56 protein-coding genes (2 of these 56 only partly in view) are annotated in these 54085 nt (G+C 69.8%); 23 read left to right on the top strand and 33 right to left on the bottom strand.

Translation table 11 applies throughout. The features are described 5' to 3' along the window. The 4 genes in view from ACHMXA_RS04075 to ACHMXA_RS04090 are tightly spaced (each overlapping or abutting the next) and all read right to left on the bottom strand, a layout consistent with a single transcriptional unit that may run on beyond the window. Nucleotides 1-549: the 5' portion of an ABC transporter permease gene (locus ACHMXA_RS04075; protein WP_395318680.1), read on the bottom strand. Its footprint begins 222 nt before the window's first position; only the first 549 of its 771 coding nucleotides appear in the window; the start codon lies at nt 547-549; the stop codon falls past the left edge of the window. After that, nucleotides 542-1399, bottom strand: coding sequence for an ABC transporter ATP-binding protein (locus tag ACHMXA_RS04080; RefSeq protein ID WP_395318682.1), 858 nt, complete (start codon nt 1397-1399; stop codon nt 542-544). The genes ACHMXA_RS04075 and ACHMXA_RS04080 overlap by 8 nt, the downstream gene beginning before the upstream one ends. Next, nucleotides 1396-2340: an ABC transporter substrate-binding protein gene (locus ACHMXA_RS04085; protein WP_395318684.1), complete on the bottom strand. Its 945-nt coding sequence runs from the start codon at nt 2338-2340 to the stop codon at nt 1396-1398. The genes ACHMXA_RS04080 and ACHMXA_RS04085 overlap by 4 nt, the downstream gene beginning before the upstream one ends. Further along, nucleotides 2337-3089: a TetR family transcriptional regulator gene (locus ACHMXA_RS04090; protein WP_395318686.1), complete on the bottom strand. Its 753-nt coding sequence runs from the start codon at nt 3087-3089 to the stop codon at nt 2337-2339. Before ACHMXA_RS04090 ends, ACHMXA_RS04085 begins: the two co-directional genes overlap by 4 nt. 101 nt (nt 3090-3190) lie before the next feature. Between ACHMXA_RS04090 and ACHMXA_RS04095 the strand changes: the two genes are divergently transcribed. Further along, a complete protein-coding gene (locus ACHMXA_RS04095) occupies nt 3191-5194 on the top strand; it encodes an acetoacetate--CoA ligase (protein WP_395318688.1) in 2004 nt (667 codons plus the stop codon). Nucleotides 5195-5202: 8 nt separating this feature from the next. After that, nucleotides 5203-5649 carry a YbaY family lipoprotein gene (locus tag ACHMXA_RS04100; RefSeq protein WP_395318690.1) on the top strand — a complete coding sequence of 149 codons (447 nt, stop codon included), beginning with the start codon at nt 5203-5205 and terminating at the stop codon, nt 5647-5649. 6 nt (nt 5650-5655) lie between these two features. On the opposite strand, the gene ACHMXA_RS04105 is transcribed toward ACHMXA_RS04100, so the two are convergent. Both ACHMXA_RS04105 and ACHMXA_RS04110 read right to left on the bottom strand, forming a co-directional pair. Further along, nucleotides 5656-7611 (bottom strand): adenylate/guanylate cyclase domain-containing protein, encoded by a 1956-nt coding sequence (locus ACHMXA_RS04105; RefSeq protein ID WP_395318692.1) that lies wholly within the window; start codon nt 7609-7611, stop codon nt 5656-5658. Nucleotides 7612-7839: 228 nt separating this feature from the next. Continuing rightward, nucleotides 7840-8556 (bottom strand): 2OG-Fe(II) oxygenase, encoded by a 717-nt coding sequence (locus ACHMXA_RS04110; protein WP_395318694.1) that lies wholly within the window; start codon nt 8554-8556, stop codon nt 7840-7842. 129 nt (nt 8557-8685) lie between these two features. Here ACHMXA_RS04110 and ACHMXA_RS04115 point away from each other — a divergent pair, with 129 nt between their 5' ends. Both ACHMXA_RS04115 and ACHMXA_RS04120 read left to right on the top strand, forming a co-directional pair. Beyond that, nucleotides 8686-9033 carry a hypothetical protein gene (locus tag ACHMXA_RS04115; RefSeq protein WP_218088223.1) on the top strand — a complete coding sequence of 116 codons (348 nt, stop codon included), beginning with the start codon at nt 8686-8688 and terminating at the stop codon, nt 9031-9033. Next, nucleotides 9030-9848: a zeta toxin family protein gene (locus ACHMXA_RS04120; protein WP_395318696.1), complete on the top strand. Its 819-nt coding sequence runs from the start codon at nt 9030-9032 to the stop codon at nt 9846-9848. The genes ACHMXA_RS04115 and ACHMXA_RS04120 overlap by 4 nt, the downstream gene beginning before the upstream one ends. On the opposite strand, the gene ACHMXA_RS04125 is transcribed toward ACHMXA_RS04120, so the two are convergent. Beyond that, the gene (locus ACHMXA_RS04125; protein ID WP_395318698.1) at nt 9772-10713 is read right to left on the bottom strand and encodes a LysR substrate-binding domain-containing protein; all 942 of its coding nucleotides are present in this window, start codon (nt 10711-10713) and stop codon (nt 9772-9774) included. The two genes, ACHMXA_RS04120 and ACHMXA_RS04125, sit on opposite strands and share 77 nt — an antisense overlap. 186 nt (nt 10714-10899) lie before the next feature. Here ACHMXA_RS04125 and ACHMXA_RS04130 point away from each other — a divergent pair, with 186 nt between their 5' ends. The 4 genes from ACHMXA_RS04130 to ACHMXA_RS04145 all read left to right on the top strand — a co-directional run bounded on the left by ACHMXA_RS04130 (nt 10900) and on the right by ACHMXA_RS04145 (nt 14432). Then, nucleotides 10900-12099: an acyl-CoA dehydrogenase gene (locus ACHMXA_RS04130; protein WP_093195687.1), complete on the top strand. Its 1200-nt coding sequence runs from the start codon at nt 10900-10902 to the stop codon at nt 12097-12099. Between the two features lie 7 nt (nt 12100-12106). Continuing rightward, nucleotides 12107-13345, top strand: a complete 1239-nt coding sequence (locus ACHMXA_RS04135; RefSeq protein ID WP_395318701.1) for a CaiB/BaiF CoA transferase family protein — start codon at nt 12107-12109, stop codon at nt 13343-13345. A gap of 15 nt (nt 13346-13360) precedes the next feature. After that, nucleotides 13361-13795, top strand: coding sequence for a VOC family protein (locus tag ACHMXA_RS04140; protein ID WP_395318703.1), 435 nt, complete (start codon nt 13361-13363; stop codon nt 13793-13795). 223 nt (nt 13796-14018) lie between these two features. After that, complete coding sequence (locus tag ACHMXA_RS04145) at nt 14019-14432, top strand: organic hydroperoxide resistance protein (RefSeq protein ID WP_395318705.1); 414 nt, start codon at nt 14019-14021, stop codon at nt 14430-14432. Nucleotides 14433-14474: 42 nt separating this feature from the next. Here ACHMXA_RS04145 and ACHMXA_RS04150 read toward each other — a convergent pair whose 3' ends face one another. Both ACHMXA_RS04150 and ACHMXA_RS04155 read right to left on the bottom strand, forming a co-directional pair. Then, a complete protein-coding gene (locus ACHMXA_RS04150; protein WP_395318707.1) occupies nt 14475-14936 on the bottom strand; it encodes a CopD family protein in 462 nt (153 codons plus the stop codon). A gap of 55 nt (nt 14937-14991) precedes the next feature. Beyond that, nucleotides 14992-15921, bottom strand: a complete 930-nt coding sequence (locus ACHMXA_RS04155; protein WP_395318709.1) for a LysR family transcriptional regulator — start codon at nt 15919-15921, stop codon at nt 14992-14994. 131 nt (nt 15922-16052) lie between these two features. On the opposite strand from ACHMXA_RS04155, the gene ACHMXA_RS04160 reads away from it, so the two are divergent. The 3 genes from ACHMXA_RS04160 to ACHMXA_RS04170 are packed head-to-tail and all read left to right on the top strand — an operon-like array spanning nt 16053 to nt 20001. Beyond that, nucleotides 16053-17399: a DUF3100 domain-containing protein gene (locus ACHMXA_RS04160; protein WP_395318711.1), complete on the top strand. Its 1347-nt coding sequence runs from the start codon at nt 16053-16055 to the stop codon at nt 17397-17399. Between the two features lie 29 nt (nt 17400-17428). Beyond that, nucleotides 17429-18619 (top strand): M20 aminoacylase family protein, encoded by a 1191-nt coding sequence (locus tag ACHMXA_RS04165; RefSeq protein ID WP_395318713.1) that lies wholly within the window; start codon nt 17429-17431, stop codon nt 18617-18619. After that, the gene (locus ACHMXA_RS04170; RefSeq protein ID WP_395321217.1) at nt 18616-20001 is read left to right on the top strand and encodes an L-serine ammonia-lyase; all 1386 of its coding nucleotides are present in this window, start codon (nt 18616-18618) and stop codon (nt 19999-20001) included. Before ACHMXA_RS04165 ends, ACHMXA_RS04170 begins: the two co-directional genes overlap by 4 nt. A gap of 12 nt (nt 20002-20013) precedes the next feature. Here ACHMXA_RS04170 and ACHMXA_RS04175 read toward each other — a convergent pair whose 3' ends face one another. Next, nucleotides 20014-20628, bottom strand: a complete 615-nt coding sequence (locus ACHMXA_RS04175; protein WP_395318715.1) for a VOC family protein — start codon at nt 20626-20628, stop codon at nt 20014-20016. A 42-nt stretch (nt 20629-20670) separates the two neighbouring features. Beyond that, on the bottom strand, nt 20671-21543 hold the full coding sequence (locus ACHMXA_RS04180; RefSeq protein WP_395318717.1) for a fumarylacetoacetate hydrolase family protein: 873 nt from the start codon (nt 21541-21543) through the stop codon (nt 20671-20673). Between the two features lie 138 nt (nt 21544-21681). Between ACHMXA_RS04180 and ACHMXA_RS04185 the strand changes: the two genes are divergently transcribed. The 3 genes from ACHMXA_RS04185 (at nt 21682) to ACHMXA_RS04195 (ending at nt 24083) form a co-directional block, all read left to right on the top strand. Then, nucleotides 21682-22599, top strand: coding sequence for a LysR substrate-binding domain-containing protein (locus ACHMXA_RS04185; protein ID WP_145759407.1), 918 nt, complete (start codon nt 21682-21684; stop codon nt 22597-22599). Nucleotides 22600-22660: 61 nt separating this feature from the next. Next, nucleotides 22661-23488, top strand: coding sequence for an oxaloacetate decarboxylase (locus ACHMXA_RS04190; protein WP_395318720.1), 828 nt, complete (start codon nt 22661-22663; stop codon nt 23486-23488). 19 nt (nt 23489-23507) lie between these two features. Beyond that, nucleotides 23508-24083, top strand: a complete 576-nt coding sequence (locus tag ACHMXA_RS04195; protein ID WP_395318722.1) for a uracil-DNA glycosylase family protein — start codon at nt 23508-23510, stop codon at nt 24081-24083. Between the two features lie 6 nt (nt 24084-24089). Here ACHMXA_RS04195 and ACHMXA_RS04200 read toward each other — a convergent pair whose 3' ends face one another. From ACHMXA_RS04200 to ACHMXA_RS04230, 7 genes are all read right to left on the bottom strand, one after another. After that, nucleotides 24090-25769: an amidohydrolase gene (locus ACHMXA_RS04200; protein ID WP_395318724.1), complete on the bottom strand. Its 1680-nt coding sequence runs from the start codon at nt 25767-25769 to the stop codon at nt 24090-24092. 1 nt (nt 25770) lies between these two features. Continuing rightward, nucleotides 25771-26760, bottom strand: coding sequence for a Bug family tripartite tricarboxylate transporter substrate binding protein (locus ACHMXA_RS04205; protein ID WP_395318726.1), 990 nt, complete (start codon nt 26758-26760; stop codon nt 25771-25773). Between the two features lie 66 nt (nt 26761-26826). Beyond that, on the bottom strand, nt 26827-27183 hold the full coding sequence (locus ACHMXA_RS04210) for a cupin domain-containing protein (protein WP_395318728.1): 357 nt from the start codon (nt 27181-27183) through the stop codon (nt 26827-26829). Between the two features lie 20 nt (nt 27184-27203). Further along, nucleotides 27204-28211 carry a zinc-binding alcohol dehydrogenase family protein gene (locus tag ACHMXA_RS04215; RefSeq protein ID WP_395318730.1) on the bottom strand — a complete coding sequence of 336 codons (1008 nt, stop codon included), beginning with the start codon at nt 28209-28211 and terminating at the stop codon, nt 27204-27206. Between the two features lie 3 nt (nt 28212-28214). Then, a complete protein-coding gene (locus ACHMXA_RS04220; protein ID WP_395318732.1) occupies nt 28215-29108 on the bottom strand; it encodes a 3-keto-5-aminohexanoate cleavage protein in 894 nt (297 codons plus the stop codon). Next, nucleotides 29105-29869, bottom strand: a complete 765-nt coding sequence (locus ACHMXA_RS04225) for an SDR family NAD(P)-dependent oxidoreductase (protein ID WP_395318735.1) — start codon at nt 29867-29869, stop codon at nt 29105-29107. Before ACHMXA_RS04225 ends, ACHMXA_RS04220 begins: the two co-directional genes overlap by 4 nt. Before the next feature lie 136 nt (nt 29870-30005). Next, nucleotides 30006-30872, bottom strand: coding sequence for a dioxygenase (locus ACHMXA_RS04230; protein WP_395318737.1), 867 nt, complete (start codon nt 30870-30872; stop codon nt 30006-30008). Nucleotides 30873-31002: 130 nt separating this feature from the next. On the opposite strand from ACHMXA_RS04230, the gene ACHMXA_RS04235 reads away from it, so the two are divergent. Further along, nucleotides 31003-32043 carry a LacI family DNA-binding transcriptional regulator gene (locus ACHMXA_RS04235; protein ID WP_395318739.1) on the top strand — a complete coding sequence of 347 codons (1041 nt, stop codon included), beginning with the start codon at nt 31003-31005 and terminating at the stop codon, nt 32041-32043. 7 nt (nt 32044-32050) lie between these two features. On the opposite strand, the gene ACHMXA_RS04240 is transcribed toward ACHMXA_RS04235, so the two are convergent. The 3 genes from ACHMXA_RS04240 to ACHMXA_RS04250 are packed head-to-tail and all read right to left on the bottom strand — an operon-like array spanning nt 32051 to nt 34332. Continuing rightward, entirely contained in the window at nt 32051-32374 is a 324-nt protein-coding gene (locus ACHMXA_RS04240; RefSeq protein ID WP_395318741.1) for a hypothetical protein, read from the bottom strand. A 25-nt stretch (nt 32375-32399) separates the two neighbouring features. Next, nucleotides 32400-34079: a hypothetical protein gene (locus tag ACHMXA_RS04245; protein ID WP_395318743.1), complete on the bottom strand. Its 1680-nt coding sequence runs from the start codon at nt 34077-34079 to the stop codon at nt 32400-32402. Between the two features lie 58 nt (nt 34080-34137). Further along, nucleotides 34138-34332, bottom strand: a complete 195-nt coding sequence (locus tag ACHMXA_RS04250) for a DUF1127 domain-containing protein (RefSeq protein WP_176665535.1) — start codon at nt 34330-34332, stop codon at nt 34138-34140. A gap of 105 nt (nt 34333-34437) precedes the next feature. On the opposite strand from ACHMXA_RS04250, the gene ACHMXA_RS04255 reads away from it, so the two are divergent. Continuing rightward, nucleotides 34438-35331: a LysR family transcriptional regulator gene (locus ACHMXA_RS04255; protein WP_395318746.1), complete on the top strand. Its 894-nt coding sequence runs from the start codon at nt 34438-34440 to the stop codon at nt 35329-35331. Here ACHMXA_RS04255 and ACHMXA_RS04260 read toward each other — a convergent pair. The 5 genes from ACHMXA_RS04260 to ACHMXA_RS04280 form a co-directional block, all read right to left on the bottom strand. Beyond that, entirely contained in the window at nt 35318-36955 is a 1638-nt protein-coding gene (locus tag ACHMXA_RS04260; protein WP_395318748.1) for a nitric oxide reductase activation protein NorD, read from the bottom strand. The genes ACHMXA_RS04255 and ACHMXA_RS04260 overlap by 14 nt on opposite strands. After that, nucleotides 36952-37770, bottom strand: a complete 819-nt coding sequence (locus tag ACHMXA_RS04265) for a CbbQ/NirQ/NorQ/GpvN family protein (protein ID WP_395318750.1) — start codon at nt 37768-37770, stop codon at nt 36952-36954. The genes ACHMXA_RS04260 and ACHMXA_RS04265 overlap by 4 nt, the downstream gene beginning before the upstream one ends. Next, the gene (locus ACHMXA_RS04270) at nt 37767-38804 is read right to left on the bottom strand and encodes an aliphatic amidase (protein ID WP_395318752.1); all 1038 of its coding nucleotides are present in this window, start codon (nt 38802-38804) and stop codon (nt 37767-37769) included. Before ACHMXA_RS04270 ends, ACHMXA_RS04265 begins: the two co-directional genes overlap by 4 nt. Nucleotides 38805-38978: 174 nt before the next feature. Beyond that, nucleotides 38979-39473, bottom strand: coding sequence for a hypothetical protein (locus ACHMXA_RS04275; RefSeq protein ID WP_395318754.1), 495 nt, complete (start codon nt 39471-39473; stop codon nt 38979-38981). Next, nucleotides 39470-40408, bottom strand: coding sequence for a LysR family transcriptional regulator (locus ACHMXA_RS04280; RefSeq protein ID WP_395318756.1), 939 nt, complete (start codon nt 40406-40408; stop codon nt 39470-39472). The genes ACHMXA_RS04275 and ACHMXA_RS04280 overlap by 4 nt, the downstream gene beginning before the upstream one ends. Before the next feature lie 96 nt (nt 40409-40504). Here ACHMXA_RS04280 and ACHMXA_RS04285 point away from each other — a divergent pair, with 96 nt between their 5' ends. Next, nucleotides 40505-41488, top strand: coding sequence for an NAD-dependent epimerase/dehydratase family protein (locus ACHMXA_RS04285; protein ID WP_395318758.1), 984 nt, complete (start codon nt 40505-40507; stop codon nt 41486-41488). 10 nt (nt 41489-41498) lie between these two features. On the opposite strand, the gene ACHMXA_RS04290 is transcribed toward ACHMXA_RS04285, so the two are convergent. From ACHMXA_RS04290 to ACHMXA_RS04300, 3 genes are all read right to left on the bottom strand, one after another. Beyond that, complete coding sequence (locus tag ACHMXA_RS04290) at nt 41499-42443, bottom strand: glutaminase (protein ID WP_395318760.1); 945 nt, start codon at nt 42441-42443, stop codon at nt 41499-41501. After that, entirely contained in the window at nt 42440-43348 is a 909-nt protein-coding gene (locus tag ACHMXA_RS04295) for a DMT family transporter (protein WP_395318762.1), read from the bottom strand. The genes ACHMXA_RS04290 and ACHMXA_RS04295 overlap by 4 nt, the downstream gene beginning before the upstream one ends. Nucleotides 43349-43436: 88 nt before the next feature. Further along, nucleotides 43437-44390, bottom strand: coding sequence for a LysR family transcriptional regulator (locus tag ACHMXA_RS04300; RefSeq protein WP_395318764.1), 954 nt, complete (start codon nt 44388-44390; stop codon nt 43437-43439). A 124-nt stretch (nt 44391-44514) separates the two neighbouring features. Between ACHMXA_RS04300 and ACHMXA_RS04305 the strand changes: the two genes are divergently transcribed. From ACHMXA_RS04305 to ACHMXA_RS04320, 4 genes are read left to right on the top strand one after another with little or no spacing between them, the layout of a single operon-like run. After that, nucleotides 44515-45639, top strand: coding sequence for an aryl-sulfate sulfotransferase (locus ACHMXA_RS04305; protein ID WP_395318766.1), 1125 nt, complete (start codon nt 44515-44517; stop codon nt 45637-45639). Beyond that, nucleotides 45636-46604, top strand: coding sequence for an ABC transporter substrate-binding protein (locus ACHMXA_RS04310; protein ID WP_395318768.1), 969 nt, complete (start codon nt 45636-45638; stop codon nt 46602-46604). The genes ACHMXA_RS04305 and ACHMXA_RS04310 overlap by 4 nt, the downstream gene beginning before the upstream one ends. After that, nucleotides 46601-47368 (top strand): ABC transporter ATP-binding protein, encoded by a 768-nt coding sequence (locus ACHMXA_RS04315; RefSeq protein ID WP_395318770.1) that lies wholly within the window; start codon nt 46601-46603, stop codon nt 47366-47368. Before ACHMXA_RS04310 ends, ACHMXA_RS04315 begins: the two co-directional genes overlap by 4 nt. A gap of 10 nt (nt 47369-47378) precedes the next feature. Next, nucleotides 47379-48194 carry an ABC transporter permease gene (locus ACHMXA_RS04320; protein ID WP_395318772.1) on the top strand — a complete coding sequence of 272 codons (816 nt, stop codon included), beginning with the start codon at nt 47379-47381 and terminating at the stop codon, nt 48192-48194. Nucleotides 48195-48217: 23 nt separating this feature from the next. Here ACHMXA_RS04320 and ACHMXA_RS04325 read toward each other — a convergent pair whose 3' ends face one another. From ACHMXA_RS04325 to ACHMXA_RS04335, 3 genes are read right to left on the bottom strand one after another with little or no spacing between them, the layout of a single operon-like run. Beyond that, nucleotides 48218-48697 (bottom strand): BON domain-containing protein, encoded by a 480-nt coding sequence (locus ACHMXA_RS04325; RefSeq protein ID WP_395318774.1) that lies wholly within the window; start codon nt 48695-48697, stop codon nt 48218-48220. 21 nt (nt 48698-48718) lie between these two features. Then, the gene (locus ACHMXA_RS04330; protein ID WP_395318776.1) at nt 48719-49228 is read right to left on the bottom strand and encodes a flavin reductase family protein; all 510 of its coding nucleotides are present in this window, start codon (nt 49226-49228) and stop codon (nt 48719-48721) included. A gap of 43 nt (nt 49229-49271) precedes the next feature. Beyond that, nucleotides 49272-50192: a LysR family transcriptional regulator gene (locus tag ACHMXA_RS04335; protein ID WP_395318778.1), complete on the bottom strand. Its 921-nt coding sequence runs from the start codon at nt 50190-50192 to the stop codon at nt 49272-49274. 74 nt (nt 50193-50266) lie between these two features. Here ACHMXA_RS04335 and ACHMXA_RS04340 point away from each other — a divergent pair, with 74 nt between their 5' ends. Beyond that, entirely contained in the window at nt 50267-52270 is a 2004-nt protein-coding gene (locus tag ACHMXA_RS04340) for an alkyl/aryl-sulfatase (RefSeq protein WP_395318780.1), read from the top strand. On the opposite strand, the gene ACHMXA_RS04345 is transcribed toward ACHMXA_RS04340, so the two are convergent. Further along, on the bottom strand, nt 52252-53481 hold the full coding sequence (locus ACHMXA_RS04345) for a nucleoside recognition domain-containing protein (RefSeq protein WP_395318782.1): 1230 nt from the start codon (nt 53479-53481) through the stop codon (nt 52252-52254). The genes ACHMXA_RS04340 and ACHMXA_RS04345 overlap by 19 nt on opposite strands. A gap of 72 nt (nt 53482-53553) precedes the next feature. Between ACHMXA_RS04345 and ACHMXA_RS04350 the strand changes: the two genes are divergently transcribed. Continuing rightward, a protein-coding gene (locus ACHMXA_RS04350) for a phospholipase D family protein (RefSeq protein WP_395318784.1) crosses the window boundary here: on the top strand, nt 53554-54085 show its beginning. 1046 nt of this gene lie beyond the right edge of the window; only the first 532 of its 1578 coding nucleotides appear in the window; it begins with the start codon at nt 53554-53556; its stop codon lies off the right edge, out of view.

Genomic DNA, 54085 nt, shown 5'->3' on the forward strand with positions numbered 1-54085 from the left:
TGCGACGAAGAGGCGCGGCACGATGGCCGGCAGCACGATCTTGAAGGCGCGCTCGCGCGCCGAGAGCCCCAGCACGCGGCTGACCTCGAGCAGGCGCGGCTCCACCTGCTGCACCGCCGCCTGCACCAGCACCAGCAGCGGCCAGAAGGTGGCGAAGGCGACGATGGCCAGCTCCATGCGCACGCCGAAGCCGAAGCCCAGCATCGCGAGCGGAATCAGCGCGACCGAAGGCACGGGCCGAAGCACTTCGATGGAAACCGAGCCGAGCTGCGCCGCACGGCGCGAGAGGCCGAGCGCCACGCCCAGTGCGATGCCGAGCACCGCGCCCAGCAGCAGCCCGAGCGCGGCGGTGCCCAGCGTGAAGCCGGTGGCCGTCCAGAGCGAGCCGTCCATGGCCGCGCCAGCCAAAGCCTTCGCCGCAGCGCTGGGCGGCGCGAGCGCGTCGCTGCCAAGGGCCGCCGCGCGCCGCGCATACCACTCGAAGGCGCCGACCAGCACCGCGGGAAACACCCACGGCCGCAGCCAGCGCAAGAGGCGGCCGTCAGTCATGGCCCTGCTCGATGAAGGCGAAGAGTTCGCGGCGCAAGTGCAGGTATTCCGGATGCTCCTTGGTCGAGAGCTGGTCGCGCGGGCGCGGGATCTTCACGTCGATCATCCGCGCGAGGCTGGGCCGGCCCGGCCCCGGGTTGGCCTGCAGCGCGATTACGCGGTCGCCGAGGTAGATGGCTTCCTCCAGGTCGTGCGTGACGAACAGAACGGTGAGCCCGTCCTCGCGCACCAGCCGCGCGAGCTCGTCCTGCAGGCTCTGGCGCGTGAGCGCGTCGAGCGCGCCGAAGGGCTCGTCCATCATCATCAGCTCGGGCTTCTGCGCGAGGCAGCGGGCGATCTGCGCGCGCTGCTGCATGCCGCCCGACAGCTGCACCGGAAACTTGTGCGCGTGCTTCGCGAGGCCGACCTTGCCGAGCACGTCGGCGATGCGCGGTGCACGCTCCACGGAGGGCACGCCGGCCGCTTCCAGCGCGAGGCTCACGTTGCCTTCCACAGTGCGCCAGGGCAGCAGCGCGCGGCCGTAGTCCTGGAACACGAAGGCCACTTCGCGCGAGGGTTCGGTCATCTTTACGCCGTTGCGCCGCACCTCGCCCGCACTGGCCGTGACCAGCCCGCTGGCCGCGCGCAGCAGCGTGGTCTTGCCGCAGCCGCTGGGGCCGACGATGCAGACGAACTCGCCGCGCGCCACGTCGAACGAGGTCGGCGAAAGAATCTCGCGCCCGCCGAGGCGGATGGTCACGCCGTCGAAGCGCAGGAAGGGCGTGGCCTGCGCCGCGGTGCCGGTCGGCGCGTGGAAGGCGCCCGGCTGCAACGCAGCGCGCGCGGTGAGCGGGGCGGGTGCTGCGATCACTTCGCCACCAGCTTCGCCACGTCGATGTTCGTCTTGAGCATCTCCTGCTCCTTCATCAGCCCGGTCCAGTAGGAAAGCTGCTTGTCGGTCACCACAGGGCCGGGCGGCGAGACCTGCACCTTGGCGAGCACTTCGGGCGGCAGCTTGATGTATTTGCCGATCGATGCGCGCACCTTGGCATCGTTCTTCGACTGCTCCATGAACGCGGCCGCTTCGACCAGCGACTCACGGAAGGCGCGCGCCGCCGCCGGGTTCTTCGCCACCCACTCGCGCTTGGCCGCGTGCACGATGGTCTGGTTGTTCTCCGGCAGGAAGGTCGAGTAGTACGAGGCCACGTAGCCTGCGCCGCTCTCGGTGATGCGGCTCATGAACGGGTCGGCCGACACCACCGCGTCGACCGAGCCGCCGCGCAGCAGGTCGGCGTGCTGCGGGAATGCGGCCTCGACGAAGTTGACCTTGCGGTAGTCCACGCCGCTGTCCTTCAGCCATGCGCGGAAGGTCACGTGCAGGAAGGCGCCCAGGCCCGGCACGCCGATCTTCTTGCCCACGCAGTCCTGCGCGCTCTTGATGCCCGAGCCCGCGCGCGCCACCAGGCCGAAGCCGGTGATGGTCTTCGAGGTGAGCCCGCCGCCGGCCACCAGCACCAGGTCGAGCCCGCCGTCCACCGCCTGCAGGAACACCGAGGGCGTGGGGCCGCCGATCTGCAGCGAATCGGACTGCAGCGCCGCCGGGATGGTCGAGTTCAGCGGAATGAACTTCAGCTCCACGTCGAGGCTGCGCTTCTTGAAGTAGCCCTCCTCGGCGGCCACGAACACCGATGCGAAGTCGGTCACGGCCGTGTAGCCGAACACGATTTTCGTGGTGGACTGTGCGCGCGAAGGCAGCGCCGCGGCAGCCGACGCCGCGGCGAGCGCCGACAGCAGGGTGCGTCGTTTCATCATGTCTTCTGTCTCCTGGGGGTGGTTTTCTTCTGCGATGGCTTGGCAGTCTTCGGGCGCGGCAGCGCGGCGCGCAGGCCGCCGACGATGAAGTTCACCAGCATCGGTGCCACGGCCGGGTCGGCGCGCGTGTTCTCGCCGCGCGAGAGCCGTTCGATGCGGCTGTCGTTCAGGTGGTGCAGCAGCGAGCCCAGCGCGAACTGATAGCCCCAGGCGGCCTGGCTGCGCGTGGCGTGCGGCATCGCAAGGTGCAGCGCGTCGATGTAGGCCTCGGCCAGCGGATCGAAGTAGGCGCGCAGCACGCGGTCGGCTTCCTCGGTGGCATGGTAGAGCTCGCGCGCCACCAGCAGCGCGTAGTACTCGCCCTCGGCGCTCGCGCGCAGCGCCAGCACGGGCGCGGTGAAGGCGTCGATGATGCGCGGCAGCGTGCGCGCGTCGACGGGGTCGATGTTCACGGTGGCCAGGCCCGCCAGCCGCGCCTCGATGGAATGGCCCCAGTGCTCGAAGATCGCGTGGAAGAGTTCGTGCTTCTGGCCGTAGTAGTAGCTCACCAGCGCCAGCGGCACGCCGGCCTCCTCGGCGATCTGGCGGATCGTCACCGCGTGGTAGCCGTGCTGCGAAAAAAGCTTCTCGGCCGCCAGCAGGATCGCCTGCTTGCGGTCGGGCCGCGCAGTCTCGATGGCGACTGCGGCGGCGGCCTGTGCCGGTGCGCGCGAGACCTGGCGCTTTGCGGTGGGTGTGCGGGTGCTCATCGGGGGCGTATTGAACGCTTGTACAAAAACATTGAACACGCGTACAAACCCTGAGGTCAACCCTCATTGAGCACGGTCGTTCGCGGCGCTACGCTCGTGCCATGCCCGCTCCCAACATCCCCCAGATCCGCCTCTACCAGAACTGGCTGCGCGAGACGCGCGGCCTCGCATTCGACAGCTACGACGCGCTGTGGCGCTGGTCCGTCACCGAGCTCGACGCCTTCTGGCAGAGCATCTGGGACTACGCCCGCATCGAGTCGCCCACGCCGCACACCGCGGTGCTCGCCGAATCGCGCATGCCCGGCGCACGCTGGTTCCCCGGCGCGCAGGTCAACTACGCACGCGAGGTGCTGCGCCACGTCGACGCGGCCCATGCGGCAGGCATGCCGGCCATCGTGAGCGACAACGAACTGGGCCAGGTGCGCGAGATGTCGTGGCCCGAGATGCGCCGGCAGGTGGCGTCGGTGGCGCTCACACTGAAGTCGCTGGGTGTGAAGCGCGGCGACCGCGTCGCGGCCTACATGCCCAACGTGCCCGAGACCATGGTGGCCTTTCTCGCATGCTCCAGCATCGGCGCGATCTGGAGCGTGTGCGCGCCCGACATGGGCACGGCCGCGGTGGCCGACCGCTTTCGCCAGATCGAGCCCAAGGTGCTGATTGCGGTCGACGGCGTGCACTACGGCGGCAAGCCGCTGGACCGCAGCGCGGTGCTGCAGGAACTGCGCGGCCAACTGCCCAGCGTGCGGAAGCTGCTGCTCGTGAAGTCGCCGTACGCTGCCAGCACCGTGCTTCACGACGTCGAGTGGACGCAGGCCATCGCGCGAGACGACGCCAATGTCGCCGCCTTCGAGCCCGAATGGCTGCCCTTCGACCACCCGATCTGGATCGTCTATTCGAGCGGCACCACCGGCCTGCCCAAGCCCATCGTGCACGGGCAGGGCGGCATCATCCTCACCATGCATGCCTGCGGGCTGCACAACGACGTGGGCGCGAGCTACGGCGCCAACAACTTCGGCGAGCGCTACCACTGGTTCAGCTCCACCGGCTGGGTCATGTGGAACTCGCAGCTCTCGGGCATGGCCTTCGGCGCCACCATCTGCATCTACGACGGCAACCCGGCGGGCAGCAAGGAAAAGCCCGACTGGGGCGTGCTGTGGCGCTTCGTGGCGCGCCACAAGGTCACCTTCTTCGGCGCGGGCGCGGCCTACTTCACCAACTGCATGAAGGCCGGGCTCGTCGCGAAGGAGTGCGGCGACCTCTCGCGCGTGCGCGCACTGGGCAGCACCGGCTCGCCGCTGCCCGAGGAGGTGCAGCGCTGGGGCTCGAAGCAGATCCTCGATGCGGGCTCGAAGGAGGTGTGGTGGTGCAACATCTCCGGCGGCACCGATTTCTGCGGCGCCTTCGTCGGCGGCAATCGCGACCTGCCCGAGGTGCCCGGACAGATGCAGTGCCGCGAGCTGGGCCATTCGGTCGAGGCCTGGAACGAGCAGGGCCAGCCGGTCATCGGCGAAGTGGGCGAACTGGTCTGCACCAAGGCCATTCCGTCGATGCCGCTGTACTTCTGGGGTGACGAGGGCAACGCGCGCTATGTGTCGAGCTACTTCGACACCTACCCCGGCGTCTGGCGCCACGGCGACTGGATCAAGATCGGCGAAGACGGCGGCTGCATCATCTACGGCCGCAGCGACGCCACCATCAACCGCCAGGGTCTGCGCATGGGCACCAGCGAGATCTACAGCGCCGTCGAGGGCCTGCCCGAGGTGCTCGACTCGATGGTGGTCGACCTCGAATACCTGGGCCGCGACAGCTACATGCCGCTGTTCGTGGTGCTGCGCCCCGGCGTGGCGCTCGACGGCGCCATGCGCGCGAAGATCGACAACGCAATCAAGACATCGCTGTCGCCGCGCTTCGTGCCCAACGACATCTTCCAGGTGGCCGAGATACCGCGCACGCTCTCGGGCAAGAAGCAGGAGCTGCCGATCAAGAAGCTGCTGCTGGGCCAGCCGATAGAGAAGGTGGTCAACCGCGAGGCCATGGCCAACCCGGGAAGCCTCGACTGGTTCGTGGCTTTTGCCGCGCAGCGTGCGCAGACCGCCTCCGCATAATGGGTCGCATGAAAAGACGAACCAGCCTCCTCATGTTCTCCGCCATTGCGGGCGCCTCGCTGCTGAGTGCGTGCGCCATGCCTTCATCGCCGTCGGCGGGCGGCAGTGCGGCGCAGCTGCGCGTGACCGGCACCGTCACCTACCGCGAGCGCATCGCGCTCGACCCCGCGGCCGACATCGTGGTGCAGCTGCTCGACGTGTCGCTCATGGATGCGCCTTCGAAGGTGCTCGCCGAGCAGCGCATCAAGGCCAACGGCAGGCAGGTGCCCTTCGCCTACGAGCTGAAGGTGGACGCCGCGCGCATCGATCCGCGCATGCGCTATGCGGTGTCGGCGCGCATCACACGTGGCGATCAGCTCCTCTTCATCAACGACACGCAGTACCCGGTGCTCACGCAAGGCGGTGCCACCAGCGCGGACCTCGTGCTGGTGCGCGTCACCCAGGCGCCGCGCTAGGCCCGGTCACGACATCACCAGTTCGTAGAGCACCATGCGCGTCTGCCGGCCGCGCAGTTCCACCTGCTCCTCGATGCGCCGCGTATGCAGCCGGCCGCCGAGGCCCGCGAAGGTGGTTTCTGACATCAGCGCCAGGGTGCCCAGCTGCTTGTTGATGCCTTCGATGCGGCTTGCCACGTTGATCGCATCGCCGAAGGCGGTGTAGGACAGCCGGTCGTTCGAGCCCAGCACCCCCGCGATCACCGTGCCCGTGTGGATGCCCACGCGGGTGCAGAACTCGGGCAGGCCCTGCTCGACCCACTTGCGGTTGAGTTCATCCATCTCCACGTGCAGCTCCAGCGCGGCCAGGCAGGCCTTGTACTCCGCGTCCTTCAGGTCCGAGGGCGCGCCCCACAGCACCATGATGCCGTCGCCGATGAACTTGTCGACCACGCCACCGTGCCGCGCGAACACGCCGGTCGCGAGATTGAAGTATTCGGTGAGCATGCCCACCAGCACGTCGGGGTCCAGCGATTCCGAGATCGAGGTGAAGCCCTCCACGTCGGTGAACATCACCGTCACGCGCCGCGGCGAGCCCGAAGGGCCGAGGGCGTGGCCTTCGTCGATCAGCTGGTTGATGATGTCCACCGGCACGAACTTGCTGAAGGCCTTGAGGCTGCGCGCCGAGTCGTCCAGGGCCTGGTCGAGATGCTGGATCTCCAGCACGCGGCTGGGTTCGCGCGGCAGGTTGTCGAGCTCCAGCAGGCCGATGCGCCGCGCGATGTGCGAGAGGTTCTCCACCGGCGCGGTCACCAGCTTCGACAGCTTCAGCGACATGAACAGCGCGACCGCGAGGAAGGTCACCGCGAGCCCCAGGCCCCACAGCACCGCGCGATGCAGGTCACCGAGCAGCATGTCCTCGGGCACCCAGCTCACGAGCTGCCAGCCGGTGCTGGGAATGCGCGATGTCTGCACGAGGTAGCGGCGGCCTTCGTAGCTGAATGAGAACGCGGTGTCGCTGCCGCCCCCCGCGGTGCCGGCCGTCACCATGTGCGCATGCAGCGCGCCGAGCACGCCGCTGGGCGGCTCCAGCTTGTGCAGCACGCCGGGCAGGTCGCTGCGCGCGAGCACGTTGAAGTCGGCGCTCAGCAGCGCGCTGTCGCCGTAGCCGTCGCTGCTGAACTGGCGCACGAACTCCGAGAGCCGCCCGAGCGACACGTCGCCCGCGACCACCAGCGCCTGCGGGCTGTTGTCCGGATAGCGGCGCTGGCTCGGCAGCGCGTAGGTCACGCCGAGCTCCTGCGCGGCGGCGAATACGTAGGGCTGCGTCCAGACCGGCCCGCCCGCCTTGCGGGCTTGGAGGAACCAGCCGCGCTGCGTCGGGTTGTAGTCGGTGCGCAGGGATGCGATGTGCTGCGTGGCGTAGCGCTGCTGGGCGTCGGCCTCGGCGTCCAGCGGCAGCTTGTATTGCCAGGTCTCGGTGGTGAAGCCGTCGCCGAGCTCGATGTGGCGCATGGCCGGCACGGGGTAGCGCAGGGCCATCAGCATCCGGCCCTTCTCGTTGCTCACGTAGATGCTGTCGAGCTCGGGCGACTGCTGCAGCAGCGTCCAGAGCAGCTCCGCCGTTCGTTCCGACTGCTCACCCGCCGGCTGCAGGTTGGGGGCGGTGCCGACCGCATTGATGACCGACTCCGCCTTGTGCAGGAAGGCCAGCACCTTGTCTTCGGTGCGGTCGTGGTTGGACTTGTGCGCCGACACGCCGATGCGCGAGACCAGCCTCTGCGAGCCCCAGTAGCCCAGCGACACCAGCAGCAGCGACTGCGCCAGCGCCACCGCGCTCACGATGGTGCCCACGTCGACCCTGAAGCGCCGCGAGCGCCCCGTGGGGGTGACGAGCGCGGCCGCAGACGGCGACGCGCCCCTGGCGGATTCGATCGACGGCTTTCCCGCCGCTTCCGGATTCCCGGACGAGTTCTTGTTCATACAGCTCCCTGGCGACCACTCGACGCGCCCGCTGCACCCAGGCCGCGGGCCGGCTTCCGCCAGGCCCACGGCCCCGATCGTGGTGCCGGAGTCCGTGGCTGCGCGGAAGCGGCCGTGATTTTCGCTCCACTTCGGCCTGCCGTGCGGTACTGCCCAGTCCCACGATGCCACGGCCCTGTATAGACCGGTGCCGGAGAACTGCCGGGGAAACTGCAGGAGGGCGGCGCGTCAGCCTGCGTCGTGGAAGATGATGCCCAGCGTATGCCTGCGCCCCGATCGCACGCGGCTTACGCCATGGCGCATCGTCACGCGGTAGCTGCCGCGTGTGCCGGCCACGGGCCTCTGGTTGACCGCGAAGATCACCGCCTCGCCCTGCGTGAGCGACACCACCTCCGCGCGCGACTGCATGCGCGGGCGCTGCTCGGTCAGCACGAACTCGCCGCCGGTGAAGTCGCGGCCCGGCTCGCTCAGCAGCACCGTGAGCTGCAGCGGGAACTGCAGGTCGCCGTACAGGTCCTGGTGCAGGCAGTTGTAGTCGTCCTCGCCGTAGCGCAGCAGCAGCGGAGTGGGGCGCTCCTGGCCCGCCGCATGGCAGCGCGCGAGGTACGCGTCGTGCTGCGCCGGATAGTCGGCCGGCTGGCCCATCGCACTCGCCCATGCATTGGCCAGCGGTGCGAGGCGCTCGTAGAGCGCGCTGCGCCAGGCCGCCAGCTTCGGCGGCAGCGGATAGGCGAAGTACTGGTACTCGCCCTGGCCGAAGCCGTGGCGCTGCATCACCACGCGGCTGCGGAAATGGCGGGGCCGGTCGTACATGGCCACGAGCGCCGCGCATTCGGTCGGGGTGAAGAGCGCGGTGCCGGTGGCGGCGCAGCCGCGCGCGGCGATGTCGGCTTCGATGCGGGGCCAGTCGAGCGCTTCGACCAAAGAGGCAGGGGTTGCTGTCATGCCTGCAGTGTTGCCTGTTCCTCGTCTTGTGGCTCGCCGTTTCCGGACGCCGCTTTCCGCACCGTTCGACATCGCGGGCTTTGCAGGGCGAAGCGCAGGCAGGCGGGGGTTTTGAGCGATCATCCGCCCATGGCAAGACAAAAAACCGCTGCGCGCGACAGCGCCCCCGGGCAGTTGGTGCAGGGCCGCCCGGTGGCCGTGCTGGGGCGCGGCATGGCGCTGGTCAAGGTCGGCAAGGCGCCGCGTCCGCAGGTGCGGCCGGAGGACAACACCACCGTTCTCATGAAGAAAGCTGCCCGCGCGCTGGGCAAGCCGGGCATCGACAGGTCGGTGGTCTTTCGCGGGCCCAACGCGGCCAAGGTGTACGCCTACTCGGCCTATCCGCCCGACCCGAGCAAGATCGTGCGCGAGGCGGCCGACGGCACCAAGGTGATCGGCCGCATGGTCGACGGCAGGTTCCGCGCGAGCAAGGCGTGAGCAGCCGGCCGCCGAAGCTCGAGAAGCTGCTGGAGCAGACCCAGGGCCCGCGTCCGGTGGCCTTCGTGCTGGCGGGCCATAACGGCTCCGGCAAATCGACGCTCTGGTATTCGCGCCTGGCGCCCTCGCTGCGCCTGCCGCTGGTCAACGCCGACCGGATGATGATGTCCATCCTGCCCGACGCCGACCCTTCCACCGGCCACATCCCACCGTGGGCCCAGCGCCTGCGCGACGACGACGAGCGCTGGCAGATCCTTTCGCAAAAGGGCGTGCGCGCCTTCAAGAGCCTGGTGATGGACCAGCGCATGCCCTTCGCATTCGAGACCGTGTTCTCCCACTGGAAGCCGCTGCCCGGCGGCGGCCACGAGTCGAAGGCCGACGACATCCGCGCGATGCAGGAGGCGGGCTACTTCGTCGTACTGCTCTTCGTGGGGCTGGTGTCGGTGGACATGTCGGTCTTCCGCGTGAGCACGCGCAGGCAGCAGGGCGGCCACGACGTGGATCGCAGGAAGCTCATCGAGCGCTTTCCCCGCACGCAGGCGGCGGTCGGCCACGCCGCGCAGATCGCCAACATGACGCTGATGTTCGACAACAGCCGCTCGGAAAAAGACGCCTTCTCGCTGGTGCGCGCGCAGGCGAAGAAGTCGGTGCTGTTCGATGCGCGCGATCCGCAGTTCGACGTCGACCCGGAGCTGCGTGCCGTGTGCGACCCGTGGCTGGAGAAGGTCGGGGGGCCGTTCAGGCCGCAGCGCGTTTCGCCGCCGAAGAAGGCGTCGCCCCCGGCTGCCGCGCCTGCTCCAGCAGCCAGTCGCTGAAGAACTTCAACAGCGGCCGCTGGTCGGCCCGCTCGGGCGTCACGAGGTAGTAGTTGCGCTCGCCCGAAAGCGGCCGCGCGCAGGCCACCACCAGCTCGCCGCGCGCGAGTTCGTCGGCCACCAGCATCGTCGGCATCAGCGCCACGCCGAGGCCGTGCGAGGCTGCCGCGGCCAGGATGGAGAAGAGCTCGTAGCGCGGGCCGCCGCGCGCGCTGGGCGCGTCGATCTGCTGCGCGTCGAACCACTGGCGCCAGCCATCGGGCCGGGTGCTCTGCTGCAGCAGCGGCATCTTCGCGATGGCGGCGGGCGTCACGGCCTTGCCGCGCGGAAGCAGCGACGGGCTGCACACCGGCACCACGTCCTCGTGCATCAGCAGCAGCGCGCGCGTGCCGGCCCAGTTCTCGACCTGCGCGGGCGTGCCGGCGTACAAGGCGGCGTCGAACTCCGCGTCGGCGAAGAGAAAGGGGCGGGTGCGCGTCTCGATGTGCACCACCACGTCGGGCTGCAGCGCCGCAAAGCCCTTCAGGCGCGGCATCAGCCAGCGGGTGGCGAAGGTGGGCACGGCCGCCAGCGAGAGCGAACCGCCTTCGCCCTGGTGCGCCATGGCGTCGAGCGTGTCGCGCTCCATGGCTTCGAGCCGTTTGCTGATCTGCCGCGCATAGGCCGCGCCGCTGGCCGTGAGCGCCACGCCGTGCCGCGTGCGGCGGAACAGCGCAACGCCCAGGAAGCCTTCGAGCGTGCCGATCTGGCGCGACACCGCGCTCTGCGTGAGGGCGAGTTCCTGCGCGGCGCGCGTGTAGCTCTCGTGGCGCGCAGCGGCGTCGAAGCACACCAGGGTCTGCAGGGGCGGGATCTTGCGGCGCATGTATGCCTCGGCTGTATGTATGGATCCGACGGCTCGTCAATGGAGGAGCCGCCCGAACATCTTGCAAGACATTCTACGAACGCATATCTGGGTGCGGAATCCTCGTTTGCGTCATGGCCGGCGCGTAGCTAGCATCGCCTGATTCCCCTCTTTTCCTTTTCCTCCCCCTTTTCCGGAGACAGCCACATGGCCGCCAAAGCGCAATTCCACTGGGACGACCCCCTTCTTCTCGACCAGCAGCTGACCGATGAAGAACGCATGATCCGCGACGCGGCCAATGCCTACTGCCAGGAGCGCCTGGCTCCCCGCGTGCTCGAAGGCTTCCGCACCGGCGAGACCGACCCCGCCATCTTTCGCGAGATGGGCGCCCTCGGCCTGCTGGGCCCGACCATCCCCGAGCAGTACGGCGGCCCCGGCCTCAACTACGTGGCCTATGGCCTGATCGCCCGCGAAGTCGAGCGCGTCGACTCGGGCTACCGCTCGATGGCCAGCGTGCAGAGCTCGCTGGTGATGGTGCCGATCTTCGAATTCGGCTCCGAAGGCCAGAAGCAGAAGTTCCTGCCCAAGCTCGCCACCGGCGAATGGATCGGCTGCTTCGGCCTGACCGAGCCCGACCACGGCTCCGACCCCGGCAGCATGGCCACGCGCGCCAAGAAGGTGCCCGGCGGCTACTCGCTCACCGGCTCCAAGATGTGGATCAGCAACTCGCCCATCGCCGACGTGTTCGTGGTGTGGGCCAAGGAAGTCAGCGAGAGCGGCGCCGTCGGCCCCATTCGCGGCTTCGTGCTCGAGAAGGGCATGAAGGGCCTGAGCGCTCCTGCCATCCACGGCAAGGTCGGCCTGCGCGCCAGCATCACCGGCGAGATCGTGATGGACGGCGTGTTCTGCCCCGAGGAGAACGCCTTCCCCGAAGTGCAAGGCCTCAAGGGCCCCTTCACCTGCCTCAACAGCGCCCGCTACGGCATCTCGTGGGGCGCGCTCGGCGCCGCCGAAGACTGCTGGCACCGGGCCCGCCAGTACACGCTCGACCGCAAGCAGTTCGGCCGCCCGCTGGCCGCCAACCAGCTCATCCAGAAGAAGCTGGCCGACATGCAGACCGAGATCACGCTGGGCCTGCAGGGCAGCCTGCGCCTGGGCCGCATGAAGGACGAAGGCATCGCCGCGGTGGAGATCACCTCGATCATGAAGCGCAACAACTGCGGCAAGTCGCTCGACATCGCCCGCATGGCGCGCGACATGATGGGCGGCAACGGCATCAGCGACGAGTTCGGCGTGGCCCGCCACCTGGTGAACCTCGAAGTGGTCAACACCTACGAAGGCACGCACGACATCCACGCGCTGATCCTGGGCCGTGCCATCACGGGCATTGCGGCGTTCTCGAACTGATCCGCGCATGACCGCCAAGCCCGCAGCACTCGACGGCATCAAGGTTCTGGACCTCTCCCGCGTGCTCGCGGGCCCGTGGTGCACGCAGATCCTCGCGGACCTGGGCGCCGACGTCGTCAAGATCGAGCGCCCCGGCGTCGGCGACGACACGCGCACCTGGGGCCCGCCCTTCATCAAGGACGCGGACGGCAACGACACCGACCAGGCCAGCTACTTCACCGCCTGCAACCGCAACAAGCGCTCGGTCACGGTCGACATGGCCACGCCCGACGGGCAGGCGCTGCTCAGGCAGATGGCGGCGCAGGCCGACATCGTGGTGGAGAACTTCAAGACCGGCGGCCTGAAGCAGTACGGCCTCGACCACGAGAGCCTGCGCGCGGCCAACCCGCGCCTCATCTACTGCAGCGTGACCGGCTTCGGCCACGACGGCCCGTATGCCGAGCGCGCGGGCTACGACCTGATGATCCAGGCCATGACCGGCATGATGAGCATCACCGGCCGCCCCGACGACGTGCCCGGCGGCGGCCCGCTGCGCGTGGGCGTGGCGCTGACCGACCTGTTCACCGGCGTCTACGCGAGCACTGCCATCCTCGCGGCGCTGCAGGTGCGCGATCGCACCGGCGAGGGCCAGCACATCGACATGGCGCTGCTCGACGTGGGCATGGCCATCCTCGCCAACCAGGCGAGCGCCTTTCTCAACACCGGCAAGGCGCCCGGGCGCCAGGGCAACACGCACCCCAGCCTCGCGCCCTACCAGGACTTCCCGACGAAGGACGGCGCGATGCTGCTGGCCATCGGCAACAACGGGCAGTTCGCGCGCTTCTGCGAGGCCGGCGGCTACCCCGAGTGGGCGACCGACGCGCGCTTCGCCACCAACACGCTGCGCGTGAAGCACCGCGGCGTGCTCATTCCGATGATGGAAGAGCTCACGCGCACCCGCACCACGGCCGCGTGGGTCACGCTGCTCGAAGACAAGGCCGTGCCCTGCGGCCCGATCAACGACATCGCGCAGGCCTTCGACGATGCGCAGGTCAAGGCGCGGGGCCTGGCGGTCACGCTGCCGCGCGACGCGGGCGACGGCATCGCCAGCATCACCGGCGTGGCGAGCCCGCTGCGCCTCTCGGCCACGCCGCCCGTGCTGCGCCATGCGCCGCCGGCGCTGGGCCAGCACACGCAGGAGGTGCTGGCGGAAATGGGCATCGATGCGGCCCGCTTCGAGGCCCTGCGTTCGGCCGGCGTCGTCTGAACTGACGAGGCCCGCATGGCGAACCCGATGCGCCAGCCACCGTTCTCGGTGCTGCGCATCGACCACGTCGTGCTGCGCGTTAAGAACGCCGAACGCGCCATCGCCTTCTACTGCGGCGTGCTGGGCTGCACCGTCGAGAAACGCCGCGACGACCTGGGGCTCGTACACCTGCGCGCCGGCGCGAGCCTGATCGACCTCGTCACGCCCGACGGCCCGCTGGGCAGGCAGGGCGGGGCGCTCGCGGGCACGGAAGGCCGCAACGCCGACCACCTCTGCCTGCGCATCGAGCCCTTCGACGAGGCGGCCATCCGTGCATTGATGGCGCAGCACGGCGTGGCGGTGCAGGGCGAGGTGCAGAACAACTTCGGCGCCGAGGGCAACGGCCCCTCGATCTACATCGCCGACCCTGACGGCAACAGCGTCGAGCTCAAGGGCCCTGCGGCGGCCTGAGAGTTCCTTTCTTTTCCTTCTTCTTTTCCCGCCAATTTGTACGCCACTGTGTCTGCGCAACGCAGCGAACACACGCGCATGCAAATCGGCAGGTGGTTCGACACATCGCGGATACAGCCCGCCGATGTAATTCCTGCATCGCTTCCGACGCACATCGCACGAAGCGATGCGGCCCCCGACAACCGGGCCTCATTCCGAACCACCGTCCATCAAAGGAACCACCATGACCGACAAGCAAGTCCTCTACACCGGCAAGACCCACACCACCGGCGGCCGCCTCGGCGCATCGCGCAGCAGCGACGGCCACCTCGACATCCAGCTCTCGCCTCCCGGCGGCAACGGCACCGGCACCAACCCCGAGCAGCTGTTCGCGGCCGGCTGGTCGGCCTGCTTCATCGGCGCGATGGGCAAGGCCGCTGGCGCGCTGAAGGTCAGGCTGCCGGCCGACCTGTCGGTGGACGCCGAAGTCGACCTCGTGCTCGAAGAGGGCCAGTACTTCCTGCAGGCACGCCTGAACGTGAGCCTGCCCGGCCTCGACCGCGAGACCGCGCGCGCCGTGGTCGATACCGCACACCAGACCTGCCCTTATTCGAAGCTCACGCGCGGCAACATCGAAGTGGAGTTGAACCTGCTCTGACAGGCGCGGCGGCCGTCAGCCGGATCAAAGACGCGGGCTCGTTCAGCCCGCGCGCCCGATGGTCGCCACGCCGAACACCAAGACGCCCAGCGCCAGGTTCACCGTGACCAGCTTGCGCACCGTGTTCAGCCGCGCGGCAGCCGCCGGCCAGGCGCTTTCATCCACCGCGCGGCGCATCGCCCTGAACACCGAGGCGCGGATGTAGGTGTAGATGGCGGCCATCACGATCGCGATGCTCATCATGGCCTCGATGCGCCAGTGCAGGCCGCGGAAGCCGCCGCCGGCAAGGATCATCGCCACGCCGGTCGCGAAGAGCAGCGTGACCGATGCGTCCACGCCCACGAAGAAGCGCCTGAGCGTCGCGGCCATCATGCGCAGGCGCTGCGGCGGCTGTTCGAGCGTGGCAACGGCCGAGGGGCGCACGGCGAAGTGCATGGTGGCCATGCCGCCGACCCAGAAGGCGGCGCACAGCAGGTGGATGAAGAGGGCGGTGACGTAGAGCATGTTGGGCCCGATCAGAACACCGAAGGGCCCCCGCGCGCAACGAAGCCCTTCATCGTCATTCGGAAGGCTTGGTTTCCGCGAAGCGCCGCATGTCCGCCACCACCTGCCGCAGCAACTCCGATGCGGCCGGCGAGAGCATGCGCCCGTGGCGCGACACGATGTGCGAGCGGCCCTGCGACAGCAGCGGGTTCTTCATCGGCAGTTCCACCAGCTCGGGGTTGCTCGCGTTGGGCGTGAGCGAGATGCGCGTGCCCAGCGCATACCCAAGGCCCGCCGACACGAAGTGCCCGAGCGCGCTGAACGAAGTGGTGGTCAGGAGCGAGGCCAGGCGCACGCCCTCGCTGATCTCGGCGGCCTCGATGTGCTGGCGCACGCCGAAGTTGCGATGCAGCGTGGCGCCCGGGTAGGGCTGCAGGTCGGCGAGCGTCAGCGGCCGGTCGAGCTGCGCGAGCGGGTGCGAGCGCAGCACCATCGCCTGGATCGGCTGCGGGTGCGACTGGTGCGAGGTCAGCCGCTCGTCCTTGGGCGGCTGGAACAGCAGGCCGACGTGGGCGCGCTCCTCCACCACCCGCTGCACGATCTCGTCGGTGCTGGCCACGTCGAGGTCGATGGTGATCTTCGGGTGCGAGGTCATGAAGTCGCGCAGGCTGTGGCGCATGAGCCAGTCCACGTAGCCCTCGCCGGCCACGATGTCGATGTGGCCGCGCTCGATCTTGCGGATGCTGTCGAGCTGCGCCATCAGGTGCTGCTTCTGGCTGTTCTGGCGGCGCACGTAGCCGGCCAGCATCTGGCCCGCGTCCGTGGGCACCACGCCGCGACCGTGGCGCTCCAGCAGCGGCAGGCCGCACTCCTGCTCCAGGATGCCGATGGCGCGGCTCACGGCCGAGGGGTCCATGTCGAGCACCTCGGCGGCACCGCGCACGGAGCCGCTCTCCAGCACCTGCATGAAGTAGCGCACGCGGCGCGTGTCGAGCCTGTCGTCCATGGCCTTCGTCCCCTGAGTGTTGCATTCAATGCAACGAATATCCCGATTCGCGGCCATTGATGCAAGGGGCTGGCGATCCGAAACTTCCCGGCAGCCCGCAGCCGCCGCTGCGCCACACGATGCCCCAACCGATGACATCCGCTGCTTCCACCCCCACTTCGCTCGCTCCCGGCGCCTCTTCGTCGGCTTCCGGAAAACTCCGGCTCGCGCTCGTCACCCTGGCCGTCGTGGCCGTGGCCGAGCTCATCGGCCCGGTGCAATTCAGCGTCGGCCCGGGCAAGGTGGCGCTGCTGCCGATGCTGTGGGCGCTGCTGATCGCGGCCGCTTGGGGCATCGCGCATCGCCGCGTGCCGGGCGCGGTGCGCGTGGCGACGGCCGAGCAGTCCTTCGCAGGCGGCCTGCTGAACGCGGGCTTGCTGCTGTTCGTGGTGAAGCTGGGCCTCACGGTCGGCGCCGCGCTGCCGCAGGTAAAGCAGGCCGGCTGGGCGCTGCTGTTCCAGGAGTTCGGCCATGCGCTGGGCACGCTGGCGCTGGGCCTGCCGCTGGCGCTGCTGCTGGGCATCAAGCGCGAGGCGGTGGGTGCCACCTTCTCGGTGGGCCGCGAGGGCAACCTGGTGATCATCGGCGAGAAGTACGGCATGGCCTCGCCAGAGGGCCGCGGCGTGCTGGCCGAGTACATCACCGGCACCGTGCTGGGCGCGCTCTTCATCGCGGTGCTGGCGGGCTTCGTCGCCAGCCTGCACATCTTCGACCCGCGCTCGCTGGCCATGGGTGCCGGCGTGGGCTCCGGCAGCCTGATGGCGGCGGCGCTGGGTGCCATCGCGGCGCAGCAGCCGACCGAGATGCTGCCGCAGCTCACCGCCATCGCCGCCGCGTCGAACCTGCTGACCACTGTGGTGGGCTTCTACTTCACGCTGTTCCTGTCGCTGCCGCTGTGCTCGTGGCTCTACGGCAAGCTGGAGCCGGTTCTGGGCCGCTTCTCGAAGCGCGGCGCGCAGGACGCCGGCACGGGCGCCGTGTCGCAGGTCAGCGTCGGCCACGGCGGGGCGCTGCCGCTGCGCGACACGCTCATCGCCTGGGCGGTGGTCAGCGGCGGCGTGCTCATCGGCAACTCGCTGACCTACAAGGTGCCGGTGCTGGTGTCGCTCGAAGGCCTGGCGGCGGTGGCGTTGATCGCGCTGATCGTCGAGGGCATCAAGCGCCTGGTGCCGCGCCTGCCGATGGTGCTGGTGCTGTCGGTGGTGGCCACGGTGGCCGGCATTCCGGGGCTGTTCCCGTTCTCCGACGCGCTGATCGCGATCACCGCCAAGCTCAACTTCCTGGCCTTCACCACCCCTGTGCTCGCGCTGGCCGGCTTCTCGGTCGCGAAGGACATGCCGGTGTTCCGCCAGCTGGGCTGGCGCATCGTGGTGGTGTCTCTTACCGCTACCGCAGGCACTTTCCTCGGCGCCACCGTGATTGCCGAATTCTTCCACTGAACCCCTCCCACGAGAGAACCCCAAAAGCCATGTACCGCGACCCCGAAATCGCCGAAGACACCCGCGCCCGCATGCTGGCCTGGCGCCGCGACATCCACGCCAACCCCGAGACCGCCTTCGAGGAGCACCGCACCGCCAACGTCGTCGCCAACGCGCTGATGCTGATGGGCCTGCCGGTGCATCGCGGCCTGGCCGGCACCGGCGTGGTCGGCACCCTGAAGAACGGCGAGGGCCCGAGCATCGCGCTGCGCGCCGACCTCGACGCGCTCAACATGCAGGAGCTGGGCACGCAGCCGCACGCTTCCAAATGCGCCGGCAAGATGCACGCCTGCGGCCACGACGGCCACACGGCCATGCTGCTGGGCGCGGCCGAGCATCTCTCGCGCCACAAGCCCTTCAAGGGCACGGTGCACTTCGTGTTCCAGCCCGCCGAGGAGAACGAAGGCGGCGGCCGCGTGATGGTCGACGAGGGCCTGTTCGATCAGTTCCCGGCCGACGCGGTCTACGGCATGCACAACTTCCCCGGCCTGCCGCGCGGCCACTTCGCGATCCGCAAGGGCACGATGACGGCCTTCCTCGACACCTTCGAGATCGTCGTCACCGGCAAGGGCAGCCACGGCGCCATGCCCGAGACCGGCATCGACTCGGTGGTGGTCTCGGCCCAGCTCGTCAACGCACTTCAGACCATCGTGAGCCGCCGCACCGGTGCGACCGACTCGGCCGTGGTGAGCGTCACCCAGATCCACGGCGGCGACACCTGGAACGTGATCCCCGAGACCGTGGTGCTGCGCGGCACCGTGCGCACGCTGGATGCCGGCATCCAGGACAAGACCCAGGCCGCCATGCAGCAGATCTGCGACGGCGTGGCCGCCACGCATGGCGCGAAGGTGGCGCTGGACTATCGTCGCGGCTACCCCGGCGTGGTCAACACGCCCGCCGAGACCGACGCCGCCATTGCCGCGGCCGCCAGCCTGGTGGAGCTTGCTCAGGTGCACACCGACATCCCGCCCGCCATGGGCTCGGAAGACTTCGCCTTCATGCTGCAGAAGCGCCCCGGCGCCTACATCGGCATCGGCGCGGGCGAGGGCCCGAACGACCCGAACGTGCACAACCCGTACTACGACTTCAACGACAACATCCTGCCGCTGGGCGCCGCCTACTGGGTGGCGCTGGTGAAACAGCAGCTTCCTGCATCGAGAGATGAGAGCATGATGCGCTGATGCTCTCCGCCTTCGACATCTTCAAGATCGGCATCGGCCCGTCCAGCTCGCACACCGTGGGGCCGATGCGCGCCGCGCTGATGTTCGCGCAATCGCTCGAGCGACGCGGCCTGCTCGCGCAGGTGGCGCGGCTGCACGTCGACCTGTTCGGCTCGCTCGGCGCCACCGGCCACGGCCATGCGACCGACCAGGGCGTGATCCTCGGCCTCTTCGGCGACGCGCCCGACACCGTGCGGCCCGAGACCGTGCAGCCCCGGCTGGAGGAGTTGCGCCGCACGGGCAGGCTGAACCTGCTGGGCACCACGCCCATCGGCTTCGACCGCGTGCGCGACATCGCCTTCAAGGGCGAGGAATCGCTGGCCGAGCATCCCAACGCGATGCGTTTCACCGCCTTCGCGGCCGACGGCGCCACGCTGGCCGAGGGCACGTACTTCTCGGTCGGCGGCGGCTTCGTCGTCGAGGGCGGGCAGGCCATGGCACAGACGGTGGCTGCGGCGTCGGCCGTGCCGCATCCCTTCACCACCGGCGACGAGCTCATGGCGCAGTGCCGCGAGAACGGCCTCTCCGTGGCAACGCTCGTCATGCGCAACGAATGCACGTGGCGTCCCGAAGCCGAAGTGCGCGCCGGGCTGCTGCGCGTCTGGCAGGTGATGCAGCAGTGCGTGCAGCGCGGCTTCGGCATCGACAACCCGCTGGCCGCGCAATCGCTGCCCGGCCCGCTGCGCATGCGCCGCCGCGCGCCGGAGCTGCACCGCGAGCTGCTCGCGCAGGCCGGCGCGGCCGATCCGCTCGCGGCGATGGACTGGGTCAACGCCTTCGCGATGGCGGTGAACGAGGAGAACGCCGCCGGCGGCCGCGTGGTCACCGCGCCCACCAACGGCGCGGCCGGCGTGGTGCCCGCCGTGATGCACTACTACCAGCGCTTCGTGCCGCAGGCGAGCGACGAGGGCATCGTCGACTTCCTGCTCACTGCCGCGGCCATCGGCATGCTCTACAAGACCAATGCCTCGATCTCGGGCGCCGAGGTCGGCTGCCAGGGCGAAGTGGGCGTGGCCTGCTCGATGGCGGCCGGCGCGCTCGCAGCGGTGCTCGGCGCCACGCCGGCGCAGGTCGAGAACGCGGCCGAGATCGGCATGGAGCACAACCTCGGCCTCACCTGCGACCCGGTCGGCGGCATGGTGCAGATACCGTGCGTGGAGCGCAACGCGATGGGCGCGGTGAAGGCCATCAACGCGGCGCGCATGGCGCTGCGCGGCGACGGCAGCCACTACGTGTCGCTCGACGCAGTGATCCGCACCATGAAGCAGACGGGCGAGGACATGAAGGCCACCGACAAGGAAACATCGCTCGGCGGCCTCGCGGTGAACGTGGTCGAGTGCTGAACCGCGCCGGCCTCAGGGTACGAACATGTCCCATGGCCCCTTGCCCTGCGGCAGCCGGGGCCGCTCGGTGAGCGAGGCCAGCGGCTCGCCCGCCTCGTAGCGCGTGGCCAGCGCGTCGGGGTCGAACACCACGCCCATGAAGTTCTCGGCATAGGCGCCGCCCGCGAAGAAGGCGTCGACTTCCGCGGCCGTCTCGAACACGTCGTGCTGCAGCTCCAGCCGGTGGCCGTCGGGGTCGCGGTAATACATCGAGATCGTCGGCCCGTGGTTGATGCACCAATAGGGCCGGATGCCGCGCGCCGCCAGCCGCCGGTGGTTGGCCAGCAGCTCGCCGAGCGAGCCGTAGGTGAAGGCGATGTGCTCCAGTCCCGTGCTCGCGTCGGCCTCGTGCTTCAGGCCGGGCGGTGCGACCAGGCCGATGCGGTGGTGCTCGTCGTCGTAGCTCAGGAAGCACAGCATCTCGTTCTCGAAGGCCACGCGCGCCTGCAGCACTTCGATGTACCAGTCGCGCGAGCGCGCGAGATCGCCCACGCGCAGCACGACGTGCGCGAGCTTGACCGGGCGCAGCGCGGTGTGCGCGAAGTCGGGCAGGGGGCGGCGCGCGGACAGGGCGAGTTCGTCGTTCATGGGTGTCTCCTTTTCTTCTTCGAAGGGGCGAAGGGCGTGCGCTCAGACGGTGTCGGGCTCGGCCACCACGCGGTTCTCGATGTGGCCGATGCCCTCGATCTCCACCCGCACCACGTCGCCCGGCACCAGGTAGCGCGGCGGGTCCATGAGGCCGCCGACGCCGGCGGGGCTGCCGGTGCTCAGCACATCGCCGGGCTCCAGCGTGAAGGCGGTGCTCAGCTCGACCAGCATCGCCTCGATGCGGTGGATCATCTGCGCCGTGTTGCCGTCCTGGCGCAGCTCGCCGTTGACCCAGGTGCGCAGCCGCAGCGCATGCGGATCGGCGATCTCGTCGCGCGTCACCAGCCAGGGGCCGAAGGGGCCGTGCGTGTCGAAGGACTTGCCCAGCGTGTGCGTCGGCGCGCGCATCTGCCAGTCGCGCACGCTCATGTCGTTGACCACCACGTAGCCCGCCACCATCGCCATCGCGTCCTCTGCGCGCACGTGGCGGCAGCGCTTGCCGATCACCACGCCCAGCTCGCCCTCGTAGTCGAACTGGTCGGACACGCGGGGCTTGTGCACCGCATCGAAGGGGCCGGCCACGCACGACACCTGCTTGTTGAACCACACCTGCCCCGGCGGCCGCACCAGGCCGAGCTTCGCCGCTTCCTCGAGGTGCGAGGCGTAGTTGCCGCCGAGGCCGAGGAACTTGCGCGGCGCGGGAATCGGCGCCGCCAGCCGCACGTCGGACAGGGCCACGCGCGGTGCATCGGCCAGCACCGCCTGCAGCCAGGCCATGCCCTCGTCGCCACGTTCGATCAGTTCGAGCAGCCCCGCCGGCGCGCCGGGCTGCCCGCTCAGGTCCGCGATCGCATCCTCGTTTCGGACCACGCCGAAGCGAAGCCGGTCGCGATGGTGGAAGCTGGCGAGTTTCATGGCTGCGTGCGTGTGAGTGAAGTTGCCGGTTGACCGGTGGAGAGCGATCGATGATGCTGATGGAACGAAAGCCGAACAATCGGCCGGAAAAGAACGCATCGTTCCGCCAGCAGAACGAGAAAGAACAGAAGAGACGACATGGAAGACTTCAACGACCTCGCCCTCTTCGCCCACGTGGTGGAGCAGCAGGGCTTCAGCGCCGCAAGCCGGCACCTGGGCATCCCGAAGTCGCGCCTGAGCCGGCGCGTTTCGCAGCTGGAGGAGCGCATCGGCGTGCGCCTGCTGCAGCGCAGTTCGCGGCGGCTGCTGCTCACCAGCGTGGGCCGGCAGTTCTACGAGCGCTGCCAGGCGACTGTGGCGGCGGGCGAAGAGGCCTTCGACGTGGCGCGCCAGGCCACCGCGCAGCCGCAGGGCCTGTTGCGCGTGAGCTGCCCGTTCACGCTCGCGCAGTTCTGGCTCACGCCGCTGATCCCGTCCTTCATGCGCGCCTTTCCCGGCGTGCGGCTGCAGCTGGAGGTGAGCAACCGCCGCGTCGATCCGCTGCAGGAGAACATCGACGTGGTGCTGCGCGTGCGCCGCCCGCCCTTCGAGGATTCGAGCCTGGTTGCGCGCCCGCTGGGCAGCACCGTCGACGTGCTGCTTGCGAGCCCCGCGCTGGTGGAGCGGCTGGGCATGCCGCGCTCGCTCGGCGACCTGGCCGCATGGCCGGTGCTGTCGCTGCCCGCGGACAACGAGCGCTACCGCTGGGCTCTGGAGCGCGGCAGCGAGTCGCACGATTTCGCCTTCACGCCGCACGTCGTGACCGACGACATGTTCGCGCTGAGGCACCTGGCCGAGCAGGGCATGGGGCTCGCGCTGCTGCCCGAGATCATGTGCCGCGACGCCCTTGCCGACGGCCGCCTGGTGCGCCTGTGCGGCGAATGGGCCTGCGCGGCCAGCGAGATCCAGGCCGCCTTCGCATCGCGCCGCGGCATGCTGCCGGCGGTGCGCGCCTTCATCGACCACCTGCTGCAAAACCCGCCGGGTGCTGCGGACGCGAAGGCCGGCGTATCCTGACCGCCCTTCCTGACGTCCTGTTTTCTCATCCACTCAACAAGAAAGAAAGCCGACCCACGCCATGACCCGCACCATCGCCCAGAAACGCGCCGACTTCCGCGCCCTCCATCAACAAGGCTGCTTCGTCATTCCGAACCCCTGGGACACGGGCAGCGCGCGCTTCCTCGAAGGCCTGGGCTTCAAGGCGCTGGCCACCACCAGCTCGGGCTTCGCGTGGTCGCAGGGGCATGCGGACGGCGCGATGTCGCGCGAGCACATCCTTGCGCACCTGCGCGAACTCGTGGAGGCCACCGACCTGCCGGTGAACGCCGACTTCGAGAACGGCTTTGCCGCCGACACGAAGGGCGTGGCCGAGAGCGTGAGCCTCGCCATCGAGATGGGCGTGGCGGGCCTGTCCATCGAGGATTCGACGGGCAACGCCGCCGATCCGCTCTTTCCGGTCGACGTGGCGGTGGAGCGCCTGCGCGCCGCGCGCAAGGCCATCGACGCATCGGGCGCCGACGTGCTGCTGGTCGGCCGCGCCGAGAACTTCTTCGCCGGCCGCCCCGATCTCGACGACGCCATCGCGCGGCTCAAGGCCTACGCCAACGCCGGCGCCGACTGCCTCTACGCGCCGGGCATCAAGACGCGCGAGCAGATCGCGGCCGTGGTCGCCGCCGCGGGAGGCAAGCCGGTCAACCTGCTGGTGGGCGCGCCAAGCGAACTCACGATGAAGGACATCGCCGAACTCGGCGTGCGCCGCGTCAGCGTGGGCGGTGGGCTGGCCCGCGCGGCGTGGGGCGGCTTCCTCCGTGCCGCGCGCACGCTGGCAGAAGGGCGCTTCGATGGCTTCGCCGATGCCGCGCCGGGTGCCGAGCTCAACGCCTTCTTCAAGCCCTTTGCCGATTGAGATCTTTCGCGCCGATGCCATGGACGCGCTGCTCGCCGAGGTGCGCGCCTGCCGTGCGTGCGCGCTGCACCTGCCGCTGGGCCCCCGGCCGGTGGTGCAGGCCAGCGCGAGCGCCAGGCTGCTGATCGTCGGACAGGCGCCCAGCCTCACGGTGCACCAGACGGGCGTGCCGTGGAACGACCGCAGCGGCGACCAGCTGCGCCGCTGGCTCGGCATCGAGCGCGAGGTGTTCTACGACGCGGCGCGCGTGGCGATCGTGCCGATGGGCTACTGCTACCCCGGCCGCGGCAAGAGTGGCGACCTGCCGCCGCGCAGGGAATGCGCGCAGCTGTGGCACGAGAAGCTGTTCGCGCAGATGAAGCAGGTCGAGCTGACGCTGCTCATCGGCCAGTACGCGCAGCGCCACTTCCTCGGCAGGAAGGCGCACGCGGGCGTCACCGAGACCGTGCAGGCCTTCGCCGACTACGCGCCGCGCTTCGTTCCGCTGCCGCATCCATCGCCGCGCAACACGAGCTGGCTCAAGCACCACCCGTGGTTCGAGAGCGACGTGCTGCCGGTGCTGCGCGAGCGCGTGCGGCGCGTACTGGCGGTCTGAGAAGCTTCAGGGCGCCGAGGCGCCCGAAGCGCCTGCCGCCGCGGCGAAGGGCCGCGCCGCGTACACCACGCGCCCGCCCACCACCGTCATCAGCGAGGTGGTCTTGCCGATGCGCTCCAGCGGCACGCTGAAGAAGTCCTGGTCGAGCACGGCGAAGTCGGCGAGCTTGCCCACTTCGAGCGTGCCGCGCCTGCCTTCGTCGAAGCTGAACCACGCGCTGCCCTGCGTGTACAGGCGCAGCGCCTGCTCGCGCGTGGGCGTCTCGTCGGCGCCGCGCATGGCCTTGCCGCTCACCGTCTTGCCGTCGAGCATCCACTGCAGGGCGACGAAGGGGTTGTACGAGGCCACGCGGTGCGCGTCGGTGCCGGCGCCGATGTTCACGCCGGCGCGCAGCGCGGTGCCGATGGGCGGCATGCGCCGCGCCGCGTCGCCGCGCACGGCGAGGGCGCGGTCGCCCTGGAAGTACATCGCGTCCTGCATGGTCCAGCCGATGCCCAGCGCCTTCATGCGCGCGAGCGTCTCGCTCGAGGCGTCGTCGAGGTGGGCGATGGACCAGCGCAGGTCCTTGATCGGCACCTCGGCGTTCAGCTTCTCGTACAGCCCCAGCAGATGGTCGACCGAGCCGTTCTCCTGCCAGTGGATGGTGACGGCCATCTTGCGTTGTGCAGCCCATTTCACGAGCTCGTAGAACTTCGCTTTCGCGGCCTCGTCGGGGAAGTTGTTGTTGTACATGGCGAGCGTCACGCGTTCGCCCAGGCCGTTGAACTTGAGCATGTCGTCGCCGAAGCCCATCGGCAGCATCTGCGTGAGATCGCGGAACTCCTGCAGCTCCGCGCCGGGTTTCTGCGCGAACACGCTGTAGGCCACGCGCAGCGTCAGCGCCTTCTCGCGCCACAGTTGGAAGAGCGCGGCGTACTGCGAAGGCGCGATGCTGAAGCCGCCCGGGTCCACCAGGCCGGTGATGCCCAGGCGGTTGAGCTCGGTGAAGAAGGCGCGCGTGCCGGCGACGTTGTCGTCGTAGGTGGGCTTGGGCAGCTTGTCGAAGAGCGCCGAGATGCCGACGATGTCGCCGCTCATCCAGCCGGGCGCGCCGTCGGGCACGGGCTTCATGCCGGCGGGCAGCGTGCCCGGTGCGACGCCCAGCGCCTCCAGCGCCTTGGGCGTCATCACCACTGCTTCGTAGAAGAGCTGCACGTACACCGGGTTGTTCGGCGCGGCCTCCTGCAGTTCGGCCAGCGTGGGGCGGCGGCGCTCGGCGAACTGCTGCTCGGTCCAGCCGCCGGCCACGATCAGCCAGCCGCCCGGGCGCGCGTTCGCGGCGGCGGTGCGGATGCGCGCCATCGCCTCGGCGATGGTGCCGGCGCCGATCCAGTTCACTTCGGTGGAGTAGCTCAGCGCTGCGCGCACCGCGTGCATGTGGGAGTCGATCAGGCCCGGGATCAGCGTGCGCCCACCCGCATCGACCGTGCGCGTCGCGGGGCTCGTGAACGCGCCCATCTGCGCCGCGCTGCCTACGGCCACGATGCGGCCATCGCGCACAGCGATCGCCTGCGCCATGGTGCCGGCGGTGCCGAGCGTGGCGATCTTCGCGTTGGTGACGACGAGGTCTGCGGGCTGTGCCTGCGAGGTGACAGGCAACAGCAGGCTGGCGGCGATGGTCGCCGCCGTGAAGAGAGTGCGTGCCATGTCAGTCCACCTTGATGCTGGCAGCCTTGACCACCTGCTGGGCCTTCGCCGTCTCCTCGACGATGAACTTGTTGAACTGCGCCGAAGGCATCGTGAACGGCTCCGCGCCCAGCTTCTCCAGCCGCTCCTTCAGCTCGGGCGACGCCATGATCTTCGCGACCTCGGCCTGCAGCCGGTCGACCACCGGCTGCGGCGTCTTCGCCGGCGCGAACAGGCCGACCCAGAACAGGTACTCCGAGCCCGGCACGCCGGCTTCCACCGTGGTGGGCGCGCTGGGCAGCGCCGACGAGCGCTTGCCGGTGCCCACGGCCAGCGCCTGCAGCCTGCCGGTCTGGATCAGCGGCAGGGCCGACACCATGGGCGCGAAGAACCAGTCGACGCGTCCGGCCATCACCTCGGTCATGGCCTCGGGCGTGCCGCGGAAGGGCACGTGCTGCGCATCGACGCCGGCCGCGAGGCGGAACACCTCGGCGTTCATGTGCGTGGCCGAGCCGTTGCCGGCGGAGCCGTAGTTGAAGCCGCCGGGCTTGGCCTTCGCCTTGGCCACGAGGTCCTTCACGTCGGCGAAGTGCGAGGGCGCGGTCACCAGCACGTTCGGCAGGCTGGCCATCGGCGTGATGCCGGTGAAGTCCTTGATGGTGTCGTACGACAGGCCCTTGTAGATCCACGGGTTCACCAGGTGGCCGGCCGAGTGCACCAGCAGCGTGTAGCCGTCGGCCGGCGACTTGGCCACGATGGCGGCGCCCAGCGTGCCCCCCGCACCGGGCTTGTTGTCCACGATCACGCTGGTGCCCAGCGCGGGCCCGAGCTTCTCGGCCACCAGGCGCGCGACGATGTCGGTGCCGCTGCCGGCGGTGAAGGGCACGACCAGCCGCACCGCCTGCGTGCCGGGCCACGGCCCCTGCGCGTGGGCGCCGGTGAGCGCGCAGGCCGCGATGGCGGCCGCCGCAGCAAGCGTCTGCCGCCGGCTCCAGTTGAAAGTCTTCTTCATGCGTCTTGTCTCCGTTGATCTATTTGGTTGAGCGATGAATGACCGGGAAAGAGAGGGAAGGAGCTGCTACGCCGGCGGTGCGTTGGGCATCACCAATGCCACCAGCACCGGGCGATTGCCGCGGTTCTCCAGCTGGCGCTTCTCGCCGGGCGCGAAGCGGCAGCTGTCGTAGGGGCCGAGCACTTCCTCCTGGCGAGTGCCGTCGATCTCGCCGACCACGTGCAGCTGCCCTTCGAGCACGAGGTAGAGCTTTTCCATCGGCGAGCCGTCGAGGCCGGTGCGCCCGCCGGGCAGGATCTGGCTCATGCCCATCCACATCTGGGTGGAAGGGCCGGCCTCCTTGCCCTGAAGGCGCAGGCAGCGCATGTCGAAATGGTTGGGCGCCTCGTAGTGCGGCGCCTCGGCGAAGCGGGTGACGTGCATGGTTGTGCTCCGGAAAGGGTTCAGGGCCGCAGCACGACGCGGTCGGTGCTGCCCGAGAGCACCAGCCGGTAGGCCTCGTGCGCCTCGTCGAGCGTGAAGTGGCGCGCCACCGGGAAGGGCTTGAGCGTGCCGCGCTCGAAGCCCTCGCGCATGGCGTCGAGCTGGGCGGTGCTGGCGACGCAGTCCATCGCCAGCGAGTCGATGCCCACGTAGGTGTGCATGCCGCGGTAGAACGCGAAGATGTCGAAGGGCACCGCCCGGTCGTGCGTCGCGATGAAGATCTGGGTCGCGCCCTTGGCCATCGCCTTGTTGGCCGCCTCGAAGTAGGCGCTGCCCACGGTGTTGTAGACGATGTTCGCGCCGCGCCCGTCGGTGAGTTCGCGCACCCGCGCGCCCACGTCGGCGTGGTGGCGTGCGTCGATCGTGTCCACCGGTCCGCTCGCGAAGCCCTCGAAAGGCCCGGCGCGGCGCTGCACCGCGATCACGCGCGCGCCGGCCTGCGAGGCGAGCTGCACCACCGCCTGCCCGACCTTGCCGTTGGCGCCCAGCACCAGCACCGTCTGGCCGGCCTGCGGCATGCCGCTGCGGCGGAAGCCTTCGTAGGCGGTGACGAAGGGCACGCCCACCGCGCCAGCCTCGTCCATCGAGATGCCGCGCGGCTTGGCGCGCAGCGCCTGCTCGGGCAGCACCAGGTAGCGCGCATGCGAGCCGTCGCGCGTGATGCCGACGTCGCCGCCGGAGCCGTAGACCTCGCGGCCGATCCACTCCGAAGGGCCGCTCACCACGGTGCCCGCGAAGTCGCGGCCCGGGGTGCGCGGCCACACGGCCTGGGGCATGAGGCCCAGCGTGGCCTTCACGTCGCTGGGGTTCACCGCGGCGGCGGCGATGCGCACCACGGCATGGCCGGGCGCCGCCGAGGGCTCGGGCTGCGGTGCGGCTTCGAGCCGAAGCGCGTCGAGGTCGGCGGCCTTCTGGTTCACGCGAAGTGCGCGCGAGCTGTGGATGGAGTGCATGGCTGCGGTGCTCATCGTTCAGCTCCTCGCACCGGGCAAGCCCAGCATGGCGCGGGCCTCGCGCGGATTGGCGACTTCGCCGCCCAGGCTCACGAGGATGTCGCGCGCCTTCGCCACCAGCTGGGCGTTGCTCTCGGCGAGCACGCCCTTCTCCAGGTAGATGTTGTCTTCCATGCCCACGCGCACGTGGCCGCCCAGCAGCCAGGCCTGCGCGACGATCGGGAACTCCATGCGCCCGATGCCGAAGGCGCTCCAGAAGGCGCCGCGCGGCAGCATGTTGCGTGCGTAGAGCAGCGTCTCGGGCGTGGGCGCGAAGCCGTATTTCACGCCGAGAACGAAGGTCCACATGGCCGGCCCGTCGAGCGTGCCGTCGGCGATGAGGTCGAGCGCGAGGTTGATGTCGCCCGAGTCGAAGATCTCCAGCTCGGGCTTCACGCCCGCCTCGCGCATCACCTTCGCCATGCGCCGTACGTTGCGCGGCGTGTTGATGACCACGTCGGGGCCGGAGTTCATGGTGTTCAGGTCGAGCGAGCACACGTCGGGTTTGATGAGCGCGATGTGCTCCACGCGCTTCTCGGGCGGCAGCAGCGTGGTGCCGGGCGCGGCGATCTTCGGATCGTCCTCGCTGGGAATGAAGCGCCCGCCCGGGCCGGTCGTGAGGTTGACGATCAGCTCGCGGTTGCCGCGGCGGATGCGGTCGACCACCTCGCGGTACAGCTCGACTTCCATCGAGGGCCTGCCGGTCTCGGGGTTGCGCACGTGGATGTGCACCTGGCTCGCGCCGGCCTCGGCCGCGGCCAGGCATTCATCGGCGATTTGCACCGGCGTGATCGGCAGGTGCGGCGTCTGCTCCGGCTTCACGAGGTTGCCCGTGACGGCGCAGGTGATGAGGGTCTTGGCGTGGGTGCTCACAGGTGGCGCCCTCCGTCGACCACGATGCGCGTGCCGGTCACGAAGCGCATGGTGGTGGCCAGCGCCTCGACCGTGGCGGCCACGTCTTCCGGCTGGCCGATGCGGCCCAGCGGCGTGGTGCTGGCCATCTTGCTCGCGAACTCCGCGCCGCGCCCGGGCACGAAGCCCGACTCCACCGCGCCCGGCGACACCGACACCACGCGCACCGCAGGCGCCAGCGTCTTGGCCAGCGCATCGCCCACCACGTCGAGCCCGGCCTTGGCCGCCACGTAGGCGAGGTTGCTGCCCACGCCGGTGAAGCCCGCGATCGACGAGATGTTGGCCACGAGGCCGTCGCCGCTCGCCTTCAGCAGCGGCGCGAAGGCGCGGATGGTGGCGAACACGCCGCGGAAGTTGGAACGCACGATGTCGTCGATGAGCTCATCCGTAAGCGCGTCGAGGTCGCCGGCCGGCACCGGCTGCGTATGGCCCGCGCTGTTGACCAGGATGTCGCAGCGCCCGAGCGTGGCCTTCACCTCGGCAGCGGCGGCCACGAGGCTGGGCGTGTCGACGATGTCGGCGCGGATCGCAGCGTGACGCTGGCCGGCGGCCGAGGGCAGGGCGGCCGCACGGGCCTCGGCATCGTCGCCCTTGCGGTGCAGCAGCACGCAGGTGGCGCCCAGCGCGGCGAGGCGCCTGGCGGTGGCGTAGCCGATGGCGCCGAGGCCGCCGGTGATGACGGCGACCTTGCCGTCGAGTCTGGAGACTGGGTCGAAGCTCATGGATGTGAGAAGAGTGGGTTGATCGGGGGGATGCCTTGTCGCGGAACACCGCGGAACCGGCTTCGCCGGGCCGCCGGTGTTGCTCCCTCGAAGGGGGTTGGCGCAGCGACACGAAGTGCGCGAAGCCTGGGGGTGGTCAAGGGATTGGTGGGCGGGGGAATTTCATCTCGCCTGGTTCGAGCTCGAAGTCGTGGTGCAGCGAGGCGCTCTTTCCGTCGGGCGCGAGCGCGAAGCGGCCGATCAGCCGGCGCGTCACGCCGAAGGTCGGGTCGCTCTCCAGGTTCTCGTCGTCGTCGGCGAACACCTGCGTGATCAGCACCTTGTGGCCCGGCTTGCTCACCATGAAATGCAGGTGCGCGGGCCGGTTCGGGTGGCGCTTCTGCGCGCGCAGCAGCACGCCGCAGGGCCCGTCGGTCGGCACCGGGTAGCCGGCGGGGCGCACGCTGCGGAAGTGGAAGCGACCTTCGGCGTCGGTGGCGAAGCGCCCGCGCAGGTTCATGTTCTCCTGCGACGGGTCCTGGTTCTCGTAGAGGCCGACCGGCGAGGCCTGCCACACGTCGACCGTGGCGCCTTCCACCGGCCGGCCCTGGTGGTCGCGCACCATGCCCGTCACCTCCAGCGGGGTGCCCGGCGTGCCCGAGCGCGCGATGTTCTCGCCCTGGGCGCAGGCCGGCGCGTTCGCGCGCCAGAACGGGCCGAGCAGCGCGGCGGGCGATTCGCCCTGCGGGTCCTGGTTGTTCTGCAGTGCGACCACGGTCGACACGCCCAGGATGTCCGCAGCCAGCACCACCTCGTTCTTGGTCTCGCCGGTGGCCTGGCCGATGGCGACGATGAATTCGAGCGCCTGCTCGAACTCCTCTTCCGTCAGCTTCACTTCCTGCACCAGCGCGTGCAGGTGGCGGGTGACCGCTTCCATCACGGTGCGCAGCCGCGGGTCAGGCGTGTGTTTCATGGCGTCGAGCACATGGCCCAGCACCGAGTGGGGGGAGGTGGCGATGTTCATGGCAAGTCTTTGCAATCGTTTGCACGATATTAGTCCAAATCTCCGAAAAGTAAAATGGAGGTGATCCGGGGTCTACAAATGGCAGAAAGCCGACCTGAGCCGATGCCCCCTGCGACAATCGTTTGCATCAATGAGCTCCAATCCACCCGCCCCGTCCTCGCCCGTCACCATCCGCGATGTCGCCCGTGCCGCAGGCGTGCACGTGTCCACCGTCTCGCGCGCGCTCAGTCCCGAGAAGCGTTCGCTCATCAGCGACGAAGTGCTGCGCGTGGTCGAGGAGGCGGCGCAGCGCTTGGGCTACCGGCCCAACCGCGCGGCCTCGGCGCTGCGCACGGGGCGCACCCACACCATCGGCGTGCTGGTGCCCGACATCACCAACGCGGTGTTCCCGCCGATCCTGCAGGGCATCGAGGCCAGCGCCGCCGCGCGCGGCTACTTCGTGTTCGTCACCAACGTGGTCGACCACGCGCTCGCGCGGCCGGTGCTGGAGCGCATGCTGGCGCAGCGCGTGGACGGCGTGGTCATGGCCACCGCCACGCGCGACGATCCGCTGGTCGACTTCGTCACCAGGGCCGGCATGACGGCCGTGCTGGTCAACCGCGCCGACGAGACCGGCCGCCTGCCGGCCGTGGTGAGCGACGACCGGCTCGCGATGAAGCTCGCGGTCGACCATCTCGTGGGCCTGGGCCACAAGCGCATCGCGCACCTCGCGGGCCCGCAGACCATTCCCACCGGCGTGGGCCGGCGCCTGGGCGTGGAGCAGGCGCTGCGCGACCACCGCATGAAGCCTTTTCGCGTGGTGGAGTGCGCGAGCTACAGCCGCGAGGCCGGCGCCGAGGCGATGAAGCAGATGCTCGCGGCTGGCGCCGCGCCGCAGGCCGTGGTGTGCTGCAACGACCTGGTCGCGCTGGGCGCCTACGACGCGCTGCGCGAGGCCGGCCTGCGCGTGCCGCAGGACATCTCGGTCACCGGCCACAACGACATGCCGCTGGTCGACATGGTCGACCCGCCGCTCACCACCATCCGCCTGCCGCACCGCGAACTGGGCTGGCGCGCGGCCGAGATGCTGTTCGAGGAGATCGACGGCCATTCGATGTCGGCATCGACCGTGGTGCTGCGTCCCGAACTGGTGGTGCGCAAGTCGACGGCCGCGCCGGGCGGCACGCGCTGAACCCCAGCTACCACCACCAGCGGGCGATGTCGTCGCTCAGGCCCATGTAGAGCAGCACCAGCGTGACCAGCACGACGATGCACTTGGCGCGCAGCGACATCTTGGGCCTGGGCGCGAAGTCCGCCGCGCTGCCGACGAAGTACACGCCGCAATGGGGACACTGCCGCACCTTGCCGTAGATCAGTTCCTTGCAGCGCGGGCAGGGCACTTCGTCCGGACCGGGTTCCGGCGGCGAGCCGGCCGACCCCTGCCTGTCGCGCTGCTGCTGCAGCCTCGCGCGGCGCTCGCGGTGCGCGGCCAGGTCGATGGGGTCGTTGGGCTTGTCGGACATGCGCTGGAGAGAACGGCGAGGCTGCCTAGCGTGCCACAGACGCGCGCGGCGCGGGCTTCTTCCGCGCGGCCGGACGGCGCGGCGGCTTCGCCTCGAGCACCAGCTCGGCCGGCAGCTGGTCGTTCCACGATTCGGTGAAGTAGGCGCGGTCGCTGGGCACCAGCTGGGGCAGCGCCTCGCGCAGCAGGGCCAGCGACTGCTCGGCCGCCTTCAGCTCGCCCGCATGCGCCGCGTACCAGGCGTGCTCGAAGAGCAGGCTGCAGTGCTGCAGGCCCGGATAGCGGCGCCGCCCGGCCTGGTGATCGGCCAGCCGCGCCTGCGCCACCTGAACCCAGCGCGCGGGCCAGTTCGTCGAGTCGAAGGCGTCGGCGAGCGGCCCGGCCAGCTTCGAGATCGCGGCCGGGTCCAGCGGCTTCTGCGCGCGGAACTGCGCGAGTGTGGGCTGCAACTCGGGCCGGCAGTGGCCGCGCGCGATGCGCATGAGGTAGATCGCGTTCCAGGCCGAGCGGCCCTGGCCGTCGGTGTGGCCGCAGAGCCATTCGCTGAAGGCGATCCACTGCACCGCGCGGCGGGTGGTGTCGGCGTTGCCGTCGTGCGCCAGCGCGGGCAGGTCGGCCAGGCCCACGCGGTCGAAGAGCCACGCGGCCATGCCCATGTTGGCCGCCACGTGCTGGGCCGCGTCGAAGGAGTGCGACTCGAAGGCGGCCGCCAGCGCCTCGCCGAAGCGCTGCAGCGACTCCTCGGCCAGCGTGGCGGCGGCGGGCTTGTCGTCGGCCGCGAGCGCCAGCGCGCGAGAGCGGCAGGCCAGCGCCCACAGGTTGCACCACTCGAATCGCACGTCGGGATGGTGGCGCAGCACCAGGGCGCGTACCGCGTCCTCGGCCATGCCGCTCAGAAGCGACTGCGCCAGCGGCAGGTCGCGCGCGGTGTAGGCGCACCATGCGGCGACGATGCACTCCATCGCGCCCAGGTAGTCGTTGCCCGCCACGTGGTGCGCGAGCCGCTGTTTCTTCAGCGCCTGCAGCCGTCGCCGCGCCTGCTCGTTGTCGCCGAGGCGGCGCCACAGCATGGCCTCGTTGAGCGTGACCAGCGCGCGCTGGAAGTCGGTGGCCGCGAGCGTGCCGGCGAGGCGGATCGATTCGAGCGCGCTTCCGCCCGCGTTCTCGCCGGCCACGGGTGCCATCAGCCGCCCCTGCCGCGCCGCTTGCTGCGAGGCGACGAGCTGCTTCCAGAAAGCCGCGTCCTGCAGGTGCACCGCGTCGGGCGGCGGCGAACCCGCGGCCTGCTGACGCCCGCGGGAGCGCAGCCCGAGGAAGGACGCGATCTCGGCGGCGGTCGCCGCGCGGCCTTCCACCAGCACGCGCACGCGCTTCGCCTCGGCGGCGGGCAGCCAGAAGGGGCCCTGGCTGCGCCGCTCGGCGTTGAGGAAGCGGGGCTCGCGCTGCTTGTCCTCGCCCCAGCCGGCGTCGATGCCCCAGCTCTTGAAGTCGCGGAACGCGCGGCTCACGACCATGCGCAGCGTGCTCGCGTCGGAGACTTCGCCGCGCAGGTCGGCCAGCCGCACGACACCGGCGCCGGCCTCATGGGCATGCTGCATGCGCACCAGCAGCCACAGCGACTGGAAGGCCGCGCGCCGGCCGTTCACCGACTGCGGCGATGTGAGTTCGATGAAGACCTGGTTGGCGTGTGGGGCTGGCTTGGGCACGCCCCCCGATTTGAACCTCAAAACGGGGCGTTAGAAGATGCCGGGGAAGACTCGGTGCTCAGTACCGGTGCTCGTCCAGCAGCCCGGGCACTTCGCTGCGCCCGATGCCCAGGTCGCGCAGGTCGTGCTCGCTCATGCCGGCGAGCTGCAGCGAATCGAGGCGCGCACGGCGGCGATTCACCACGCGGCGGCGCCAGCCGCGCAGGGCATGGATCAGGCGTTGATGAAAGGACGTTGGCTTCGGCGCATTCACGATGGGCTCCTTGGTTGGTGAGCTCATCTTCCCGCCGGGCGTGCTATTGTGGAAGTTGAGAATTCTGAGACCGCTAATCAGCCTTTCTGATAACGGTCATTTGCCATGCGACAGCTCAACCTCGACCAACTGCGCACCCTCATCGCTATCGTCGACCTCGGCACCTTCTCGGCCGCGGCCAAGGCGCTGCACCTGGCCCAGCCCACGGTGAGTCTGCACATCAGCGAACTCGAAGCGCGCCTGGGCGCGCCGCTGGTGCTGCGGGGCAACCGGCGCATCACGCCGACGGCGGCGGGCGCCGCGCTCGTGGAGCGCGGGCGCAAGCTGCTGCGCGATACCGACGACGCGGTGGAGGCCGTCAAGCGGCAGGCCGAGGGCCGGGTGGGCCGCGTGCGGCTGGGCACCTCCACCGGCGTGCTGGTCGACCTGCTGCCGCAGGTGCTGGAGGCGCTGGGCGCGGAGCACTCGGGCATCGACGTGGAAGTGAGCATCCGCGGTTCCTTCGAGGCCATGGAACGGCTGGCCGCGGGAACGCTCGACATCGGCCTGGTCGCCATTCCGCAGCCGCCGCTGCGCGGCATCGTCGTCACGCCCTGGTGCGAGCAGCCCATGATGGCCTTCGTACCGCGCCGCTGGAAGGCGCCGAAGCGCGTCACGCCCGCGTGGCTGGCGGCGCAGCCGCTGATCTTCAACGAGGCGACCACGCACATGTACCGCCTCACCATGGAATGGTTCGCCGCCGCGGGCTTCGCGCCGCGCGCGCGCATCGAGCTCAACTACGACGCCGCCATGCGCAGCCTGGTGGCGGCCGGCTACGGTGCGGCGCTGCTGCCGCTGCAGCAGTCGACCGACGTCGCGCCCGGCGACGACCGCATGCAGATCCTGCCGGTGAGCCCGAAGCTCACGCGCCGCGTAGGCATCGCGCACCGCCAGCATGCGCTGCTCGACGGCGCCACGCTGAGCGTGCTCGAGGTGCTGAAGAGCTTCAGCCAGGCCTGAGCATTCCAAGCCGCGCACCCATGTGCGCGAGGCGCCGGGGGAGTTTTCGCACATCGTCGGCGATGCCATGGTCGCGCCAGCCGAAGATGCGGCGCACATAGGCATCGGCCGCGCCATCCACCGCCATGCAGGCGACGCGCACGCCGGTTGAGTATGCCTCGGCCACGGCCTGGCGGGCATCTTCGATGAGGTACGCCGGGTCGTGCACGTCGATGTCGGAGGGCGCGCCGTCGGTCACGACCAGGATCGCACGCCGGCCGTCGGGCTCGCCGCGCAGGTGCGAGGCGGCATGGCGCAGCGCCGCGCCCATGCGCGTGGAGTAGCGGCCTTGCACGGCCGCGAGCGTGGCGTGCAAGGCGGCGTCGGGCGGCTGGCCGAAGTCGAGCAGGCGGTAGTAGTAGACCTCCGCGCGCGTGTTCGACGAGAAGCCGTGGATCGCGAGGCGGTCGATGCCGTGCGCCGCTTTCGATGCCGCGAGCAGCAGGGCCGCCTGCTTCTCGATGTCGAGCAGCGAGAGGCCGTGCGGGCCCGCATCGTTCGCCGACGCCGACAGGTCGAGCAGCACCAGCAGGCTCGACGGGCACGGGCCCTTGCCGGTGCGCATGAACAGACGCGGATCGGGCCGCAGGCGCGCGCGGCGATCGATCATGACTTCGATGGCGGCGTTCAGGTCGACATCGTCGCCCTCCCACTGGCGGCGCAGCCGGTGCGTGCGGTCGAGATGGCGTGCGCGGAGCGGGGCGGGCGGCGGGATGCTGCGCTCGCCGCTGGCCATGGCCTGCCCGTGCGGCGCGCGAAGGCCTTGCCAGGCGGGCAGCTTCTCGATCACCGTGCACCAGTCGGGGCGCAGGCGCTCCAGCCTGCGGTCCCATTCGGGATACGTGAAGCGGCCCAGCTCAGTCTTCTCGTCGATGCCCTCGGGGGGCCGGTCGTCGCTGCCTGCGTTGCGCGCATCAGTTGGCGGTGGCGGCCGCGCGCCCGATTGCTGGAGCGCGATGGCTTCGTCCGGCGGCGTATCGGCGTCGCCGAAATCCCAGAGGTAGCTGTTGTCGTCGCGATAGGGCGCGGGCACGGCGTAGTCCCGGGGCTCGAAGCGCACGCGCATCTGGCCGAGATCGTTGGCGAGGATGGAGGCGATGGCGCGGAAGGCGTCGTGGTCTTCCAGGCCCGCGCGCGCCGCGGTCTCGTCGAACAGGCGGTGAGCCTTGTTGACCCAGTGGTTGTCGTCCTGCCACGCAGGCAGCGCCAGCATGCGGTCCATGCGTGCGATGAGCGCCGCGAAGCTGAGGTCCTTCGGATCGGGCGCTGGGGCCTGCGACACGGCGAACCAGCCGCGCAGGCCGGGGAAATCTCGGCACAGCAGCTGCTCGACGCGCGCGTCTTCGATCGCCGAGGCCACCGCGATGCCCATGGGCTTGAGCCCGCGCGCCGGTCGCGCGGGCGTGGAGTGGCGCAAGTGCGCGACCGCATGCGCGACCATGGCCGGGCGCAGGCCTTCTGCGGCCGCGCCTTCGGGCAGCAGCAGGCGCTTGCCGACGAGCACGGGGCGCGCGCCTGCCAGTGCCTGCACGTCCACGTCGATGCCGGCGAGACCGCGGGCCAGCAGCGACAGGGCGGCACTCATCCGAACTGCGCTTCGACGAAGCCTCGCAGCGCGCTCGCCATGTCGGGGTCGTCCGTCAGTGCGCGTGTCATCGTCATCTCGCAGCTCTCGCGCGGCGTCACGCCGTCGCGGATCAGCACGCCCGCATAGATCAGCATGCGCGTCGACACGCCTTCGTCGAGCCCCCGCTGCTTCAGCTCGCGCGAGCAGCGCGCGATGGCCACCAGCCTTGCCGCGAGGTCGAGCCTCACCTGCGCCTCGTGCGACACGATCTCGGCCTCGAGCGCGCTGTCGGGGTAGTCGAACTCCAGCGCGGCGAAGCGCTGGCGCGTCGACGGTTTCATGTCCTTGGCGCTGCTCTGGTAGCCGGGGTTGTACGACACCACGAGCTGAAAGTCGGGATGCGCGCGCACCAGCTCGCCCTTCTTGTCCAGCGGAAGGACGCGCCGCGCGTCCGTCAGCGGGTGGATCACCACCGTCGTGTCCTGCCGCGCCTCCACCACTTCGTCGAGGTAGCAGATGGCGCCGTGCCGCACGGCCAGCGTCAGCGGGCCGTCGTGCCAGGCCGTGCCGTCGGCGTCGAGCAGGTAGCGGCCGACGAGGTCGGAGGCCGTCATGTCCTCGTTGCAGGCCAGCGTGACCAGCGGCCGGCCCAGCGACCACGCCATGTGCTTCACGAAGCGCGTCTTGCCGCAGCCGGTGGGGCCTTTCAGGATCAACGGCATGCGGTGGCCGTACGCCTGCCGGTACAGCGCCACCTCGTTGCCCGCGGGCCGATAGAAAGGCTCGGCCTCGATGCGGTAGGCGGCCAGCGGATCGGCAACCGCCGCGTTCATCGGTGCCGCGCCGGCTCGTTCGGAATGCCCTCGATCGGGCATTCGGGCGTGCCCACCGTGCTGCGCGTGAACGACTCCACCATCTCGCGCGTGCCCTCGGGGTCGTTGATCCACTTCGTGTAGAAGTTGTAGGGGCAGGCCGCCACGCCCTTGTCGCCGTCGCCGGAATTGATGGTGCCGGTGTAGCCGCGGTGCACCAGCTTGAACAGGTGGTTCTGCGACTGGCCGTTCCTGCGCGCGTCGCGGATCAGGCCCATCGAGAGCTCGGCGTAGTTGATGCCCATCTCCTCCTCGCCGCATTCGCCCAGCGTGCGGCCGTCGAAGCCGATCAGCGCCGAGTGGCCGAAGTACGAGTACACGCCGTCGAAGCCCGCCGCGTTGGCCACTGCCACGTAGGTGTTGTTCATGAAGGCCATGGCCTTCGACACCATGATCTGCTGCTCCTTGGCCGGGTACATGTAGCCCTGGCAGCGGATGATGAGCTCGGCGCCGCGCATCGCGCAGTCGCGCCAGATCTCGGGGTAGTTGCCGTCGTCGCAGATGATCAGGCTGATCTTCATGCCCTTGGGGCCTTCGCTCACGTAGGTGCAGTCGCCCGGATACCAGCCCTCGATGGGCACCCACGGCATGATCTTGCGGTACTTCTGGACGATCTCGCCCTTGTTGTTCATGAGGATCAGCGTGTTGTAGGGCGCCTTGTTCGGGTGCTCCTCGTGGCGCTCGCCGGTCAACGAGAACACGCCCCACACGTTCGCGCGGCGGCAGGCGTCGGCGAAGATGGCCGTTTCCTCGCCGGGCACGGTGGCGGCCGTGTCGTACATCTCCTTGGCGTCGTACATGATCCCGTGCGTGGAGTACTCGGGGAACACAACCAGGTCCATGCCCGGCAGGCCCTTCTTCATGCCGACCAGCATCTCGCCGATCTTGCGCGCGTTGTCCAGTACCTCGGCCTTGGTGTGCAGGCGGGGCATCTTGTAGTTGACGACCGCGACGCCCACGCAATCGTTGCTGCTCGAAATATCACCGTGTCTCATGACGCTGCTCCTGAAGGATGGTTGATGAAGAAAGAAAACAAGAAGGCCCGGATCGGCGTTCAACCGATCCGGGCCTTCCGGTGGAGCAATGGGTTCGTGTCGTCGGAGCCGATTGTTCTCAACTCATCGCGAGCTGCACATACGTCATTTCGCTGATTGCGGCGGCGATGCGCTTCAGCGCGGGCGGGCGTAGCCCGACTCGATCCAGGCGCTGGCGCTGCTCGCCGTGAGCCTGAACGCGGGCGACACGCTCACGCTGGCGAGTTCGCTGTCGTCCGCATCGTCGAAGGCCGTGAGCGTGGCCGTGGGGTTGTCCTCGTCGGGCACGATGGAAAGCGCCACGCGCACGCGCCGGTCGTCGCGCGCGGTGACGGTCACGCTCTTGTTGAGCGTGGCGTGCAGCTGCTGCTCGTGGCGGCGGATGACCTCGGCGGCGGTCTTCACCAGCGTGGAGAAGGCGGAGCCGTCGAGCGGCTTCGGGTTCTTCTTGTCGCGGCCCATGGTCCAGGGACCGACGAGGGCCGGCTCGGGGTCGCCGTGGCGCGTCATCTCGACGGCCCAGCCGTCGTCTTCCTCGTTCTTGATGACGCGGGCGGTCCAGCGGTCGTCGCGCCAGAGGCGGTCTTCCTGCAGGGGGAGGGTGTCGGAGTCTGTAGTGGGTTCGGTCATTCGGTTGCTGTCGTTCTGGCGCGAGCCATTTTCGCCCCGGTCCCGGCACTGTCGATATGGCGTGCGAGGCCCTCGGCCAGCGCATCGAAGGTAGCGCGGCAGCGCGGGCTGCCGCGCAGGTCCTCGTGCATCGTGATCCAGGTGTCGAGTTTCAGCGAGAGGCCGCGCGGCATCAGCCGCACCAGCGCGGGGTCGCGGGCGGCCAGCGCCACCTGGCAGATGCCGATGCCGGCGCCGGCGCGGATCAGCGCCAGCTGCGTGAGGTCGCTGTCGGTGCGCAGCGAGAAGAGGTCGCGCGTGAAGCCCTTGAGCGACTTGCCCGCGTCGCGCACGAAGGCCGTGGGCTGGTCGTACCCGATCAGCGAGTGGGCGGCCAGCTCCTCGAGCTTGCGCGGCGTGCCGTGGCGCGCGAGATAGTCGCGATGCGCATGGAAGCCCAGCTCGATGTTGCCGATGCGGCGCGCCACCAGCTGCTCCTGCCTGGGGCGCACCATGCGCACGGCGATGTCGGCCTCGCGCCGCAGCAGGTCCTGCACGCGATTGGTCGACACCAGCTCGACCTTCAGCGCCGGGTGCGTCTCGCGAAGCCCCGTGACGATGGGCGGCAGCACTTCCGCGCAGACGACCTCGCTGGCCGATACGCGCACCACGCCGCTCACGCCTTCGCCCTGGCTGCTGGCGGCGCGCTCCAGCGAGGCGGCCGTGCTTTCCATGGCCTCCGCATGCGTGCGCAGCGCCAGCGCCACCTCGGTGGGCAGCAGGCCGGTCTGCGAGCGTGTGAAGAGCACGGTGCCCAGCGCCTCCTCGAGCGCCGCCACGTGGCGCCCGACCGTGGGCTGGGTGATACCGAGGGCGCGGGCCGCGCCCGAGAGCGAGCCCTCGCGCAGCACGCTCAGGAAAGTGCGGTAGAGCTCCCAGCCGATGTTCGAGGTCATACATAAATGTATGGCCGATAGCTCATGTTCGGCAATTCCAATGGAGTCGGTGCGGTTCCAGAATTCTTCCATCGGCAACAACTTCTGGAGCATTCCATGGCAAACGACACGGTCCTGGTTCTCGGCGCAACGGGCGGCATCGGCGGCGAAGTGGCCCGCCAGCTGCGCGATGCGGGCTGGCAGGTGCGCGCACTGAAGCGCGATACACAGGAAGGAAAGCGCGAGGGCATCACCTGGTTCGCAGGCGACGCAATGGACGAGCAGGCGGTGCGCCGCGCCGCCGCGGGCTGCTCGGTCATCGTGCATGCGGTCAACCCGCCGGGCTACCGCAACTGGTCGCAGCTGGTGCTGCCGATGCTCGACAACACCATCGCCGCCGCCAAGGCAGAAGGCGCGACGATCGTTCTGCCGGGTACGGTCTACAACTTCGGTCCCGACGCCTTCCCGCTGCTGGCCGAGGGCTCGCCGCAGCGCCCGCTCACCCGCAAGGGCGCGATCCGCGTCGAGATGGAGCGGCGCCTGGAAGAGGCCAGCCGCCAGGGCGCACGCGTGCTGATCGTGCGCGCCGGCGATTTCTTCGGCCCGAAGGCGGGCAACAACTGGTTCTCGCAGGGGCTGGTGAAGGCGGGGCAGCCCGTGCGGGCCGTGAGCTATCCCGGCAGCCCCGGCGTCGGCCACCAGTGGTCGTACCTGCCCGACGTGGCGCGCACCATGGTCGAACTGCTCGCGCGCCGCGACAGGCCGGAGCCCTTCGCGCGCTTCCACATGGCCGGCCACTGGGACGCCGACGGCACGCGCATGAGCGACGCCATCCGCAAGGTGGTGGCGCGGCGTACCGGTGCCAGGGTCGGCGTGTCGGCCTTCCCGTGGTGGCTGCTGACGCTGGCCTCGCCCTTCGTCGTCACCTTCCGTGAAATGCGCGAGATGCGCTACCTGTGGCGCAAGCCCGTGGGCATGGACAACGCGAAGCTGGTGGCCTTCCTCGGCCGCGAGCCGCACACGCCGCTCGAAGAGGCCGTGGAGGCGTCGCTCGACGGCATGGGCTGCCTGGCCACCGTGCCGGTGGCGGCCGCGGCCTGACCGGCGCCGCTCAGAAAACCGAGAGCCCCGTGCGTGCCACGAAGAGTTCGAGCGCCTTCATGCCCAGCAGCGAATTGCCGGTGGCGTCGAGCGCGGGCGACCACACGCACAGCGTCAGCCTGTCGGGCACCACGGCCACGATGCCGCCGCCCACGCCGCTCTTGCAGGGCAGGCCGATGGAGAAGGCCACGTCGCCCGCCGCGTCGTAGGTGCCGCAGGTGAGCATCAGCGCATTGATGCGGCGCGTCTGCCGTTCGCCCGTGACCTCGGGCTGGCCGTCGAGCGGGTGCGCCCCGTCGCGGCACAGGAAGGCGGCGGCGCGCGCGAGCTGGCGGCAGCTCATGCGCAGCGCGCACTGGTGGAAGTAGGTGTCCAGCACGGTCTCGACATCGTTGTCGATCTTGCCGAAGCTCTTCATGAAGTTGGCCAGCGCGATGTTGCGAAAGCCGGTGTCGGCCTCCGATTGCGCCACCTCGTCGTCGAAGGCGATGGGTTCGCCGCACAGGCTAGACATGAGCGCGAGGATGTCGGCCTTCGCGCTGCCGCCCGAGGCCCTGGCCTGGCTCACCAGCCGGTCGGCCACCGCGATGGCGCCTGCATTGATGAAGGGGTTGCGCGGCTTGCCCTGCTCGTTTTCCAGCTGAACCAGCGAGTTGAACGGGTTGCCCGAGGGCTCGCGGCCGATGCGCTCCCACAGCGCGTCGCCCATGCGCTGCATGGCGAGCGTGAGCGTGAAGAGCTTCGACACGCTCTGGATGGAGAAGGGCGTCTCGAAGTCGCCCGCGCCGGCTTCCTCGCCCTCGCAGGTGCGCAGCGCGATGCCGAACTGCCGCGCATCGACGCGCGCGAGCGCCGGGATGTAGCTGGCGACCTTGCCGCCCTGGCCCAGCTGCGGGCGCAGGGTGGCGACGATCTCGTCGAGGACGGGCTGGAATCGGGTGATGTTGCTGCTCATGCGCTGCGTTGTACCGCAGGCCGCCGGTTCACCAGCACGATGCCCAGCGCCACGCCCACCAGCGCCACGATCAGCTGCGCCGTGAGCGGCTCCTTCAGCAGCGCCACGCCGAAGACCAGCGCGAACAGCGGCGTGAGAAAGGTGAAGGACGACATCTGCGTGGCTGGGTAGTGCCGCAGCAGCCACATCCATGCGAGGTAGCTCGCGAAGGCGCCGACCACCGTCTGCAGGCCGATGGAGGTCCAGGCCCAGGCGGAATACGAGAAGCCCCAGTGCTCGCCCAGCACCAGCGACAGCACCGGGCACGCCGCCGCTGTGACCGCCACCTGGTAGAACAGCGTCTTCTCGGCGCTGGCCGTGGCCAGGCGCGTGGTGCGCAGCGTGAGCGTGGTCAGGCCCCAGAGCATGCCGGCCGCCAGCGCCATGCCGTCGCCGATGAGCTGCGACGAGCTCATGTGGGTGAAACCCTCGCTGAAGGCCAGCACCACGCCCGAGAACGCGATGAAGAGCCCCAGCCACTGGAAGCCGCGCAGCCGCTCCGCCGGCACCCATCGCGGCAGCAGCAGCGACACCCAGAAGGGGGCGGTGTAGAGGAACACCGTGAGCCGCGATGCGCTGGTGTGCTGCAGCCCCAGGTAGATGCCGGCGAACTCGCCCGCGAACAGCATGCCCGCCAGCAGCCCCGGCCACAGCGTGCCGTCGCGCTCGAATAGCGGCACGCGCCGCCACACGCACCACAGCCACAGCAGCGCCGTCGCGCCGACCATGCGGATCGAGGCCTGCCACATCGGCGGCACCTCCACCACGGTCGTCTTGATGAGGATCTGCTGCAGGCCCCAGAAGGCGCAGCAGGCGATGAGAAGGCCGACGGCGAGGCCGTCGAGATGGGTCTTGCGCTGGATCATTCGGGGCGGTCGATCGAAACGGGGGTGGCGGCGGATGGCCGCCGAATTCATCCGATGATCGTATCGCGCTTGGGCAACCCGCGTGGGCTCACTGGGCAAATGCGTCCAGCGCCGGCAGCGGCGCCTGGCGCTCGAAGCGCTGGCCGATGGCCTGCAGCGCGGCCTCCAGGAACTGCAGGAACATGCCCATGGCCACCGAGGTCGTCTGGCCCGTGCGCTGGTAGAGGCAGCTGAAGGAGCGCGCACCCGCGTCGGCCAGCCCGGTCCACACCAGCGTGCCGCGCTCCACGTCCTCGGCCACGTTCTCGGGAATGAGGAAGCCGATGCCGGTGCCGCCCGCCACGAGGCGCCGCACCATCGCGACCGAGCTGGTCTCCACCAGCGGGCGCACCTTGCGGTGCTCGCGGTGGTCGATCTGGTCGACCATGGCGCGCAGTTCGGTGTCGGGCGTCATGAGGATCAGCGGGTGGTCCAGGCAGTCGCGCAGCCGCGGCAGCTTGCCCAGCGCCGCCAGCGGGTGGCCCGGCGGCGTGACCAGCCCCAGGTGCTGCGGAAAGCTGCGGATCTCCTCCACGCCCGGCGGCGGCTTGCGGCGCAGGCAGAAGCCGATGTCCGATTCGCCGTTGGCCACCCATTTGAGGATGTTCTCGCCGCTGCCCGAGCGCACGCCGTAGGTCACGCCGGGGTAGTTCTTCATGGCCGTCTCGATGACCTCGGGCACCAGCTGCTCGGCCGAGGAATGTGGCACCGCCAGGTTGATGTGGCCGCGCCGCAGCGAGCGCAGGTCTTCCACCTGCGCCAGGGCGTTGTCGAAGTCGCGCTGCCCGCGCCGCACGGCGGCCACCATGATCTCGCCGGCCGTGGTCAGCTGCATGCCGCGCGGCAGCCGGTCGAACAGCGGCGTACCAACTTGCTCCTCGAGGTTGAGCACCTGCTGGTGGACCGCGGCGGCCGTGAGGTGCAGCGCCTCGGCCGCCTTGCGCACCGAGCCGCGGCGGGCCACTTCGTCGAAACAGCGGAAGGTCTGGGAGATGGCGCGCATGGTGGCCGAAGTGTATGGATTTTCCGTACGCGCTGTACGAAACAAGCAGATTTTCCTGACGGGCGATGCGGCCTAGATTCGCACCGTCATCCACACCGTCATCCATCCTCCGAGGTTCGTTCCCGTGACCACCACCACCGTCGACCAGATCACCCAGCGCCGCCGCGGCACCGGCCTGATCGCCCACGACCCGGCGCTGAGCGCCGGCGGCTACACCCTGATCGCGCCGCAGACCGACGACGGCAACGTCTACCTGATCGACATCGAGGGCCGTGTCGTCCACCAGTGGAAGATGCCGGTGCGCCCGGGCCGCGCGGCCGTGATCCTTCCCAACGGCAACCTCGGCTACAACGGCAACCACGCCGATTCGCCCGAGATCTACCCGGCCTGGTCGCTGTGGCACGGCGGCGATTTCTACGAGGCCACGCCCGAGGGCGAGATCGTCTGGCGCTTCCAGGACCCGACCCATCACCACGACGCCCGCTGGCTGGCCAACGGCCACCTGCTGTACGCCGGCTGCGCGCCGGTGCCGGCGGGCTTCGCCGAGCTGGTGCCCGGCGGCACCGCACACGGCCCGGACGAGGCCATGTACGGCGACGTGATCCGCGAAGTCGACCGCGAGGGCAGGCTCGTGTGGGAATGGAAGGCCTGGGAGCATCTCGCGCCCGAAGACTTCCCCATCCACCCCGGCTTCGGCCGCACCCACTGGCCGCTGGTGAACGGGCTCGACGTGACGGCCGAGGGGCTGGTGCTCATGAGCCTGCGCACCACTTCGGGCATCGTCGGCATCGACCGCGCCACGGGCGGCGTCAAGCTGCACATCCCGCCGTCGGTGCTGTCGCACCAGCATGCGCCGGTCGCGCTGGAGAACGGCAACATTCTTGCTTTCGACAACGGCAACTTCCGCACCGGCAAGCATGTGGCGTTCTCGCGCGTTCTCGAAATCGATCCGGCCTCCAACGAGGTCGTGTGGCAGTACGCCGATGAGCTGGTCAACGCCTTCTACACCGCCTACATGGGCAGCGCGCAGCGCCTGCCGAACGGCAACACGCACGTCACCGAGTCGGCCACCGGGCGCCTCTTCGAGGTCACGCCGGCCGGCGAGGTGGTGTGGGAGTACGTGATCCCCTGGTTCGCCGAATACCCCGACGAGGCCGCGCGCAAGTACGTGCCCGGCCGCCAGAACAGCGTGTTCCAGACCTTCCGCTACAGCGCGGCGCAACTTCCCTGGCTCAAGGTGTCCGCATGACCACAACTTCTCTTTCGCTTCGCCGCCTCCTGCTCGCGCTGGCCGTGGCGCTGCCCTTGGCGGCACCGGCCGCCGACGCACCCAAGCCGGTGCGCATCCTCAGCAACTGGTTCGCCCAGCCCGACCAGGCCGGCTACTGGCAGGCCCAGCAGGACAAGCTCGGCCGCGAAGCCGGCATCGAGATCAGCGTGCTGCAGGGCGGCCCGAAGATCCAGACCATCCCGCAGGTGGCGTCGGGCCAGGCCGAGTTCGGCATCGGCAACGCCGACGACGTGCTGCTGGCCCGCCTGCGCGGCGCGCCGGTGCGCGCGGTGTTCGCGCACCTCGACTACGTGCCCTACACGCTGGTCTATCACGCCGACCCGGCCGTGAAGTCCATCGCCGACCTGCAGGGCCGCACCTTCGCGGTGAACATCGGCAACGCCTACTGGGAGTGGACGAAGAAGCAGTACAAGCTCGCGGGCACGCGCGAGATCCCGGTGAGCGGCGACCTCGGCCTGTTCCGCAACGATCCGAAGATGGTGCAGCAGGGCTACTCGCTCTTCCTGCCCGCGCGCATGGCCGCGGCCGGCGTGCAGGTGCAGCAGATCACGCTGGCCTCGCTGGGCTACCGGCCCTACGACGTGCTCTTCACCACCGACGACATGATCCGCAAGAACCCCGCGCTGGTGAAGGCCACCATCGCCGCGGTGCAGAAGGGCTGGGCCAACTACGTGCGCAACCCGCAGGGGCTCAAGCCGCTCATCACCGGCATGAACAAGCAGATGACGCCCGAGGTCTACGACGCGGCCAACAAGGAAATGATCGAGACGCTGATCTCGCACGACCTCGGCCGCATCGGCTGCATGACCGACGCACGCTGGAGCGAACTCGCGGGCCAGTTGCGCAGCGTCGGCTTCCTGCCCGCGGGCTTCGACGCGAAGCAGGGCTACGACCGCACGCTGGTGCCGGGCTGCAACCCATGAGCGGCGCGGCCGTCGGGCTGGAGGGCGTGTCGAAGCGCTTCGACACGCGCAAGGATGGCGGGCTGCTGGCGCTGGACACGGTCGACTTCGCGCTGCGCCCGGGAGAGTTCGTCTCCATCGTCGGGCCCTCGGGCTGCGGCAAGTCGACGCTGCTGCGCATCATGGCGGGGCTGGTCGCGCCAAGCACCGGGCGCTGCACGCGGCCCGACGGCATCGAGACCGCCTTCGTGTTCCAGGAGGCCGCGCTGCTGCCCTGGCGCAACGTGGAGCGCAACGCCCAGCTGCTGATGGAGCTCGAAGGCCACCCTCCCGCCAGCTACCGCCCGCGCGCGGCCGAGGCGCTGAAGCTGGTGGGGCTCGCGGGCTTCGAGAAGTCGTATCCGCACCAGCTCTCGGGCGGCATGCGCATGCGGCTGTCGCTGGCGCGCGCGCTCGCGCTGCGCCCGGGGCTGCTGCTGCTCGACGAGCCGCTGGCGGCGGTCGACGAACTCACGCGCGACGTGCTGCAGGAAGAGCTCTCGTCGCTGTGGCGGCAGGCCGGCTTCACCGGCGTGCTGGTGACGCACAACGTGCACGAGGCGGTGTACCTCTCCAACCGCGTGGTGGTGATGTCGCCGCGGCCGGGGCGCATCCTCGACGTGATCGACGTGCCCTTCGCATTCCCGCGCGCGCCCGAGCTGCGCGCCAGCGCCGACTTCGCGGCGCTCACCGGGCAGGTGACGGCGGTGCTGCGCGCGCAGCACCACGCGCAGGCCGCGGCCTGAGGAAACGGCGATGACCCGATCTTCTTCTTCATCTTCTTCCTCCGCCCTGGCCTTCGCGCGCAACGCCGCTCCCGTGCTGGTGGTCGCGCTGCTCGCCATCGGTTTCTGGTGGCTGCTGAGCGCCACCGTCTACCAGGGCAAGGGCTACCTGCTGCCCTCGCCGCAGGAGGTCGCGGCCGCCACCGTGGAGAACGCCGCAACGCTCGCGGGCGCGACGCTCTCCACGCTGAAAGAGGCGCTGCTGGGCTACGCGCTGGCCATCGTCGTCGGCATCGCGGGTGCCGCGGTGCTGGCGCAGTCGCGGCTGCTGGAGCGCAGCCTGTATCCGTACGCGGTGCTGCTGCAGACCGTGCCGGTGGTGGCGATCGCGCCGCTCATCGTGCTCTGGTTCGGCTACAACGAGCTGTCGGTGGTGATCGTGAGCTTCATCATGTCGCTCTTCCCGATCATCAACAACACGATGCTGGGCCTGCGCTCCACCTCGCGCAATCTCGCGGAGCTGTTCGCGCTGCACCGCGCGGGCGGGCTGGTGTCGTTCTGGAAGCTGCGGCTGCCGGGCGCGCTGCCGCACATCTTCGCGGGGCTGCGCATCTCGGCGGGGCTGTCGGTGATCGGCGCCATCGTGGGCGAATTCATCATCGGCTCGGGCAATGCCGAGGGCGGGCTCGGCGTGCAGATCGTCTTCGCGCAGGGGCGCATGTACACCGCGCTGCTGTTCGCCGAGGTCATCGCGGCGACGCTGCTGGGCTTTCTCTTCTTCCTGGTGGTGAGCGCGATCGGCCGGCTGCTGCTGCGGCACTGGCACGAATCGGCGCTGGGGAGCTAGCCAGCCGCGCCGCCTTTCTCTCTCTATCTGGTGGAGGCCACCGGATAGGGCGGCTTGCCGCGCGTGCCCGTCATCAGGTCGGGCACCACGGTCTCCACGTCGGGCACCGCGCGCGCGGCGCGCTCCAGCTTCTTCGCGAGCGCCGCGTCCGGCACGCAGCCCTGCAGGTACACCCAGCGGCGCTGGATGACGACCCAGACGCTGCCCTTCCTCACCCCCGGCACGGCCAGCAGCGCGGCGCGCACCTTGGGCGCGAGCGGCTTGTCGTAGCGGTAGGCGTTGCTGTCGGCGCACTTGCCGGCCAGCCAGCAGGTGGTGCCGCGCTCCAGCCGCGAGTGGGTCTGCAGGCGGCGCTCCTCGGTCGTATAGAACGGGCCCTCGGGCACGGCGCAGGCCGGCAGGCCCGAGGAGATCTGGAAGAACGGGTCGTCGAACCAGTTCTGCTTCAGTGGCGCCGCGGCTTTCCTGCGCCGTGCCGGCCTGCGCGGCGAGCAGCAGCACAAGCAGGAGCGCAGGGCGGCGCGTCACAAGGGATGCTCTGTGTAGAAGCGCCCGCCGTGATAGAGCAACGGCGATGCGCCCGCGTCGTGCGAGCAGCGCTCCACCTCGCCGACGAAGATCACGTGGTCGCCTTCGTCGTAGCGGCTGCGGTTGAAGCACTCGAAGCTGGCCGCCGCGCCCACGAGCACCGGCGCGCCGCCCAGGCCCTCGGTGAAGGCCACGTCGGCCCAGCGGTCGATGTTCTTGGTGGCGAAGCGCTCGGCCAGCGCCTTCTGGTTGGCCGCGAGGATGTTCACCGTGTAGTGCGAGCCGGCGCTGAGCGCGGGCATCGAGCCGGCCGCGCGCGACAGGCTCCACAGCACCAGCGGCGGCGTCAGCGACACCGAGTTGAAGGAGTTGGCCGTGAGGCCGACCAGCGTGCCGTCAGCCGCGCGCGCGGTCACGACGGTGACGCCCGTGGCGAACATGCCGAGGGCTTCACGGAACTCGTCGGACGAAAAGGAGGGCGGCTGGGCCTGGCGGGGAGTGGTCACTGAAAAAGACGCAAATGGCTTGGAGGCGGAGGGCCATTTTGGCTCAGCGCCCGCCGGCCTGCCCGTCCGGGTTCATCAACTCCTCCACCAGCCGGGTATAGACGGCCGCCGCCGGGGAGGGCGTGCGCGCTGCCAGCGTGACGAGGCTGTAGTGCGTCTGCATGCGTTCGAGTCCCGCCACCGGCAGGGGAACCAGCGTGTCCGTGTCGTGGCCGGGGACGGGTGCAACCGGCGCGAGGATCACCGCGTCGGCCGTGAGCGCCAGGTGCCGCAGCGTGCCGGCGTCGTCGCAGGTCACGTTGAACACGCCGCGGTCGCCGCGCGGGGCGAGCCGGTCGAACTGCTGCGCCACCTCCGCCGGCATGCGCGGGCCGGCGACGGGGTAGTCCATGAGCTTCTCGAGCGCCGGCGGCTGTTGCTTGAGCTTCAGCAGCGGGTGCTTGGGCCGCACGAAGAAGGACACCGGCAGGTTGGGCAGCCGCGCGAGCTTCAGGCCGGGCTGCTGCTTGGTCAGGTCGCGCGTGTCGGCCACGAACAGGTCAAGTTCGCGGCGGTGCAGGCGCTCGCAAAGCGTGGCGGTGTCGGCCACCTCCATGCGCATCTGCAGCTGCGGGTGGCGCTGCGTCATGAGCGACAGCGCCGCGCGGCCCAGCGTGCCGGCGGCGAAGGGGCCGAAGCCGACCGCGAGGCTGCCGATGGCCAGGCCTTCGAGCTGCAGCACGTCGCGCGCGATCTGCTGCGCGTCGGCCAGCAGCTCGCGCGCGCGTGCCAGCACCAGCTCGCCGGCCTGGGTGAAGCGCACGCTGCCGTAGGCGCGGTCGACCAGACGGGCCTGCAGGCTTTCCTCCAGGCTCTCGATGCTGCGCGAGAGGGCGGGCTGCGAAAGATGCACTGCCTGGGCCGCGCGGCCGAAGCTGCCCTGGTCGGCGAGGGCGACGAGATGCTGGAGCTGGCGCAGCTGCATTTTGCGTTTTGCTTCAAAAGGGGGCGCATATTTTGCATTTGCCAATGGTTCTGGCGCTTCGCAGAATCGCCGGCATGCAAGCCTCCCTCCCTTCCTCTGCTTCCGTTTCCGCCGTGCTCGTTGCCCTGGCCTGCGCGCTGGGAGCCTCGCCGTCGTTTGCGCAGATCGCGCCCAAGGCGCCCGAGCCTTCCACGCTTCAGGCCAACGCCGACATGGCCAAGACGCTGCCCTTCGCCAACCGGCAGGACTTCGAGGACGCGATGCACGGCTTCGTCGGCACCGTGCCCGACGCGCTGGTGCCGGGCGCCAGCGCGCGCCCGGTCTGGAGCATGAAGCCCTACGACTTCCTCAAGGCCGACGCGCCGGCCGACACCGTCAACCCCAGCCTGTGGCGGCAGGCGCAGCTCAACGCGATCCACGGCCTCTTCAAGGTGACCGAGCGCATCTACCAGGTGCGCGGCTTCGACATCGCCAACATGACCATCGTGGAAGGCGACAGCTCGCTGATCGTCATCGATCCGCTGCTGGCCGCCGAGACCGCGCGCGCCGCGCTCGAGCTCTACTACCAGCACCGCCCGCGCAAGCCCGTGGGCACTGTGATCTACACGCACGGCCACGCCGACCACTTCGGCGGCGTGAAGGGCGTCGTCGACGAGGCCGACGTGAAGGCTGGCAAGGCGCAGGTGCTCGCACCCTCGGGCTTCATGGAAACGGCGGTTGCCGAGAACATCCTCGCGGGCAACGCGATGAGCCGGCGCTCACAGTACCAGTTCGGCACGCTGCTGCCGCCGGGCCCGCGAGGGCAGGTCGACACCGGCCTGGGCAAGGCGCTGGCGCGCGGCACCATGTCGCTGATCGCGCCCACGGCCACCATCGACAAGCAGACCGAGGAACGCACCATCGACGGCGTGCAGTTCGTCTTCAGGCTGGTCCCGGGCTCCGAGGCGCCGTCGGAAATGCTCATGTACCTGCCGCAGTTCCGCGTGCTCAACATGGCGGAGGACGTGACGCACAACATGCACAACCTCTACACCATCCGCGGCGCGGAGGTGCGCGACGGCAACCTGTGGTCGAAGTACATCGACGAGGCGCGCGTGGCCTTCGGCGGCAAGGCCGAAGTGCTGATCGCCCAGCACCACTGGCCCACCTTCGGGCAGGACCGCATCGTCGACCTGCTGAAGAAGCAGCGCGACATGTACAAGTTCATCAACGACCAGTCGCTGCGTCTGCTCAACCAGGGCTATACCGCGGCCGACATCGCCGAGACGCTGCGCATGCCCGCGAGCCTGGAGCAGGAATGGTCCGCGCGCGGCTACTACGGCACGCTGCGGCACAACGCCAAGGCCGTCTACCAGAAGTACCTGGGCTGGTACGACGCCAACCCCGCCAACCTGAACCCGCTGCCGCCGGTGGCCTATGCGAAGAAGACCGTCGAGTACATGGGCGGCGCCGACGCGGTGCTGGCGCGCGCCCGTGAAGATTTCAGGAAGGGCGAGTTTCGCTGGGTGGCCAGCGCGATGAGCCAGGTGGTTTACGCCGACCCGACCAACCGCGCGGCCCGCGAACTGGGCGCCGACGCGCTGGAGCAGATGGGCTACCAGTCGGAAGCCGGCACCTGGCGCAGCGCCTACCTGGTGGGTGCGATGGAGCTGCGCAACGGCGTGCCGAAGATCGCGGGCGGCAACAGCGCCAATGCCGATTCACTGAAGGCCGTGAGCAACGACCTGTTCTTCGACTTCCTGGGCGTGCGGCTGAACGCCGCAAAGGCCGAGGGAAAGAAGATGGCCATCAACTGGAACTTCACCGATTCCAGCGAGCAGTTCGTGCTGACGCTGGAGAACTCCGCGCTCACCCACATCGCCGGCCGCCAGCCCGATGCCGACGCCACCGTGACGCTGAACCGTGCCACGCTCGACGCGATCACGCTGAAGGAAACGAGCTTCCCGGCGGCGGTGCTCGCGGGCAAGGTGAAGATCGAAGGAGACCGGTCGAAGCTGGCCGAGCTGATGTCGATGCTCGATACCTTCGAGCCGATGTTCCCGATCGTCGAGCCCAAGGCTCAGCCGAAGAACCAGTAGCACACCGCGATGGCAGCCACCACGCCCGCCAGCTCGGCCAGCAACGCGCAAGACACCGCGTGCCGCGTGCGCTGGATGCCGACCGCACCGAAGTACACCGCCAGCACGTAGAAGGTGGTCTCGGTGCTGCCCTGGATGGTGGCGGCGACCAGGGCAGGGAAGCTGTCGACGCCCTGGCTCTTCATGGTCTCGATCAGCATCGCGCGCGCCGCGCTGCCCGAGAAGGGCTTGACCAGCGCGGTGGGCATGGCGTCAACGAAGCGTGCGTCGAAGCCACCCGCAGTCACCAGCCAGCGCAGGCCGCTCAACACGAAGTCGAGCGCGCCCGATGCGCGCAGCACGCCGATGGCGCACAGCATCGCCACCAGGTAGGGCAGCAGGTTCTTGGCGATGTCGAAGCCTTCCTTCGCGCCCTCGATGAAGCATTCGTACACCTTGATGCGGCGGATGGCGCCCACCAGCAGGAACACCACGATCACGCCGAACAGCGTGAGGTTGCCCAGCAGCGACGACAGCGAGGCGATGGCTGCCGCCGAGAGCGTGCCCAGCAGCGCCATGAAGCCGCCCAGCAGTAGCGCGCCCGGCACCAGGTAGGCCAGCACCACCGGGTCCCACAGCCGCAGGCGCTGTGCCACCGCCACCGACAGCAGCCCCACCAGCGTGGAGGCGCTGGTGGCCAGAAGGATCGGCAGGAACACCAGCGTCGGGTCGCCCGCGCCCTGCTGCGCGCGGTACATGAAGATGGTGACCGGCAGCAGCGTCAGCGACGAGGCGTTGAGCACCAGGAAGAGGATCTGCGCGTTGGTGGCCGTCACCGGGTCGGGGTTCAGGCGCTGCAGCTCGCGCATCGCCTTCAGGCCGATGGGTGTGGCGGCGTTGTCCAGCCCGAGCGCGTTGGCCGCGAAGTTCATGGTGATGAGGCCCAGCGCCGGGTGCCCTGCCGGCACGCCCGGCATGAGCCGCCGAAAGAGCGGCCCCAGCAGCCGCGCGAGCCAGCCGACCAGCCCCGCCGCCTCGGCGATGCGCAAAAAGCCCAGCCACAGCGTGAGCGTGCCGAAGAGCAGCACCATCACCTCGACCGCCAGCCGCGCCATCGCGAACAGCGCCTCGACCAGCGCCGCGAACACGGTCGGGTCGCCGCCCACCAGCCACCGCACCAGCGCCGCCAGCGCCGCCACCCCGAAGAAACCAAGCCACAAGCCGTTGAGCACGCTTCTTTTCCTTTTGTTTCGCTTCGATGATAGGCCCGCCACCCAAGGCCGCCGCGAGCTACAGTTCGGCCCATGCGCGCCTCCACCGTCCGCCGATACGCCGCTCTCGCCCTGAGCGCCGCCACCCTCTGGCTGGCGGGTTGCGCGAGCCTGCCGCCGCCGCAGCCGCGCCCGGTGGTCACGGCCTTCACCGATGTGTCGCAGACCGAGCTCGGGCAGCTCGCGGCCAAGGGCACCCCGGGCGGGTCGACATCGCTCTCGGGCTTCAGGCTGCTGCCGGAGGCGGCCTTCGCGTTCGATGCGCGCATCTCGCTCGCGCGCCACGCCGAGAAGTCGCTCGACGTGCAGTACTACCTGATCCAGAAGGACGACGTCGGCCTGCTGTTCCTCAAGGAGCTGCGCGAGGCAGCAGCGCGCGGCGTGCGCGTGCGGCTGCTGGTGGACGACCTCTACACCGGCGGCGAGGACGAGGTGTTCAGCACGCTGTCGGCGTTCCCGAACATCGAGGTGCGGCTGTTCAACCCGCTGCCCTCGCGCGCCGATTCGCTGGCGACGCGGCTGCTGTTCTCGCTGACCGACTTCGGCCGCATCAACCACCGCATGC

This window comes from Variovorax sp. UC74_104 (genome assembly GCF_044055375.1).
Classification (GTDB): Bacteria; Pseudomonadota; Gammaproteobacteria; order Burkholderiales; family Burkholderiaceae_C; genus Variovorax.

What these genes read in the sequence shown, in the direction of transcription:
- ACHMXA_RS04085 (WP_395318684.1), bottom strand. Translation starts at nt 2,340, where the DNA reads ATGATGAAACGACGCACCCTGCTGTCGGCGCTCGCCGCGGCGTCGGCT.
- ACHMXA_RS04090 (WP_395318686.1), bottom strand. Translation starts at nt 3,089, where the DNA reads ATGAGCACCCGCACACCCACCGCAAAGCGCCAGGTCTCGCGCGCACCG.
- ACHMXA_RS04095 (WP_395318688.1), top strand. Translation starts at nt 3,191, where the DNA reads ATGCCCGCTCCCAACATCCCCCAGATCCGCCTCTACCAGAACTGGCTG.
- ACHMXA_RS04100 (WP_395318690.1), top strand. Translation starts at nt 5,203, where the DNA reads ATGAAAAGACGAACCAGCCTCCTCATGTTCTCCGCCATTGCGGGCGCC.
- ACHMXA_RS04105 (WP_395318692.1), bottom strand. Translation starts at nt 7,611, where the DNA reads ATGAACAAGAACTCGTCCGGGAATCCGGAAGCGGCGGGAAAGCCGTCG.
- ACHMXA_RS04110 (WP_395318694.1), bottom strand. Translation starts at nt 8,556, where the DNA reads ATGACAGCAACCCCTGCCTCTTTGGTCGAAGCGCTCGACTGGCCCCGC.
- ACHMXA_RS04115 (WP_218088223.1), top strand. Translation starts at nt 8,686, where the DNA reads ATGGCAAGACAAAAAACCGCTGCGCGCGACAGCGCCCCCGGGCAGTTG.
- ACHMXA_RS04125 (WP_395318698.1), bottom strand. Translation starts at nt 10,713, where the DNA reads ATGCGCCGCAAGATCCCGCCCCTGCAGACCCTGGTGTGCTTCGACGCC.
- ACHMXA_RS04130 (WP_093195687.1), top strand. Translation starts at nt 10,900, where the DNA reads ATGGCCGCCAAAGCGCAATTCCACTGGGACGACCCCCTTCTTCTCGAC.
- ACHMXA_RS04135 (WP_395318701.1), top strand. Translation starts at nt 12,107, where the DNA reads ATGACCGCCAAGCCCGCAGCACTCGACGGCATCAAGGTTCTGGACCTC.
- ACHMXA_RS04140 (WP_395318703.1), top strand. Translation starts at nt 13,361, where the DNA reads ATGGCGAACCCGATGCGCCAGCCACCGTTCTCGGTGCTGCGCATCGAC.
- ACHMXA_RS04145 (WP_395318705.1), top strand. Translation starts at nt 14,019, where the DNA reads ATGACCGACAAGCAAGTCCTCTACACCGGCAAGACCCACACCACCGGC.
- ACHMXA_RS04150 (WP_395318707.1), bottom strand. Translation starts at nt 14,936, where the DNA reads ATGCTCTACGTCACCGCCCTCTTCATCCACCTGCTGTGCGCCGCCTTC.
- ACHMXA_RS04155 (WP_395318709.1), bottom strand. Translation starts at nt 15,921, where the DNA reads ATGGACGACAGGCTCGACACGCGCCGCGTGCGCTACTTCATGCAGGTG.
- ACHMXA_RS04160 (WP_395318711.1), top strand. Translation starts at nt 16,053, where the DNA reads ATGACATCCGCTGCTTCCACCCCCACTTCGCTCGCTCCCGGCGCCTCT.
- ACHMXA_RS04165 (WP_395318713.1), top strand. Translation starts at nt 17,429, where the DNA reads ATGTACCGCGACCCCGAAATCGCCGAAGACACCCGCGCCCGCATGCTG.
- ACHMXA_RS04175 (WP_395318715.1), bottom strand. Translation starts at nt 20,628, where the DNA reads ATGAACGACGAACTCGCCCTGTCCGCGCGCCGCCCCCTGCCCGACTTC.
- ACHMXA_RS04180 (WP_395318717.1), bottom strand. Translation starts at nt 21,543, where the DNA reads ATGAAACTCGCCAGCTTCCACCATCGCGACCGGCTTCGCTTCGGCGTG.
- ACHMXA_RS04185 (WP_145759407.1), top strand. Translation starts at nt 21,682, where the DNA reads ATGGAAGACTTCAACGACCTCGCCCTCTTCGCCCACGTGGTGGAGCAG.
- ACHMXA_RS04190 (WP_395318720.1), top strand. Translation starts at nt 22,661, where the DNA reads ATGACCCGCACCATCGCCCAGAAACGCGCCGACTTCCGCGCCCTCCAT.
- ACHMXA_RS04195 (WP_395318722.1), top strand. Translation starts at nt 23,508, where the DNA reads ATGGACGCGCTGCTCGCCGAGGTGCGCGCCTGCCGTGCGTGCGCGCTG.
- ACHMXA_RS04200 (WP_395318724.1), bottom strand. Translation starts at nt 25,769, where the DNA reads ATGGCACGCACTCTCTTCACGGCGGCGACCATCGCCGCCAGCCTGCTG.
- ACHMXA_RS04205 (WP_395318726.1), bottom strand. Translation starts at nt 26,760, where the DNA reads ATGAAGAAGACTTTCAACTGGAGCCGGCGGCAGACGCTTGCTGCGGCG.
- ACHMXA_RS04210 (WP_395318728.1), bottom strand. Translation starts at nt 27,183, where the DNA reads ATGCACGTCACCCGCTTCGCCGAGGCGCCGCACTACGAGGCGCCCAAC.
- ACHMXA_RS04215 (WP_395318730.1), bottom strand. Translation starts at nt 28,211, where the DNA reads ATGAGCACCGCAGCCATGCACTCCATCCACAGCTCGCGCGCACTTCGC.
- ACHMXA_RS04225 (WP_395318735.1), bottom strand. Translation starts at nt 29,869, where the DNA reads ATGAGCTTCGACCCAGTCTCCAGACTCGACGGCAAGGTCGCCGTCATC.
- ACHMXA_RS04230 (WP_395318737.1), bottom strand. Translation starts at nt 30,872, where the DNA reads ATGAACATCGCCACCTCCCCCCACTCGGTGCTGGGCCATGTGCTCGAC.
- ACHMXA_RS04235 (WP_395318739.1), top strand. Translation starts at nt 31,003, where the DNA reads ATGAGCTCCAATCCACCCGCCCCGTCCTCGCCCGTCACCATCCGCGAT.
- ACHMXA_RS04240 (WP_395318741.1), bottom strand. Translation starts at nt 32,374, where the DNA reads ATGTCCGACAAGCCCAACGACCCCATCGACCTGGCCGCGCACCGCGAG.
- ACHMXA_RS04255 (WP_395318746.1), top strand. Translation starts at nt 34,438, where the DNA reads ATGCGACAGCTCAACCTCGACCAACTGCGCACCCTCATCGCTATCGTC.
- ACHMXA_RS04260 (WP_395318748.1), bottom strand. Translation starts at nt 36,955, where the DNA reads ATGAGTGCCGCCCTGTCGCTGCTGGCCCGCGGTCTCGCCGGCATCGAC.
- ACHMXA_RS04265 (WP_395318750.1), bottom strand. Translation starts at nt 37,770, where the DNA reads ATGAACGCGGCGGTTGCCGATCCGCTGGCCGCCTACCGCATCGAGGCC.
- ACHMXA_RS04270 (WP_395318752.1), bottom strand. Translation starts at nt 38,804, where the DNA reads ATGAGACACGGTGATATTTCGAGCAGCAACGATTGCGTGGGCGTCGCG.
- ACHMXA_RS04275 (WP_395318754.1), bottom strand. Translation starts at nt 39,473, where the DNA reads ATGACCGAACCCACTACAGACTCCGACACCCTCCCCCTGCAGGAAGAC.
- ACHMXA_RS04280 (WP_395318756.1), bottom strand. Translation starts at nt 40,408, where the DNA reads ATGACCTCGAACATCGGCTGGGAGCTCTACCGCACTTTCCTGAGCGTG.
- ACHMXA_RS04285 (WP_395318758.1), top strand. Translation starts at nt 40,505, where the DNA reads ATGGCAAACGACACGGTCCTGGTTCTCGGCGCAACGGGCGGCATCGGC.
- ACHMXA_RS04290 (WP_395318760.1), bottom strand. Translation starts at nt 42,443, where the DNA reads ATGAGCAGCAACATCACCCGATTCCAGCCCGTCCTCGACGAGATCGTC.
- ACHMXA_RS04295 (WP_395318762.1), bottom strand. Translation starts at nt 43,348, where the DNA reads ATGATCCAGCGCAAGACCCATCTCGACGGCCTCGCCGTCGGCCTTCTC.
- ACHMXA_RS04300 (WP_395318764.1), bottom strand. Translation starts at nt 44,390, where the DNA reads ATGCGCGCCATCTCCCAGACCTTCCGCTGTTTCGACGAAGTGGCCCGC.
- ACHMXA_RS04310 (WP_395318768.1), top strand. Translation starts at nt 45,636, where the DNA reads ATGACCACAACTTCTCTTTCGCTTCGCCGCCTCCTGCTCGCGCTGGCC.
- ACHMXA_RS04315 (WP_395318770.1), top strand. Translation starts at nt 46,601, where the DNA reads ATGAGCGGCGCGGCCGTCGGGCTGGAGGGCGTGTCGAAGCGCTTCGAC.
- ACHMXA_RS04320 (WP_395318772.1), top strand. Translation starts at nt 47,379, where the DNA reads ATGACCCGATCTTCTTCTTCATCTTCTTCCTCCGCCCTGGCCTTCGCG.
- ACHMXA_RS04335 (WP_395318778.1), bottom strand. Translation starts at nt 50,192, where the DNA reads ATGCAGCTGCGCCAGCTCCAGCATCTCGTCGCCCTCGCCGACCAGGGC.
- ACHMXA_RS04340 (WP_395318780.1), top strand. Translation starts at nt 50,267, where the DNA reads ATGCAAGCCTCCCTCCCTTCCTCTGCTTCCGTTTCCGCCGTGCTCGTT.